The sequence below is a fragment of the Exiguobacterium sp. s166 genome, assembly GCF_018618855.1.
Classification (GTDB): domain Bacteria; phylum Bacillota; class Bacilli; order Exiguobacteriales; family Exiguobacteriaceae; genus Exiguobacterium_A.
Window position 1 is genome coordinate 57,672 of sequence record NZ_JACSMU010000002.1, and the last position, 57,179, is coordinate 114,850.

Annotated in this window: 60 protein-coding genes and 1 riboswitch; of the genes, 22 read left to right on the plus strand and 38 right to left on the minus strand. The window is 49.1% G+C overall.

Going from position 1 to position 57,179, the window contains the following annotated elements:
• The first annotated feature begins 20 nt into the window (after positions 1-20).
• From KNP93_RS04735 to KNP93_RS04745, 3 genes are all read left to right on the plus strand, one after another.
• The gene (locus KNP93_RS04735) at positions 21-248 is read left to right on the plus strand and encodes a DUF1659 domain-containing protein (RefSeq protein ID WP_114596060.1); all 228 of its coding nucleotides are present in this window, start codon (positions 21-23) and stop codon (positions 246-248) included.
• A gap of 34 nt (positions 249-282) precedes the next feature.
• The gene (locus KNP93_RS04740) at positions 283-489 is read left to right on the plus strand and encodes a DUF2922 family protein (protein ID WP_131502839.1); all 207 of its coding nucleotides are present in this window, start codon (positions 283-285) and stop codon (positions 487-489) included.
• Positions 490-586: 97 nt separating this feature from the next.
• Positions 587-1,486, plus strand: coding sequence for a hypothetical protein (locus KNP93_RS04745; RefSeq protein WP_214853611.1), 900 nt, complete (start codon positions 587-589; stop codon positions 1,484-1,486).
• 144 nt (positions 1,487-1,630) lie between these two features.
• Here the strand turns inward: KNP93_RS04745 and KNP93_RS04750 are convergent, their stop codons facing one another.
• A complete protein-coding gene (locus tag KNP93_RS04750; protein WP_131502841.1) occupies positions 1,631-2,053 on the minus strand; it encodes a hypothetical protein in 423 nt (140 codons plus the stop codon).
• 345 nt (positions 2,054-2,398) lie between these two features.
• On the opposite strand from KNP93_RS04750, the gene KNP93_RS04755 reads away from it, so the two are divergent.
• Positions 2,399-3,082, plus strand: coding sequence for a lytic transglycosylase domain-containing protein (locus tag KNP93_RS04755; protein ID WP_131502842.1), 684 nt, complete (start codon positions 2,399-2,401; stop codon positions 3,080-3,082).
• 14 nt (positions 3,083-3,096) lie between these two features.
• Complete coding sequence (locus KNP93_RS04760) at positions 3,097-3,678, plus strand: DUF1643 domain-containing protein (RefSeq protein ID WP_131502843.1); 582 nt, start codon at positions 3,097-3,099, stop codon at positions 3,676-3,678.
• Between the two features lie 205 nt (positions 3,679-3,883).
• Here KNP93_RS04760 and KNP93_RS04765 read toward each other — a convergent pair whose 3' ends face one another.
• From KNP93_RS04765 to KNP93_RS04800, 8 genes are all read right to left on the minus strand, one after another.
• Positions 3,884-6,259, minus strand: coding sequence for a glycoside hydrolase family 31 protein (locus KNP93_RS04765; RefSeq protein WP_214853623.1), 2,376 nt, complete (start codon positions 6,257-6,259; stop codon positions 3,884-3,886).
• 157 nt (positions 6,260-6,416) lie between these two features.
• Positions 6,417-7,940, minus strand: coding sequence for a cardiolipin synthase (locus KNP93_RS04770; RefSeq protein WP_214853626.1), 1,524 nt, complete (start codon positions 7,938-7,940; stop codon positions 6,417-6,419).
• 103 nt (positions 7,941-8,043) lie between these two features.
• On the minus strand, positions 8,044-9,168 hold the full coding sequence (locus KNP93_RS04775; protein WP_188004139.1) for a GTP-binding protein: 1,125 nt from the start codon (positions 9,166-9,168) through the stop codon (positions 8,044-8,046).
• A 149-nt stretch (positions 9,169-9,317) separates the two neighbouring features.
• Positions 9,318-10,187 carry an alpha/beta fold hydrolase gene (locus KNP93_RS04780; RefSeq protein WP_188004138.1) on the minus strand — a complete coding sequence of 290 codons (870 nt, stop codon included), beginning with the start codon at positions 10,185-10,187 and terminating at the stop codon, positions 9,318-9,320.
• 12 nt (positions 10,188-10,199) lie between these two features.
• Positions 10,200-10,646, minus strand: a complete 447-nt coding sequence (locus tag KNP93_RS04785) for a DinB family protein (RefSeq protein WP_214853629.1) — start codon at positions 10,644-10,646, stop codon at positions 10,200-10,202.
• Complete coding sequence (locus KNP93_RS04790; RefSeq protein ID WP_214853632.1) at positions 10,639-11,154, minus strand: GrpB family protein; 516 nt, start codon at positions 11,152-11,154, stop codon at positions 10,639-10,641. The genes KNP93_RS04785 and KNP93_RS04790 overlap by 8 nt, the downstream gene beginning before the upstream one ends.
• An 84-nt stretch (positions 11,155-11,238) precedes the next feature.
• A complete protein-coding gene (locus KNP93_RS04795; protein WP_214853635.1) occupies positions 11,239-13,956 on the minus strand; it encodes a bifunctional 2',3'-cyclic-nucleotide 2'-phosphodiesterase/3'-nucleotidase in 2,718 nt (905 codons plus the stop codon).
• A 204-nt stretch (positions 13,957-14,160) separates the two neighbouring features.
• A complete protein-coding gene (locus KNP93_RS04800) occupies positions 14,161-15,555 on the minus strand; it encodes a hypothetical protein (protein ID WP_214853638.1) in 1,395 nt (464 codons plus the stop codon).
• A gap of 162 nt (positions 15,556-15,717) precedes the next feature.
• Here KNP93_RS04800 and KNP93_RS04805 point away from each other — a divergent pair, with 162 nt between their 5' ends.
• Genes KNP93_RS04805 through KNP93_RS04815 form a run of 3 tightly spaced genes read left to right on the plus strand, consistent with a single transcriptional unit; the run spans position 15,718 to position 17,718 of the window.
• Positions 15,718-16,755: a phosphotransferase gene (locus KNP93_RS04805; protein ID WP_214853641.1), complete on the plus strand. Its 1,038-nt coding sequence runs from the start codon at positions 15,718-15,720 to the stop codon at positions 16,753-16,755.
• 14 nt (positions 16,756-16,769) lie between these two features.
• Positions 16,770-17,219, plus strand: a complete 450-nt coding sequence (locus KNP93_RS04810; protein WP_214853644.1) for a hypothetical protein — start codon at positions 16,770-16,772, stop codon at positions 17,217-17,219.
• A gap of 4 nt (positions 17,220-17,223) precedes the next feature.
• Positions 17,224-17,718: an SMI1/KNR4 family protein gene (locus KNP93_RS04815; RefSeq protein WP_214848499.1), complete on the plus strand. Its 495-nt coding sequence runs from the start codon at positions 17,224-17,226 to the stop codon at positions 17,716-17,718.
• A 162-nt stretch (positions 17,719-17,880) separates the two neighbouring features.
• Here the strand turns inward: KNP93_RS04815 and tnpB are convergent, their stop codons facing one another.
• Positions 17,881-19,053, minus strand: a complete 1,173-nt coding sequence (gene tnpB, locus KNP93_RS04820; protein ID WP_214854258.1) for an IS200/IS605 family element RNA-guided endonuclease TnpB — start codon at positions 19,051-19,053, stop codon at positions 17,881-17,883.
• A 222-nt stretch (positions 19,054-19,275) separates the two neighbouring features.
• Positions 19,276-20,034 carry an MBL fold metallo-hydrolase gene (locus KNP93_RS04825; RefSeq protein ID WP_214848496.1) on the minus strand — a complete coding sequence of 253 codons (759 nt, stop codon included), beginning with the start codon at positions 20,032-20,034 and terminating at the stop codon, positions 19,276-19,278.
• 117 nt (positions 20,035-20,151) lie between these two features.
• Here KNP93_RS04825 and KNP93_RS04830 point away from each other — a divergent pair, with 117 nt between their 5' ends.
• Positions 20,152-20,562, plus strand: coding sequence for an Lrp/AsnC family transcriptional regulator (locus tag KNP93_RS04830; protein ID WP_131502861.1), 411 nt, complete (start codon positions 20,152-20,154; stop codon positions 20,560-20,562).
• 95 nt (positions 20,563-20,657) lie between these two features.
• On the opposite strand, the gene adhE is transcribed toward KNP93_RS04830, so the two are convergent.
• Positions 20,658-23,252: a bifunctional acetaldehyde-CoA/alcohol dehydrogenase gene (adhE, locus tag KNP93_RS04835; protein ID WP_188004126.1), complete on the minus strand. Its 2,595-nt coding sequence runs from the start codon at positions 23,250-23,252 to the stop codon at positions 20,658-20,660.
• 334 nt (positions 23,253-23,586) lie between these two features.
• On the opposite strand from adhE, the gene KNP93_RS04840 reads away from it, so the two are divergent.
• The 5 genes from KNP93_RS04840 to KNP93_RS04860 all read left to right on the plus strand — a co-directional run bounded on the left by KNP93_RS04840 (position 23,587) and on the right by KNP93_RS04860 (position 28,891).
• Complete coding sequence (locus tag KNP93_RS04840; RefSeq protein WP_026828619.1) at positions 23,587-24,138, plus strand: beta-class carbonic anhydrase; 552 nt, start codon at positions 23,587-23,589, stop codon at positions 24,136-24,138.
• 151 nt (positions 24,139-24,289) lie between these two features.
• Positions 24,290-25,612, plus strand: a complete 1,323-nt coding sequence (locus tag KNP93_RS04845; RefSeq protein ID WP_214853646.1) for a Na+/H+ antiporter family protein — start codon at positions 24,290-24,292, stop codon at positions 25,610-25,612.
• Positions 25,613-25,811: 199 nt separating this feature from the next.
• A complete protein-coding gene (gene uptA / locus KNP93_RS04850) occupies positions 25,812-26,405 on the plus strand; it encodes an undecaprenyl phosphate transporter UptA (protein WP_131502864.1) in 594 nt (197 codons plus the stop codon).
• Positions 26,406-26,462: 57 nt separating this feature from the next.
• On the plus strand, positions 26,463-27,332 hold the full coding sequence (locus KNP93_RS04855) for a hypothetical protein (RefSeq protein ID WP_131502865.1): 870 nt from the start codon (positions 26,463-26,465) through the stop codon (positions 27,330-27,332).
• Positions 27,333-27,526: 194 nt separating this feature from the next.
• Complete coding sequence (locus KNP93_RS04860; protein WP_214853649.1) at positions 27,527-28,891, plus strand: amino acid permease; 1,365 nt, start codon at positions 27,527-27,529, stop codon at positions 28,889-28,891.
• 44 nt (positions 28,892-28,935) lie between these two features.
• On the opposite strand, the gene KNP93_RS15625 is transcribed toward KNP93_RS04860, so the two are convergent.
• The 4 genes from KNP93_RS15625 to KNP93_RS04875 all read right to left on the minus strand — a co-directional run bounded on the left by KNP93_RS15625 (position 28,936) and on the right by KNP93_RS04875 (position 31,565).
• On the minus strand, positions 28,936-29,076 hold the full coding sequence (locus KNP93_RS15625) for a hypothetical protein (protein WP_251138669.1): 141 nt from the start codon (positions 29,074-29,076) through the stop codon (positions 28,936-28,938).
• 48 nt (positions 29,077-29,124) lie between these two features.
• Positions 29,125-29,703 (minus strand): ABC transporter permease, encoded by a 579-nt coding sequence (locus tag KNP93_RS04865; protein WP_251138670.1) that lies wholly within the window; start codon positions 29,701-29,703, stop codon positions 29,125-29,127.
• A 1-nt stretch (position 29,704) separates the two neighbouring features.
• Positions 29,705-30,622 carry an ATP-binding cassette domain-containing protein gene (locus KNP93_RS04870; protein WP_214853651.1) on the minus strand — a complete coding sequence of 306 codons (918 nt, stop codon included), beginning with the start codon at positions 30,620-30,622 and terminating at the stop codon, positions 29,705-29,707.
• A gap of 121 nt (positions 30,623-30,743) precedes the next feature.
• Positions 30,744-31,565: a transporter substrate-binding domain-containing protein gene (locus KNP93_RS04875; protein ID WP_214853653.1), complete on the minus strand. Its 822-nt coding sequence runs from the start codon at positions 31,563-31,565 to the stop codon at positions 30,744-30,746.
• Positions 31,566-31,769: 204 nt separating this feature from the next.
• Here KNP93_RS04875 and KNP93_RS04880 point away from each other — a divergent pair, with 204 nt between their 5' ends.
• On the plus strand, positions 31,770-32,411 hold the full coding sequence (locus KNP93_RS04880) for an SDR family oxidoreductase (RefSeq protein ID WP_214853654.1): 642 nt from the start codon (positions 31,770-31,772) through the stop codon (positions 32,409-32,411).
• Positions 32,412-32,455: 44 nt separating this feature from the next.
• Here KNP93_RS04880 and KNP93_RS04885 read toward each other — a convergent pair whose 3' ends face one another.
• The 4 genes from KNP93_RS04885 to KNP93_RS04900 form a co-directional block, all read right to left on the minus strand.
• Entirely contained in the window at positions 32,456-33,484 is a 1,029-nt protein-coding gene (locus KNP93_RS04885) for a YhgE/Pip domain-containing protein (protein WP_214853656.1), read from the minus strand.
• Positions 33,485-33,558: 74 nt separating this feature from the next.
• Positions 33,559-33,981, minus strand: a complete 423-nt coding sequence (locus KNP93_RS04890; protein ID WP_012370122.1) for a MarR family winged helix-turn-helix transcriptional regulator — start codon at positions 33,979-33,981, stop codon at positions 33,559-33,561.
• A gap of 80 nt (positions 33,982-34,061) precedes the next feature.
• On the minus strand, positions 34,062-34,370 hold the full coding sequence (locus tag KNP93_RS04895) for a hypothetical protein (protein ID WP_214853658.1): 309 nt from the start codon (positions 34,368-34,370) through the stop codon (positions 34,062-34,064).
• A gap of 27 nt (positions 34,371-34,397) precedes the next feature.
• A complete protein-coding gene (locus tag KNP93_RS04900; protein WP_251138671.1) occupies positions 34,398-35,141 on the minus strand; it encodes a nuclease-related domain-containing protein in 744 nt (247 codons plus the stop codon).
• 121 nt (positions 35,142-35,262) lie between these two features.
• On the opposite strand from KNP93_RS04900, the gene KNP93_RS04905 reads away from it, so the two are divergent.
• Entirely contained in the window at positions 35,263-35,577 is a 315-nt protein-coding gene (locus tag KNP93_RS04905) for a hypothetical protein (RefSeq protein WP_214853660.1), read from the plus strand.
• A gap of 154 nt (positions 35,578-35,731) precedes the next feature.
• On the opposite strand, the gene KNP93_RS04910 is transcribed toward KNP93_RS04905, so the two are convergent.
• Together KNP93_RS04910 and KNP93_RS04915 are read right to left on the minus strand one after the other, a co-directional pair.
• Positions 35,732-36,157, minus strand: coding sequence for a hypothetical protein (locus KNP93_RS04910; RefSeq protein ID WP_131502875.1), 426 nt, complete (start codon positions 36,155-36,157; stop codon positions 35,732-35,734).
• A 214-nt stretch (positions 36,158-36,371) separates the two neighbouring features.
• A complete protein-coding gene (locus tag KNP93_RS04915) occupies positions 36,372-36,764 on the minus strand; it encodes an RrF2 family transcriptional regulator (protein ID WP_214853661.1) in 393 nt (130 codons plus the stop codon).
• A gap of 171 nt (positions 36,765-36,935) precedes the next feature.
• On the opposite strand from KNP93_RS04915, the gene KNP93_RS04920 reads away from it, so the two are divergent.
• The 6 genes from KNP93_RS04920 (at position 36,936) to KNP93_RS04945 (ending at position 42,948) form a co-directional block, all read left to right on the plus strand.
• A complete protein-coding gene (locus KNP93_RS04920) occupies positions 36,936-37,229 on the plus strand; it encodes a hypothetical protein (protein ID WP_214853663.1) in 294 nt (97 codons plus the stop codon).
• A 177-nt stretch (positions 37,230-37,406) separates the two neighbouring features.
• On the plus strand, positions 37,407-39,740 hold the full coding sequence (locus KNP93_RS04925; RefSeq protein ID WP_214853666.1) for a sensor histidine kinase: 2,334 nt from the start codon (positions 37,407-37,409) through the stop codon (positions 39,738-39,740).
• A 31-nt stretch (positions 39,741-39,771) separates the two neighbouring features.
• Positions 39,772-40,077 (plus strand): hypothetical protein, encoded by a 306-nt coding sequence (locus KNP93_RS04930; RefSeq protein ID WP_012370115.1) that lies wholly within the window; start codon positions 39,772-39,774, stop codon positions 40,075-40,077.
• Positions 40,078-40,092: 15 nt separating this feature from the next.
• Positions 40,093-40,638, plus strand: coding sequence for a cysteine hydrolase family protein (locus tag KNP93_RS04935; protein WP_214853668.1), 546 nt, complete (start codon positions 40,093-40,095; stop codon positions 40,636-40,638).
• Positions 40,639-40,779: 141 nt separating this feature from the next.
• Entirely contained in the window at positions 40,780-41,661 is an 882-nt protein-coding gene (locus tag KNP93_RS04940) for a manganese catalase (RefSeq protein ID WP_012370113.1), read from the plus strand.
• A 141-nt stretch (positions 41,662-41,802) separates the two neighbouring features.
• Positions 41,803-42,948, plus strand: a complete 1,146-nt coding sequence (locus KNP93_RS04945; protein ID WP_214853670.1) for a DUF3238 domain-containing protein — start codon at positions 41,803-41,805, stop codon at positions 42,946-42,948.
• Between the two features lie 84 nt (positions 42,949-43,032).
• Here the strand turns inward: KNP93_RS04945 and KNP93_RS04950 are convergent, their stop codons facing one another.
• The 16 genes from KNP93_RS04950 to KNP93_RS05025 all read right to left on the minus strand — a co-directional run bounded on the left by KNP93_RS04950 (position 43,033) and on the right by KNP93_RS05025 (position 56,979).
• The gene (locus tag KNP93_RS04950) at positions 43,033-43,422 is read right to left on the minus strand and encodes a thiol-disulfide oxidoreductase DCC family protein (protein ID WP_012370111.1); all 390 of its coding nucleotides are present in this window, start codon (positions 43,420-43,422) and stop codon (positions 43,033-43,035) included.
• Between the two features lie 139 nt (positions 43,423-43,561).
• Positions 43,562-43,972: a hypothetical protein gene (locus tag KNP93_RS04955; RefSeq protein WP_131502881.1), complete on the minus strand. Its 411-nt coding sequence runs from the start codon at positions 43,970-43,972 to the stop codon at positions 43,562-43,564.
• A 232-nt stretch (positions 43,973-44,204) separates the two neighbouring features.
• Positions 44,205-44,600: an RrF2 family transcriptional regulator gene (locus KNP93_RS04960; RefSeq protein WP_012370109.1), complete on the minus strand. Its 396-nt coding sequence runs from the start codon at positions 44,598-44,600 to the stop codon at positions 44,205-44,207.
• A gap of 246 nt (positions 44,601-44,846) precedes the next feature.
• Entirely contained in the window at positions 44,847-45,584 is a 738-nt protein-coding gene (locus KNP93_RS04965; RefSeq protein WP_012370108.1) for a Bax inhibitor-1/YccA family protein, read from the minus strand.
• A 58-nt stretch (positions 45,585-45,642) separates the two neighbouring features.
• On the minus strand, positions 45,643-46,434 hold the full coding sequence (locus KNP93_RS04970) for an AAC(3) family N-acetyltransferase (RefSeq protein ID WP_214853672.1): 792 nt from the start codon (positions 46,432-46,434) through the stop codon (positions 45,643-45,645).
• Between the two features lie 10 nt (positions 46,435-46,444).
• Positions 46,445-49,453 carry an SbcC/MukB-like Walker B domain-containing protein gene (locus tag KNP93_RS04975; RefSeq protein WP_214853675.1) on the minus strand — a complete coding sequence of 1,003 codons (3,009 nt, stop codon included), beginning with the start codon at positions 49,451-49,453 and terminating at the stop codon, positions 46,445-46,447.
• Complete coding sequence (locus KNP93_RS04980; protein ID WP_214853678.1) at positions 49,435-50,556, minus strand: exonuclease SbcCD subunit D; 1,122 nt, start codon at positions 50,554-50,556, stop codon at positions 49,435-49,437. The genes KNP93_RS04975 and KNP93_RS04980 overlap by 19 nt, the downstream gene beginning before the upstream one ends.
• Positions 50,557-50,702: 146 nt before the next feature.
• Positions 50,703-50,909, minus strand: a complete 207-nt coding sequence (locus KNP93_RS04985) for a helix-hairpin-helix domain-containing protein (RefSeq protein WP_131973025.1) — start codon at positions 50,907-50,909, stop codon at positions 50,703-50,705.
• Positions 50,910-50,991: 82 nt separating this feature from the next.
• Positions 50,992-51,381, minus strand: coding sequence for a hypothetical protein (locus KNP93_RS04990; protein WP_131502886.1), 390 nt, complete (start codon positions 51,379-51,381; stop codon positions 50,992-50,994).
• 108 nt (positions 51,382-51,489) lie between these two features.
• Positions 51,490-52,518, minus strand: a complete 1,029-nt coding sequence (locus KNP93_RS04995; RefSeq protein WP_214853680.1) for a ThiF family adenylyltransferase — start codon at positions 52,516-52,518, stop codon at positions 51,490-51,492.
• Positions 52,515-53,282, minus strand: a complete 768-nt coding sequence (locus KNP93_RS05000; RefSeq protein ID WP_131973028.1) for a thiazole synthase — start codon at positions 53,280-53,282, stop codon at positions 52,515-52,517. Before KNP93_RS05000 ends, KNP93_RS04995 begins: the two co-directional genes overlap by 4 nt.
• Position 53,283: 1 nt before the next feature.
• Entirely contained in the window at positions 53,284-53,487 is a 204-nt protein-coding gene (gene thiS, locus KNP93_RS05005) for a sulfur carrier protein ThiS (RefSeq protein ID WP_131973029.1), read from the minus strand.
• Positions 53,484-54,473 carry an NAD(P)/FAD-dependent oxidoreductase gene (locus KNP93_RS05010; protein ID WP_214853683.1) on the minus strand — a complete coding sequence of 330 codons (990 nt, stop codon included), beginning with the start codon at positions 54,471-54,473 and terminating at the stop codon, positions 53,484-53,486. The genes thiS and KNP93_RS05010 overlap by 4 nt, the downstream gene beginning before the upstream one ends.
• Positions 54,470-55,066 carry a thiamine phosphate synthase gene (locus KNP93_RS05015; protein ID WP_214853686.1) on the minus strand — a complete coding sequence of 199 codons (597 nt, stop codon included), beginning with the start codon at positions 55,064-55,066 and terminating at the stop codon, positions 54,470-54,472. The genes KNP93_RS05010 and KNP93_RS05015 overlap by 4 nt, the downstream gene beginning before the upstream one ends.
• Before the next feature lie 90 nt (positions 55,067-55,156).
• Positions 55,157-55,259, minus strand: a riboswitch (TPP riboswitch).
• Positions 55,260-55,318: 59 nt separating this feature from the next.
• A complete protein-coding gene (gene nagZ / locus KNP93_RS05020) occupies positions 55,319-56,557 on the minus strand; it encodes a beta-N-acetylhexosaminidase (RefSeq protein ID WP_214853688.1) in 1,239 nt (412 codons plus the stop codon).
• A complete protein-coding gene (locus KNP93_RS05025; protein ID WP_131973033.1) occupies positions 56,554-56,979 on the minus strand; it encodes an OsmC family protein in 426 nt (141 codons plus the stop codon). The genes nagZ and KNP93_RS05025 overlap by 4 nt, the downstream gene beginning before the upstream one ends.
• Positions 56,980-57,179 lie beyond the last annotated feature (200 nt).

Sequence of the window (57,179 nt, forward strand, 5' to 3'; positions counted from 1 at the left end):
GGGCGAAGGAGGTGATACACATGACACAAGCTGAGGAAATCAAAACCAGTCTAGTCGTCGTCTTCGAACGAAACGACAAGGTGACACCAAACGGGGACGCTGTTCTCGCCCGTCGCCGTTTTAACGGTCTGCGGTCGGATCTCGAACCGCAAGTCGTCGCGTCGATTGGTCAAGCCATCGGCAATATGCTTGCCGGTTCGTACACACACACGGAAATCAGCCGTGACTTCGCTTTACTTAACGCTTAATTCACTCTCACTACACTAATGAAGGAGGAATTGGATGGAACACACGATTGTTTTGACATTCGATACGTTACTTAAAAAACCGTACCGCTTACGTCTGACGGGTGCGAAACCCGACACGTCGGTCGCCGAGATCAAGGCACTCGGACAATTGATGGTCGACCACGATCCGTTTCATGACGGGCTCGTCAAGTTGAGCCAAGCCGAGCTGCAAAACAGTTCGGAATCACCTTACGTCATTTAAGCTGAAAAACTTATTCCGTCATCATCACCAATAAAGGTGATGGTGACTTTTTTTTGGTATACTAGAAACATCAAGCAACTGGAAAGGAAGTCAATTTATGGCCAAACGCCCTCTTACGCCCCGCGAATGTGAACTCGTCGTCAGCAGCCTCTACGTGATGGAGCTGATTCCATTCGAAGGAATCATGGAACGACTCGAATCCATCACATTGCGCGACATCATCGGACCGGTCGCTACCGGCGAGATGTCCCGGGATCAGGCTGCCGACGCCCTCGATCAATACATCAAAGTGCGCCGCCGCCGGTTCCGAAACGTCCCTCCGGAACATCTTTGGTCGCTCGACGACCGGATGGAGCAGGAAGCGTTACGGATGATCCGCAAACGCGCGCCGTTGACGGCCGGTGAAAAACTTCAACCGAAAGCCATCCCGTTCGAGATGGGCGACACGGTCGAAATGACCGTGACGGAAGTCCAGGAACGTAACGGAAAAGTCAACGTCATCGGCAAGGTCGGCCAAGTGACGGCGAAACTGCCCGTCGCGAACCGTCAAGCCATCAAAAGCAGCAAGACGATGTCCGCCTGGATCACCGGAATTGAAAAGAAACCGGCCTTGATTCACCTGTCGACGTCCGACTACGGAAAACACCAACCGTCCGCTGACGTAAAAGAAGCCTATGTTACGGCCATCGCTTCGCTTCGCCAGTACTTCGAGACGATGACGGTCCCGTCGACGGAAGAAGTCGATCTCGCGAAATCACTCTTCCAACGGATGATCCGCCGTGATCAGAACGACTGGTTTATGGTCTACGTCGCAATGGGTCGTCCGCAGCTCGATCACGTCCGGCGCTGGGTCAAAGTCATCCAGATGCTCGGTAAGTCGTTACGCGGTGACGAGGAAGCGACACGTTTGCTCGCCTCGCAGGAAGACCGGTTCTTCAAAGATGCCTTGCTCCGGGCATGTCGGGCGGCTGAAAAAAGCTTCTCGAACCCTATGTAAGGCATTCGACTACGGGGAAGTCTTTTCCTCGTTAGTTTTAAAATCATTTTTCAATGACGGTCCCCCCATCTGTTTCGGCGATGAAGGGGATCGTTTTGCTGTTCACAAAAAAAACCGACGGCATCTGCCGTCGGTCAAAAGGAATTATGCGATATCAACCGTTGATTCAAGTGCCCGGCAGGTCCGGCGCACGGTCGGAAGGAAATCCGTCCGTTTGGCGACCCCACCCTCAATCAAAAAGTGCTGGATGCCTTTTGTGCGTTGAATGGCCGTCAAGACGGTGACCAGTTCGATGAACCAGTTCGAAATCAGTTCCACGACCTGTTCATCAAATGCTGCTGCTCCATACACATCATACCCGTTCTCGCAGAGATGGTTCGGGAAACGCTCCTTGAACCGAAAAATCAGTGTAGCCGTCGTCGGAATGTAAAAGTGATCGAAGATGATCCGTTGTTCTTGATCTGTTTCTTTCTCCGTCAGTCCATCCATCATCAACTTCGGTTGACTCCCGATATTTAGAGTCCAACTTGTTTTCTTTCGTTCGCCAGTGGAAGTGATCGTTCGCATGGTTTCGTCCATCTCCTTTGATGTGTAAGCGTTTACCTCTTCATTTTACAAGCCCATCAACAGTTCCTGCAACCGTCAATTTCTTAAAAATGAACGATGACTTCATCTGACGTTTAGTCTAACAAATTTTCGTTGTGTTGACGATGTCAGTAATTAACATCCTCATTCCCATTTAGCTGTTTTTTAAATCCACTCTGCTCTTGTTTCATGTTAAAAATCGGACATGATCCATCGAAGGTGTGACCGCTCTCACCGTTGCCCGGGAACGGAGTTCATAAAAAAACTATTAGCGCCTTGCGAAATATGATACCATTCAGTGGAATCACAGAAAGAGGAGAGAACAATATGCGAAAAGTTTTTCGATTAAGCATCTTGTTCGTACTGATCGTCCTCATCGGTAGTAGCATCATCTACTGGCAAAACCGGGAACGCGTCCAAAATGAGCTGTATCGCACCTATTATGGACAGTACGGTGTCCCAGCCGAGAATATCGACATCTACGAACAAGCCGGTGACCGGTACGAGGTCGATTGGAAGTTGCTTGCCGCGATTCACCGCGTCGAGACCATCTTCTCGAAATCGTCCGCGATGCAGTCTTCTGTCGGCGCAATCGGCCCTTTTCAGTTCATGCCGAAAACGTGGGTCGGTTGGGGGTATGAAGGCGGAACGTCACTTGGCGACATCGAGCATGACGGAATTGATTTGACCGATCCAGAAGCCATCAAACAATATGGTGGCCTTGGCGTCGATGCAAACGGAGACGGTAAAGCCGATCCGACAGATTTGACGGACAGCGCCCACACGGCAGCAAAGTACCTCAATCAGCATGACGTCACGAAACGGTCTGACCGGGGAACGCTTGAAACTGCCCTGTTTGAATACAATCGCAGTGAACAGTATGTCATTGACGTCCTCGACCAATACGATGCCTATCAACAAAAAATCGAATTGATTGATGCGAACGATCTCGATTTCAAACAACAGACACTTGCCCAACTCCTTCGCATCAGCTTACGTTTGACCAACTAAAAGGAGGCACCACCATGACACAACCCGATCGTTCGTCATTGACGATTGAGGAATCGTCAATCCGCGTCAAGACGACGTTTGACGAAGCAAAAACAAAACGCTATCTCCGGAGTTACATCTTTGATGATGTGACGGACGGCGCGTACGTGGCCGCCCTGATTTACACACCGCGGACGACGGATGCTTTTTTATCCGGAACGACGACGCAGCGTGCGTATAATTTGATGAAGAAACACATTGAAGATCCAATCAAACAATACGATATCATCAGCCTGATGCCGGACCTGCTTGTCAGTGAAGACTTACCGTTCGCTCAAGCCAGTTTCGACGAAATCAATTACGAGTTCATCGAACAGACGTTACGCCGGGTCAAGGAAACGAATGGTGTCGTCTTGTGCGGTTGGGGTTCACCCGGCCGCCTGATGCACCATTTGCCGGCTTATGAAAAGCTGTTTGACCAGTATGCCGACATTCTGTATTGTTCCGGTATCACATCAAAAGGTGAACCGAACCATCTCCGGTTGACCGTCGACGACAGCCCGATGATCACTTATCAGGATATGAAGTTGAAGGCGAAGAAATTAAAACGTAAATGATCTTAAAGGTGTTCTTTCCGCAGGTTGCGAAAGAACACCTTTTTGGCAGACTTTTTTTGCCCGGCTCACTCGTTGTCCACTACGGCATACCATACACGTACAGACTGATTGTCTGCACAAAAAAGAAGCGACGGACGTGTCCATCGCTTCTTTTTGATGTTTGAAAATCTCAGTGGTCTTCATTCAACTCTTATTACATTCAGTCTTAGAACAACATGATTTCAAGCAGACAGTCGACCAGATCCTTCTCAAGATCCAGGGCCTGCAACTGATGCATCATATTGACCGGATCGAGTCGTTGGGACAACAAACGGTACAGGCGGTCTTTCAGATCATAACCGATCTCCGCCTGGTCGAGGAATGTATAGAGCCGCTCCATCCGGTTATCGTTCGTCGACATGTCGACCTGGAGCGACAGAACTTGTGTCTCACCGAGTTCACCAAGATCAACCGATAACGATTGTGTCTGATGGTCATAACGGCTCGGCAGCACTTCTCCGTCCCGTGAGACGTGTCCTTCGTTGACACCACGCAGAATCAGTGTCACTTCACGTTTCGCCGGCAACAGTTCCCGTTTGCCGAACGGCGTTGCGATCGTCAACGTCCGGGCCGCCCAGTCGAGTTCAAAGGCCGTCTCGACATTTTCCCCGTCGCGGTGCGCGACACCGACGTTATCATCCTCAAATAACGTGAAGCGGTTCGACGCCCCCGGGAAGACAAGCAGTTCGAGATGCTCCGGATTGTGGAGCGCGTTCGAATGTTCGAGGTGTTGACCGAGCGGAACGATGGCTCCGGCTTTCGCGAGGATGCCTTGATCCTCGAGCTTACGGAACAGACGCATCTGTTTGCCGCCCGAGTAGCGGTGACCGGTGAAGAAATCAAACCATTCCCCTTCCGGTAACCAGGCCGTTGTCGCCGCGACGTGCAGCTTCGGATTCATCGGTTCGACGATCGGCGTGACCATCAGTTCCGTCCCGAAATAGTACTGGTTCGGCACCGCGTAGGCGAGTTCTTCTTCCGGATGTTCATAATACATCGGGGAGACGAGTGGTAAACCGTCAAAGTGATTGCGGGCGTTCATCGTATAGATGTACGGCACGAGCTGATGGCGAAGTCGTAAATACTTCTTCATCACTTGTTCCGATTCGACCGAATACCGCCACGGTTCTTTCCCGTTAAAGATACTCATCGTACTGTGCAGACGCATGATCGGGCTGAATACACCATACTGTAGCCAGCGGGTCGACAGTTCATCGTCCTTTTCACCGCGCTGGTGACCGCCGATATCATGACTCCACCAGCCGTAACCGATGTTTGATGCCGTCGCCGTGAAGTACGGTTGGAACTTGAGTGATGCCCAGGAAATTAACGTATCGCCTGAGAAACCGACCGGATAGCGATGACTGCCGGGTCCGGCATAGCGTGAGAAAATCAGCGGACGATTGCCGTCACGCGCGATATCGAGCGCATGGTAATGATTGAGCATCCAAAGCGGATCGAGCCCTTTCATCTTCGAGTTCGCCCCCTGTTGCCAGTCGATCCACCAGAAGTCGACACCATCCTCTTCATGCGGATGATGGAGTTTCGTGAAGTAATGTTCAATGAAGTCGCGGTCCGAGAAGTCAAACGGAATCCGGTCTTCCGTATCCGGGTCGACACCCAACGCAACGGCCATTGCTTCATAAGACTCTTCAAAACCACGGACCCCGTCCGCCGGGTGAAGGTTGAGCGTCACCATCCGGTCGTCCGCTTTCAGCCACTGCAGGAAGCCTTTCGGATCCGGGAACAGATCACGGTTCCACGTATAGCCCGTCCAGCCGCTGCCGTATTTCTCCGGAATATCCGTCACATGCCAGTCCATGTCGATGACGCTGACTGAGAATGGAACGTCCTCCGCCTTGAAGCGGGTCATCAAATCTTTGTATTCTTTTTCGTTGTACCGCCAGTACCGGCTCCACCAGTTCCCGAGCACTTGCCGCGGCAACATCGGTGTCGGACCGGTCAGACGGTAAAAGTCTTTTAAGGCTTGTTTATAATCATGGCCATAACCAAAGTAATAGATGTCCTGCGCCCCTTCCTGACGCGGTTCGACGAAGTGGTCTTCCGTCAGGACGAATGACGCCGAGTCATCGATTGCCGCGTAGCCTTGGCGGGAGATGATTCCTTCTTCGAGCGGAATCTCACCGTCGGCATGGTCAAGCGTCCGCGCCGTCCCCTTAAGAGTCCGGAGGGGTCCGCCGAACGTGTAGCGGCTGTAATACGTACTGAAGTTTCCAAGGACGTCGATGTAGAGGGTGTTCGACGCAAAAGGTCCTTTCGTATAATGCAAATGGACGTGTTCCGTGATGATTTGCAGTTCCGTCTCGTCCTCGACAATTCGATACGAGGGGACCGGAAAATCGCGGTTCCAGACGGTTTGGGTCGGACGATCTTCAAATCGACCGTCTGCTGCGTACTCGAGTCGAATCAGACGACTGGTGAGAACGGTGAAGCGGTAAGTGTCTCCTTGAACAATCGCTTCCGGTCGTGCCAATGGTTTCATGTCTCGGGTATAGAAATGGGATTCGTCAATTGTGCGCATACGGGATCAGGACGCGAACGTCCTTGTCACTTCCTTCCAAAAATGAATGTGCAACCGATTACACTAATAGTGTATAAGAGTTGTTGTTCCCGTTTCAAGTCACAACTAATCAAAAAACGCACCAGTCCTCTGAAAATCAAGGATGGTGCGTTTGTCATCATAACAATGGCGAAATCAAACGGGAGAACGATTCAAAGATCCGGAACCGCATCGGCCGTTTGAGATAATCCGCCGAGGACAACTGAATCGAGACGTCGAAATCATCGATGAAATCGCGCTCGAGCCGGGCCGCACTCTCGGAATCATACATGAAGGCCATCAGTTCGTAGTTCAAGACGAAACTCCGGATATCCATGTTCGCCGTTCCGACGACGGCAATCTTTCCGTCGACGAGAAACAGTTTGGCATGGATGAAATGACGGTTGTACGTATAAATTTTGACTCCGTCTTTTAGCAAGGGTCCGAAATAAGACCGTGTTCCATAGTAGGACGTAAAACTGTCCCCCTTACCCGGTGTCAGAATCCGAACATCGAGTCCGGCACGGGCCGCGAGACGGAGCAGTGTCATCGTCTCGTTATCGGGAATCAAATACGGTGTTGAAATCCAAATTGACCGCTGGGCCGAGATGATGGCGGCAATCAAAGCGTTCCGGATCGCCGGATCTTTTGACGTCGGTCCACTCGTCACAATCTGGACCGCGCCGTCGGTCTCGACATCGTGTTTCGGGAAGTACTGATCGATTGCCCCTTCGCCGGCAAACGTCTCCCACGTATCACTGCCTTCTAAATGGGCGTAGAGCCAATCGTCAAGGAACGTCGCCTGCAGTTCCTTGACGGCCCGTCCTTCGAGCCGGAGGTGGGTATCGCGCCAAAAGCCGAACTTCTTACTTTTTCCGTCATACTCGTCGCCGACGTTCAGCCCCCCGGTAAAACCGATTTTTCCATCGACGACAACGATTTTCCGGTGATTGCGGAAGTTCGCCGTAAAGATGAACAACGGACTGGAAATCGGATCGTAGGCGGCAATCTTCGCCCCGGCTTCCCGGAGCGGTTTCAAAAATCCTTCGCCGAGCATGTAACTGCCAAGACCGTCAAACATGAACCGGACTTCGACTCCGTCGTTCAACCGGTCAATCAATGCTTCGCGGATCGCCTGCCCGGTCTCGTCGTTCCGGTAAATGTAATACTGGATGTGAACATGATGCTTGGCGGAGCGGATCATCCGTAGAATTTCCGGGAACGTCTCGTTGCCGTTCGTCAGGATTTGACTGGCTGTATGGACGTCGACCCCACCACCGCCAAAGTTACGGATCGTATTGGCAAGCTTCAGGTGGTTCGGCGGCAACTCACTGACCGCGAGCGACCGGACGGGACGGATTGCCTGTTTAAGCAACATCCGTTCATCGTGCGACCGCCGGTTCCGGCGACGGCGGCGCGGATTGCGCCCGAACATCATCCAGATGATGACACCGAGAATCGGTAAGAAGATCAAAACTAAAAACCAGGCAATCGTCGACTCCGCCGTCCGGTTCTCGATGAAGATAATCATGATGACGGCCAAGGGTACAACGGTCGCGGAAATCGTCAAAACATAAAACAGGTAGCCCAATTGGTATAGTCCCCAAATGATTCCGCCTGCGACTAAAAACACGAGCGCGAACTGTAAAATCCGATTGCGCACTAGACTTCCTCCTCTGTAACGTACTCTGTTCTTCTAATTCCCTTTCTTCTCTAAAAATATAGCAAAAAAAGAAACCACAGATGTGATTTCTTGAAAAGTTGACCTATTTTGAAAAATTCAGATCGTACAGCTCGCGTCCCGGAATCGGATCACTCAGGCTGGCCCAATCCGTTTCGTCCTCTTGAACAAGACAGGTGTCGAACTCTGCTTCAAGCGTTACCTGATCGAAACCAATCCCGATCAAAACGAGTTCCGTCCGGCGATCCGCGACTGACTCGAAGCGTCCGGCATATTCCATATTCGACGCATATCCCGCCTGATGGAACAGCAAGGCGATTTCCGGACGGGTCGCAAGGTAAACAAAGCCCTTCGCGCGAACGATTTCTTCCGGCCAGGCTTCAATCAACGCCATCAACCGTTCGGGATGAAACGGGACATCGCGCTTATAGACGAACGAGCTGATGCCGTATTCTTCCGTTTCCGGGACGTGTTCCTCGGCGTTCAGCTCACGGATCCAGCCGGCACTTGCTGCCGCCTGTTCGAAGTCAAACAGATCAACGTCAAGAATCTCAGCCGGATCGACTTGCCCGTGGGTCGTCTCAATCAGTTTGGCGATCGGATTGAGCGCCTTTAAGTAGCTTGTGACATCATGTTTTTCCGACTCGGTCAACCGGTCGATCTTGTTCAGCAAAATGATATCCGCGAACTCGACCTGATCGACGAGGAGATCGACGACTTCCCGGACGTCGGTCTCGTCGACCGCCTGTTGCCGCTCAATCAACGATTCACCGGATTCAAAGTCTTTCAGAAAACGATAGCCGTCGATGACCGTCACCATCGCATTGATTTTCGTCGTCTCCGTCAAATCGATCCGACTGTCTTCATCCAGGTATGTAAACGTCTGGGCGACCGGAATCGGTTCCGAAATTCCGCTCGATTCGATGACGATGCCGTCGATATCGCCTTGATCAACGAGGCGCCGGACTTCGAGTAATAAATCGTCCCGCAGCGTACAGCAGATGCAACCGTTCGATAGCGTCACGAATGATTCTTCCGTCCGTGAAAAGCCGCCTTGTTCAATCAACACGGCATCGATATTGACTTCACTCATATCGTTGACGATGATGGCCAGCTTGCGTCCTTGCCGGTTGTTCAACAGATGATTTAATACAGTTGTCTTGCCGGCACCCAGGTAGCCGGACAAGACGGTGATCGGAATCGGATTCATACACAGTCTCCTTTTTAAATCGGAATCATTACGTTTTAAATAGTAATCGTTCCGGTTTAGCCTGTCAACTGCTGTTTTACACCATTAAAAAATTCCCGCTTCCATGACAATCCTCAAGGCGTCATGGAAACGGGATCCAGGAATCAAACTTATTTAAAAAAGGCGTTGCGGATCAAGCGGACGATCGTTGTCGCAGCCTCTTCCGAAAAACCGGCAATCGTATAATGATTCGTGTCCGGAATGACGTGAAATTCCGCGTCCGGCAGACTCGCAGCAAACCGTTCATGCGCCGCATTGATTCGCTTCGTCAGTTCCGGGTTCAGCCAGTTCTCAGGCATTCCGCCGGCCCAGTCCGATGCGGATAACACGAGGACCGGCGGCGTGATATGCTCGACGACTTCCAAGACGTGCTGATTATTCGCTTCGACTGCCTGCCACTCATCGAGCGTCCCCCGCCAGTGGTTTTTCCGTGCCATATTCCGCCACATCGGAATGCGGTCGGCTTCCGGCAGACTCGTAAACATCCGCGCGCCGAGATCATCCGGAATCAGCCAGGCGAGTGGCCGGACATGACTTAAAACATACAAAAAGCGGTTCCATTCCTCCTGCGTCCGTTCGTACCAGTTCGGCAGTTCGGCATCGACTTCCGGATGCGACGGATCGAGCAGAACGATTCCGGCCGTCTCGTCCGGACGGCGGCGTCCGAGTTCAAGCGAGATGTAGGCGCCGAGTGAATGCCCGATGAAGACGAACGGTCCTTTAATCCCAAGCAACGCGAGGACCCGTTCCAGTTCGTCCGCTTGTTGCGTAAACAACCGTTTCGTTTTGCCACGGGTCGATCGACCGTAACCGAGTCGGGAATATTCAAAGACCCGTCCCTGTTTCAGAAGTTCCCCGCGGAGCCAGCCCCATTGGTAATGACTCGACATCATCCCGTGATCAAGAATGAATGTCACATTGCCCGTCCCCGTCAAGCGTGTATCAAAGCGGCCGTCTGCTGTATCGACAATCCGTTCCATTAAAATCCTCTCCTATTCAAACAAATCTAACTTGATGTCATACCCAAGCAGGTTCAAGTAATCAAATAACTGTGACCGGTGGTGGTACAAGTGAACAGCTGCTTCCAGCAGCCAACCGGTCGAATTATCGGTGACGCCCCAGTAGGTCGTCTCCGTCGAAAAACCGGCCGTAAGCCGATCTTGATAATACCGCCACGACTGCTCTAGCCGGTCGACAAGTTGCTCCGGCCGCACCGGAACGGCATAGAACTGTGCCATCTCGTCCGCCGTCGCCCCTGTTGCAATCCGCAGATCGGCTTCGAGCAACACAGCGAGATGAACCGCCACTTCATAGACGGACCGTTTGCCGGAAATCGGACGTTTGTCCCAATCCTCCGGCTGAATCAGCCGGATCAGCTCACGTGTCGTCCGGACGCCGACACCAACATGCCGGTCAAGTGCCTGTTGCCAGTCAGTCATGCGACCACCAGGCGAGTGCCCGTTGTTCCATCGCTTTAACGAAGCTGTCCTTTCCGGCAATGTAGGCACTGATGTCTTCCGGATACCAATTCGCCAGTTGCTCTTTGATTGTACTGTACGCTTCGACTTCGTGCGGATGTTCCCGCAAGTAATCCCGAAAGACGACGTGACGGGTGATTTCCGGGTTGCCGCTTGCATAAAGATGAATGTGATGCGTCCGCGCGTCTCCGCCCTTCCGGTAATAGCGGCGCCCGGGCATCCCGAACTCCCCTTTCGCTTCATAGCCGATCTGTTCCATCGCTGCGTCAAACGCTTCAATCCCGTCGATTAAATCGACGACCGGCAGAATATCGAGAATCGGTTTAGCCAACAATCCCGGAACCGATGTACTGCCGATATGATGAACCGCCAGCAGACGTTCGCCGAAAATCTTCTCCAACTGCTCTTTTGCCTCTTGAAACGCCTCCGGCCACGACGCTTGATATGGTGTGACGATGACTTGCCGCATGCTATCCGCTCCCCTCGTATATAGTATGCCAGTTTTTTCTGCAAAACTAAAACGACTCCTCAGACGAGAAGCCGTTTTCCTGCCTTATTTTTTCGTGATGAAGTAACGCGATTGATCGAGACGATCAGATGCTGTATAGATGTTCATCTTGTATGACCCTGTCGCAAGACCGGTCCGCATCTTCAGGACGTAGTTGCCGTGGTTGTCGGCAACGTCCTGCGCAATCAATTTGTAACCGCTGCTTGTTTTTTCGAACAAGCGGACGATTTGACGTTTTTCCACTTTGCCCGTCAAGGTCTTTTTACCCGCCCATTTTTTGACCGGATACGTATTTTTAATCGTAAATGACGCCTTTTTCGTAATCTTGTTTGAGATGTCCGTCGACTTGACTGTGTACGTGCCCGTCATCAGACCATTTTTGACCGGAATCTTGAAGCCGCTTGCCGTCGTTTTCGCTTTCGCGATTTTCGTCGACCCTTTATAGAGCGTGACATCGAGTCCTTCCGTTGCTTTTCCTGTCAAGACCGTCGAACCGTAGACGGCTGATTTCTTGTCGATGGCCGGCGTCGCCACGACACCTGTTCCGACCGTGACCGTCGTTTCTTTTTTCATGAAACCGAGCTCCGAGACGACCGTCAACTTGTCACGCAGTTTGACCGGACGGACGGTGACGGCATACTTGCCGGTTTCGTCGGCTGTCGTCGTGCCAAGGACTGTCGTGCCGCGTTTGACTGTAACTTTTGCTCCGGCAACCGCTGTTCCCGTGACAAGTTTTGCTCCCGGTTTCACAGCGCTGACGCTGACGTTAAAGTCTTTCATCGGGACGTCGAGTTTAAACTTCAGGAACGTACCGGTCTCACCGGCGCGTTTGACGCCCGTGTTCGTGATGCCTTCGTAACGTTTCGTGTAGTCCGCTGCGGCTTCGGCTGAATCAAAATCAACCGTGATCGGTTTGCTTGCGACGAGTGACCAGTTGTTGTCCGCTTGATAATCAACCGGTTGTTTTGCTTTGATGAAATCCGAGATGACGTTGCGTGTTTCGTAAGCCGATTTGTAGACGATTTTCTTTCCGCCGCCGAGACCAGGGAAGCTTGCGCTGCCGGCACGGTAGTTGTTCGTTGCGACGAGGAACTCCTGATCATCCGTGATTTCCTTGCCTTGGTATTTGATGTTTTGAACACGGCTTGCGTCTTCTTTGACGACCACCCCGTTGAAATCAAACTTCGCCGGTTTCGTGATGTCGATATCGTACGTCAAACCGTCCAGAATATCGAAGTTGTAGCTGCGGAACTCTTTGTTCAGCAAATCTGTCTGCGCATCCGTCACTTCGTTGAATTGACCGGCTGACATCTCGAGCCAGTTTTTGACGTCAGCTCCTGTCACTTTGACGACTTCGAGTGTGTTCGGATAAACATACAGATCGGCGACGTTTTTCAACGCGATCGGTCCTTTTTTGATCAACGTATAGTCTGACGCGTTCACTTGATTGCGACCGCCGGTTTTAAACGGTGCACCGGCAGACAGGAGCGGTAAATCTTTATATTGGGCGAGATCGGCATTTTCTTTCAGTTGTTTCTCGACGTACCATTTTTGCGCGTTCGTGACGAACTGGACGGAATCGTCATCCTGAACGAGCGCAAAGAAGCTTTGGATATCATCATTGATTGTTCCGACTTGCTGGCGGATGTAGGCAAGTGTGCCTTCGTGTGCTTTTTCAATCAATTTGACGGCACCGGCATCAGCTGCCGTGTCTTTTGTGACGTCTGCCAGTTTTGATCCGGCTGTATCGACGATCCATTTCTCGCCGTCCTGCTTCAATTGCAAATCAATCACGCCGACGTTTTTCCCTTGTGTGTTGGCCATGACAACCGGTTTGCCGTTGATGAGACCGTTTGCTGCGTCGACGTTCGGTAAGTTATTGAACGCTGATGTCTTGTCCGGGAATTTTCCGTGCTGGTGACCCGTCATCAAGACATCGATGTCCGCGATTTTTGTCAACGCGTACCCGACATTTTCATCGCCGTCTTTTTGATCCGCTGTATCACCGATTCCTGTGTGCGCAAGTGCGACGACGACATCTGCACCGGCATCTTTTAATTTCTTCGCCGTTGCTTTAGCGACCGGTACGATATCTTCCGCTGTCACTTTTCCTGTCAGGTTTCCGGCATCCCACGCCATGATTTGTGGAGTGACGACACCAAAGACACCGACTTTGACCGTTTTCATCTGACCGTTTTGGTCTTTGACTTGACGTTCGATGATTTGATAATCTTTCCCGTCCGTGTTGAATTCGGAAACGATCGGTTTTTTCGTAACGGCATCGAGCACATTCGAGTTCACGAATTTGATTTCGCCGCTTGATGCTTTCATCGCTGACTTCAGGAAGTCGAGCCCGAAGTTAAACTCGTGGTTGCCGAGTGTCACGGCGTCATAACCGATGTATTCCATCAGTTCGTACATCGGATGTTTCCCTTTGTTGCCTTTGTCGTACTGATTTTTGACGTAATCGCCAAATGGTGTCCCTTGTAACGTATCCCCATTGTCGAATACGAAGCTGTTGGCTTCGCCGACGACGTTTTGTTCCTGTTTAATGACGGTTGCCGCTTTGACAAGACCAATCGTCTCATCTTGCACATCCTTGAAGTAATCGTAGTTCATCGAGTTAGTATGTAAATCAGTAGTCTCTAAAAAACGAAGTTTGACGACGCTGTTATCGGCGGCGAGTGTCTTGATTTGAATGACGGGCGCAAGCATCGGTGCGATCAACGTGCTGGCAATAACGATTTTCGTGATTTGTTTCATCTGATTTCCCCCTAAGTATAATTGACTGCTCAACTAATTTAACACGCTTTCATTGTAGCTTATAGCTTCTTTGAATAGGTCGGACATCCGTCTTATTTAACCTGCTTAACTAATTCCAAATACTGGCTTAATAATCTTTAAATGAACTTTACATGCCAAAGAAAAAGCGCCGGTCTGCCCTTTCAGGTCGACCGGCGCCATGGACTATACAGTTGGTTTTCGTTTGATGACAAATCCGATCAATCCGGCAATCAATGCCATTCCAGCAACATAGAGCGGTGTCAGTCCGGTCGGTTGCTGTGAAAACTGCAACAGCGCTTCATTGCGCCAAGCGACCGTAAAGTCTGCCGTCGTCGCTTGAGCGACGAGGAAACTCGTGACCCCGACGAGGACAGCGAAGACAATCGGATCAAGGATGGTCTTGAAGGACCGGATACCGGCAAGCAGATACAGTAGGAACGGAATCAGAATCAAGACCCAGTACGCACTTTCCGAGTTGACCGGCTCCGGCGTGACTCCGGCCGATTCAGCATCAAGCGCTTGAATCGTCTGCCGGGCGATGCCGTAATCGATCGGTTCGAGATTCAACCGGGTATCCGACAAATCAGGTCGTTCCCCGCCGATAATCGTCAACAGTTGTTCCGTCACCCGATCGGTGTCGACTTCTTCCAGAACATCTTCAATCGATTGATTTAATTGACCGGTCGAGGTCTCACCGTTCAGCATCGTCACCGGGACATCAACATCCGCACCGAGTACATTCGCCTTATAGGTGATCTGTCCACCATGCAACAATTCATACATGCCGCCGCTGCCGGCATCAAGACTGGCGACGGTCAAAGCTGTCCGAAGGGCCGAATCCCCGTCATACTGCGTTTCATCCGTCACGACGAGATACAGCTGAAGACAGCTCGCAAACATTAAGACAAGCAAGCTTCCCCGGGCGGCTGCCGCCAACCCGGACAACCCTTGCGGATACAGGGCCAGATAACTTAATGCAATCACGATGCCGAGCGCAAGCAACCCTTGGGTCAACACACCGTCCTGGAACGATAAAAAGGGAATCGAATCACTGCGCTGAACGAGCATGAACCAGCCAATCCACGCCGTTATCAAAAAACTGACGGACCGGACTGTCCAGCCGAGCCGGTTGGCTTTGATCCGCATCATTAAAAAGAGAATAAAAACAAAAACGATACCAAATACCGACAGCAACAAGGAACCATACGTCACGTCGAACGTCAGCGGTGATAGAACCTGGTTCAAATCGATTCCGAAGATAGACAGGACATCACCGGCCGAACTGGCACCAGTTACTTGGTTGATGATTGCTTCCCGGACGGCAGCCGGCATCGTTACGTCGAGTCCACCGATAAACAGCAACATCAGTGTGACCGTCACGTCGCTGCTTCCCCAGGTAACGTCCGCGTCCTGCATTTGCTTCACGAGTGACTGATAATCACTGGAAGACTCGATTTGTCCGGTTACGACTGTCATCAGGCCATATAACACGGCAAAGAAGATGAGCCCGAACCCGATCCCGAACACGAAATCCATAATCGAGAAACGCCTGTTGCGCCGCTCTTGTCGTTGCTCCATCGTCAATCCCTCCTTTTCCTTTGTTTGATTATTCCTGTTCTATGCCGTTCAGAAACGCCAACCGCCTAATTTCAATGACTTCTAGTCGTTTCTGTACGATATACTCTAATTATAACCAAATCTGTATGGAAGAGGGATTTTGCTTTTACGAGGAGGAACGACGTGACGACAAAAGCAAATCAAATACTCTTTGAGAACATCATCAAGCAATCAAAAATTGGTCAACTGCTTACGAAACCGACAGTACTGTCCGGTGGTCTCCTGCATCAGATGAATCAAATTCAGACAACGACCGGGACATATGCGGTGAAGTTGCTGAATCCATCCATCCTTTCTCGTCCGACCGCACGACAAAACTTCATCGACTCGGAACGGATTGTCAACGCTTTAGCAGGCAAAGTCTCCGCTCTGCCTGCCTTGACGATTGATGGATCTGCCTTGCAACAAATCGGTACACACTATTACCTTGTCTTCCCGTGGGTGGACGGTTCGATCTTGCCGATTAACCAAGTCACACCGAGCCACGCTGAACTGATCGGCGAACAGTTGGCGCAGATCCACGCTGCGGACCTGTCCTCGCTGACGATTCAACAAACCCCTGCATCACCAGAGTCTCCGCTTCCATGGGACACATTCGCAGAAAAAATCCGTCAGCAAGGACTCACAGTGCTAGAACCTTACTTGTCGGATTTAAGACGAATCAAGCGTTGGGACAACGAAGCGTCTTCTGCCCTAAAACAATGGCGAGGAACATCGGTCCTCAGTCACCGCGATTTGGATGCCAAAAACGTGTTATGGAAGTGCGGTGCACCGGTTCTCATCGACTGGGAATCGGCCGGTCCGATTCATCCGATGCACGATTTTTTAGAAACAGTCCTCTATTGGTCGCTCGATGAGCAAAATCGTGTGCGACGAAATCATTTCGAGGCATTCGTCAAAGGGTATCGTTCGGCAGGCGGTCGACTTGACTACCCTCTTGAGCCCGCTCTGTCTGCTGGATATGCGAGTAAACTCGGATGGCTTGCCTATAGTCTGTCCAAAGCTCTTCACCTTGAACCCGTAACTGAAAAGGAGCAACAAGTTGCCGTTCAACAGGTGCACGAGACGTTAAAAGCACTCAAAGACTACGAAGCGCTGTGTCCGGTGATTAAAATGTGGTGGCATGACAGTCAACAGAACACGACGAGTACTTTTCAGTAAGGAACTGGATTTAAATGCCAATCGATTACACTTACCTCACGACACTGATTAAAATGAATCAATTCGGCAAGGCAAAAATCTTATTTGAGACGTATGACATCGATGAAATCAGTGATGAATTCATCGGGGACGCCTTTGATCACGAGACAGACATTTTGTATCAGTTCGTCTGTTATCTGATTGAACAAAAAGAAACAGTCAAACTGCACGAGTTAGCGTTTGGTCTATTGATCCATCCTTTTTGTCATTATGACCGCGCCTACTACCGAGCGTATGACCATGTTCAGCGAATAGTTGCCCTGACCCATCGTCAAGACGTCACTTTCCTGGAGTATTTGTTATTTTTAGCGGAAGTGCCCGATCAAGTCACACCAAAACAGGAAGCCCTCGCTGTGGCGAATGAAATCTTACGGATGGAACCAAAGAATCGAGTCGCAAAAGACTTTTTGAAGGAGATGAACTAAAGACATGTATCAGGCAGGGATGGAAACATTACTTCAATTACAGGCCCGCTTAGAAAACGGTCAGCTCGAAGTGCAAAAGGAAGAAGGATACGTCGAGGTCGAGTCGTTCACCTTCCACTCAGGCGCCAGCCCCGAAGAATTGGCTCGACTCCCAAAAGACACACCAAAAGAAATCGTACATTTTTTAAGTATTCACAATGGTGCTCGTCTTTATTTCACGCCGGACGGCGGTGGAGGTTTCGAGTTGTTTTCGATTGATGATATTTTGACGTACCTCCCGATTTGGGAATGTCCACCGGGCTTTATCCCGATTGGTGCCGGACCTGACGGCGAATGGCTCGTTTGCGAATCGATCAGTGAAGGTGGCAATCGGATCTGGACCGGTGAATTCCTGACGTACGAAGATTCTGATTTCGAACGACTCCCGTTCTCCTTCGATAAGTGGCTTGATTATCTGATTGTTTCGCAAGGGACGATGTATTGGAACTGGTTTCGTTGATACTGGTTAACGATTCAAATTTGTTTTGGTAATACGCGGTTTAAAGAGAAGGAATAGCAGGTTCCCCGCAAACTTTCGCAGCAACTGTTGAACTACCTCCACCTACGCTTTGCTTAGAGGTGGAGGATTCCTGAGTTATCCGACCTACCGGTCGAAACCTGATCAGGCTAGCCCCGTCGTCCCGACGGTTGAAGAAGCCAAGATTCGTTCAGCCTCTCGTTTAAGATTCAGTCCTGCGTTCACATCCCGGTCGTGGTGGATGCCGCAATTCGGACATGTCCATTCACGCAAGCCAAGATGCTTCACGTCTTTGTGTTGATGGCCGCAACTCGAGCACAGTTGACTGGAAGCAAAGGTCTTGCCGACTTTCACGACGGTCTTCCCGTACCATTCCGCCTTGTACTCCAGCATGCGGAAGAACGCCGACCAGCTGACGTCCGAGATGGCCTTGCTCAACTTGCGGTTCTTCTGCATGTTCTTCACCTGCAAGGTCTCGATGCCGATGACGTCGTGGTTTTTGACGATTTCGTTCGATACCTTGTGCAGGAAGTCTGTTCGCTTGTTGGCGATCTTCTCATGGATACGGGCAACCTTTCGCTTCTGCTTCTGATAGTTCCTCGCCTCGGAAAGCGTGACTTTCTTGTTCAAAGCGATGCGTTGACGGCGGGAGAGCTTGCGCTGTTCGCGCGCCAGTTTCTTCTCGAGCTTACGGAAGTAACGGTCGTTCTTATAGATCGTGCCGTCCGACAGGATGGCGAAGTTCTTGAGTCCGACGTCGACGCCGACAGATGAACCGGTCTTCGGCAGCTCGTTGATCTCCTGCTCGACGAGCAGGGAAACGAAGTGTTTTCCTGACGCGTTACCTCGGATTGTGGCGTTCAAGATACGGCCTGTGACCTGTTTCGAATGGGCGAAACGAACCCATTTCAGCTTCGGAAGTTTGAGCTTGTTGCATCCAATCGAGACTTCAGGAAGCTGGTTTTTGCCTTGGATGTTGGTCTTGTACGACTGGACGGGATGGCGCTTGGACTTGAATCGAGGGCGTTTATTCTGCTTCTTGAAGAAGCGGTCAAACGCATCAGCAAGATGTTTGACGCTGATCTGAACAGATGTACTATCGACTTCCTTCAACCAGTCGAACTCCTGCTTCAACAAAGGAATTTCTTTAGAACAAGAACCGTAGGACAGTCCTTTTCCAGTGGTCTTGTACATTTTCTCCCACTTCGCCAAGAAGTGGTTAAAAACGAAGCGCGAACACCCGATTGTCTTCGCAATCAGGATTTCCTGCTCTTTTGTGGGGTAGATTCTGAATTTGTAGGCCTTGTGCTTCAACACCATTTTTCACCTCCTTCAAGGGGAATATACCCGAAAGGCAGGCCAGCGATTCATCTCCCACTTTCACTTCGTTTAGAAGTGGGAGTATTCTCGCCTAATTTTGATAAAAATCAAGAAAAAGTTGATACTTGATAACAGCACAAATTCTTTTGTCCATAAAGACCGTTTCTCTATCTGTTTCAAAATGAGTGCCTCCAAAAATTACGGCAACTCCAGTTAAACTTAAAACACAAACCGCTCGCCATCTTCCGGCACGATGAGTTGAGAAGAAAAGTGATGTTCAACGGCAAACGTTCTTAAATTTGTCCGAGACAATGCCCAGTGATTCACAGCTTCCATATGGACGGAAAGAATCCGTGCGGTTGGTGCGGCCTCGTGGACAGCTAAGACGTCTTCCGCTCCCATCACCAGTGAGCCACCTTCCACAAACTGGTTGTCGCCTGCGTTGACGACGATGACTTCCGGTTGATGCTGCTTGATCACTTTCTCCACTTCTTCATACCAGACCGTGTCGCCAGCGATATATACGGTTTTTTCATCTTCATGTTTAAAGACGACTCCGCATACCGAACCGGCGATTTCCAAAATGGGTCCTCTGCCGTGCTCGCCTTTTGTTTGAATCAACTGAATTCCTTCAAAAACGGTATCTTCTTGTAAGACTTTGACGTTTTGGAATCCGCTGTTTCTAATTTCTTGGGCATCCTGTTCATTCTGAGTGAACAAAGGAATGTCTTTTGATAGTACTTCTTTTGCCACATCGTCCCAATGATCGAGGTGCAAATGTGTGACAATGACAGCATCTGCCTCGATAATAGAGTCGAGTGAAACCGGCAATTCGTTTAACGGATTTTTTTGATCTTGTCGTGCCGAATTTGGAAATGCCGGATATGCTCCCTTGTCTGCTAAAAACGGGTCAATCAAAAATGTTTTACCGGCATAGTCCAGTTTTAACGTTGCATTACGGATATGTTGGATGTTCATGTATACCACTCCTTTTCGTTGTTAGGAGCCTAGTATATAATTTGAACGTCATCCCGATACAGAGCTTACTGAAGGTATTTTTGCCGTTTTACTTTACTTATGAAGGGATTTGAAATCGTGTTGGATCAAACGGACTTACAAATCATCAACGAGCTGTCACAAAACAGCCGGATCACGATGAAAGAATTGGGTCAAAAAATTCACTTAAGTGGACCCGCAACATCGGCCCGGGTTTTAAAATTAGAGGATCAAGGCATCATCGAAGGGTATACGATTCTTGTTAACCCTTTAAAGATGGGCTATACGATTCATGCGATGATTAGTATCTATACGAAAGATACCCATCACCAGCCGTATCTCTCGTTTCTCAAAAAACATCCATTATATGTTCTGAATAATTATAAAATCAGCGGGGACAGTTGTTATCTATTGGAGTGTCGTTTTCCATCGAACAAGGAACTGGATTCGTTTTTAACTGAATTAAATGAGCATGTGAATTATCAGTTATCGATCGTGATTAACAAATGAGTAAACTTTACTTCACGATTATGAACACACGAAAGCCTTGCCTCCGTTAACCGGAAGCAAGGCTCTTTTGAATTGCCATGATGTTTTTCTCTCTATTAGATACCTTCGTAAGCGAGTTCCATGATTTGACGGAGTTCCGTCACGAGCGGCATTTTCGGATTCGCAGTCGTACATTGATCCTCAAACGCATCGACGGCCATCTTGTCGAGTTTCGCTTCAAAGTCGGCTTTTTTGATTCCTTGGGCTTTGAACGACATCTTGATGTTGAGGCGTTGTCCGAGTTCACTGACAGCTTGGATGAATGATTCGACACCTTGTTCTGTCGTCGCTGCCGGCAGACCGAGGTAACGGGCGATTTCCGCATACCGTTCATCTGCAATAAACGATTCGTATTTCGGGAAAGCGGCCAGTTTTGTTGGTTTTGTTGCATTGTAACGGATGACGTGCGGCATCAGGATCGCATTCGTCCGACCGTGTGGTGTGTGGAACTCCCCACCGATTTTGTGTGCGATCGAGTGGTTGATGCCGAGGAAGGCATTGGCAAACGCCATTCCGGCCATCGTGGACGCATTGTGGACTTTTTCGCGTGCTTCGGCGTCTGAACCGTTATCGTAAGCGCGTGGCAAGTACTCAAAAATCATCTTGATTGCTTTTAATGCCAATCCATCCGTGTAGTCGTTCGCAAGGACAGAGACGAAAGCTTCCGTCGCGTGGGTCAGGACATCCATCCCTGTATCGGCCGTGATAGAGGCAGGCACCGTCATGACGAACTCCGGATCAACAATGGCGACGTCTGGTGTCAACGCATAGTCAGCAATCGGATACTTAACGTTTTTCTCTTTATCGGTGATGACAGTGAACGGTGTGACTTCTGATCCCGTACCGGATGTCGTCGGAATGGCGACGAACTTCGCTTTATTACCGAGTTCCGGGAATTTATAGGCCCGTTTCCGGATATCCATGAATTTTTGACGGAGGTTCGAGAACGTTTCGTTTGGCTGCTCGTAGAACAACCACATCCCTTTCGCAGCATCCATCGCCGATCCGCCACCGAGGGCGATGATCAGGTCCGGTTTAAAGTCACGCATCGCCTGGGCACCGACTTGAACGGTCGTCACGGATGGATCCGGTTCGACCTGGTCAAAGATCCGGTAGCTGACGCCTGCAGGCAAGTTACGGATGACTTTGTCGGCATAACCGAACTCAACCATCGATTGGTCGGTGACGATCAACGCCCGTGAGACATTTTGAATCGATTTCAAGTATTGAACCGAGTTTTTCTCAAAGAAAATCTTTTCCGGTACTTTGAACCACTGCATGTTCACGCGTCGTCTCGCCACCTTTTTGACATTGAGTAGATGTTTCGCCGTTACGTTTTCTGAGACCGAGTTTTTCCCGTATGATCCGCAACCGAGTGTGAGTGACGGTGTCAATTCATTGTAGAGATCGCCGATTCCGCCGTGTGCTGACGGACTGTTGACGAGAATCCGGCAGGCTTTCATCCGGAGACCAAACGCTGTCATCAACTCATCATCTGTTGTGTGAATAACCGCCGTATGACCGAGTCCGCCGATTTCAAGCATCCGTTCCGCGACATGGAAGGCGTCATTCGTTGACGCAACGCTGTACGCACCGAGAACCGGACTTAGTTTTTCGTGTGATAACGGTTCTTCAGCCCCGACTTTTTCGAGTTCCGCGACGAGCATGACGGTGTTGCCCGGAACATCGATGCCGGCTTTTGCTGCAATCCATGTCGCAGGTTTTCCGACGATATCCGCATTGACGGCACATGTATCGGTTTTGATGACGAGTGCTTCGAGACGTTTTTTCTCATCCGGTGTACAGAAGTAACAACCGAGTGCTTCCATCTCTGCCCGGACTTCCGCATAAATTTCCTGGTCGACGATGACGGCTTGCTCGGACGCGCAAATCATTCCGTTATCAAATGTTTTGGAGAGAACCAAATCACTGACGGCGCGTTTGATTTTAGCTGATTTTTCGATGTAACACGGTACATTACCCGGCCCGACACCAAGTGCTGGTTTACCGGTTGAGTAAGCGGATTTGACCATGCCGGCTCCGCCTGTCGCGAGGACCATCGCGATGTCGGTATGGTTCATCAAAACTTTTGTTGCTTCAAGTGACGGTTGTTCGACCCACTGGATACAATCTTTCGGTGCACCCGCTTTGACGGCCGCATCGCGTAATGTTTTCGCTGCTTCGAGGGAACAGTTTTGTGCTGATGGATGGAAGGCGAACACAATCGGGTTACGCGTCTTGATCGCGATCAACGCTTTGAACATCGTCGTTGACGTCGGATTCGTCACCGGTGTGACGCCACAGACGACACCGACCGGTTCCGCGATGTACGTGATACCGTTTTGGACGTCTTCTTCTAAAATCCCGACCGTTTTTTCATTCCGGAGACTATTGTAGATGTATTCTGTTGCGAACATGTTTTTGATCATTTTATCTTCAAAGACACCGCGTCCTGTCTCTTCAACCGCGAGACGCGCCAGTTCGACGTGACGTTCAAGACCGGCGAGCGCCATGTCCCGCACGATCGTATCGATTTTCGTTTGATCAAATGTCAGTAATTCTTGAAGTGCTGTTTGACCTTTCGCGACGATTTGATTGATTGCTTGTTCGACAGGTGAGACATCTTGTTTGATTTTTTCTTTGACAGCCATGTTAGGTTTCCTCCCTATTTTGGAACGAATCTGAGTCTGCAATTCCCTATTAGATGTTAGGAATGCCAAGCTGATTTTCAATAGTTTGTGCTTTCCTTCACAAATCAATCATACCGCCTTTTGTTACATTTGTGCATGGCTATCCTGTGAACTATTTCACATGAATGATAGCGTTTTCAAAGAAACAACCTGTTCTGACGTAAGGATTTGCTTTTTTGTACCGCTCCTGTGATAACTGTCACAGCAATCGATGAATCGGCTTGTCTGACCAATCGTTCATCGTGTACGCTAGGAATAGTTCCATCATTCATTTGTCTTAAAGGAGGAAGTTTCAATGTCAGTCGTTAATCAAATGCTTGCGTTTAATCAACAGTTCGTTGAAGAAAAACAATACGAACCATTCATCTCGGATAAGTTCCCGGATAAGAAGGTTGTGATTCTGACCTGTATGGATGCACGTTTGACGGAGCTCCTTCCCCACGCACTTGGTCTGAAAAACGGTGATGCGAAAATCATCAAAAATGCCGGAGCCGTCCTGTCCCATCCATTCGGATCTGTCATGCGGTCGATTCTCGTCGCGCTCTATGCTCTTGGAGCAGAGGAAGTCATTGTCATCGGACATCATGACTGCGGCATGAGCACGATTGACCCGGCGAAGATGATCGCCGAGATGCAGGATCGTGGCATCAATGAACAGGTTCTGCACACGCTGGATGCTTCCGGCGTCGATTTGAAGCAATGGTTACGCGGCTTCACATCGGTCGAAGAAAATGTCAGCCACTCGGTCGGACTGATCAAAAACCATCCATTGTTGCCACCGGGTACGGAAGTCCACGGACTTGTCATCGATCCGGGAACAGGTAAACTCGACCAAGTCGATTGCTGAATCACGTTTTAATGAAGAAAAAAGGTATGGCCGGCCTCAATTTGACGTCGGTCATACCTTTTTTGTGTTTTTTTCTTGACAGTCAAAAGATCGGTCTGTATGATACTTTAGTATAGTACAGTGATACCAAAAGAAAGTGTGGTTTTAGTTCATGTTTAATGCAGTCATTATTGCCGTTGCTCTATTATTTCTTTTAGCCATCTTCCGGGTCCATATCGTCCTCGCGATGGTTCTCAGTGCCGTCGCCGGCGGACTGATCGGCGGTCTCGGCATCAACAAGACGATCGCGACGTTTGCTGAAGGACTTGGCGCCGGGGCCGAAATCGCCCTCAGTTATGCCTTACTCGGTGCGTTTGCTGTCTCCTTGTCGAAAACCGGACTTCCGGATGCGTTGGCACATGCTCTGATCAACCGTTCAAAAGGATCCGCTGACGCGGCGTCAGTCAAGAAGTTAAAAGGCTTTATCGTCTTTGCAATCTTGTTGCTCGCGATCAGCTCACAAAACGTCTTGCCGATTCACATCGCCTTCATCCCGATCATCATTCCACCGCTCCTCGGTCTGTTTAATGAGATGAAGATTGACCGTCGCCTGATTGCCATCGTCATGACGTTTGGTCTCGTCACACCGTACATGTTCCTGCCGGTCGGCTTCGGGGATATCTACTTGAACCAGATCCTTTTGCCGAACATTTCGAAAAACGGAATGGACACGGCTGGTGCTTCCGTCATTCAGGCAATGGCGATTCCGGCACTCGGAATGCTCGTTGGTCTGTTGATCGGTCTTTACGTTTACCGGAAACCACGGGAATACGAAATGAGGAACATCGCACCGGACGACTATGAGATTCCCGTCATCACGAAAACAAAATTGTTCCTCAGCGGACTCGTCGTCCTCGCGACACTCGCTGTCCAGCTGACGACCGAATCGATGATTTTTGCTGCGACAACAGGTCTCGTCCTGTTTCTCCTTCTTCGTCTCGTCCGCTTCAGTGAAGCAGACGATGTCATCACCCGAGGTATGCGAATGATGTCGTTCATCGGATTCGTCATGATTTCAGCGAATGGATTTTCGAACGTCCTCCGGAAAACCGGTGACATCGATCCGCTCGTTGAGAATTCAAAAGCCTTGATGGGCGATTCCCAACTCGTTGCCGCTTTCGTCATGCTATTGATCGGACTGCTCGTCACAATGGGGATCGGCTCGAGTTTCTCGACGGTTCCTGTCATCGCTGCGATTTTCGTCCCGCTTTGTGTCCAGTACGGATTCAGTCTGGAAGCGACGATTGCTATCATCGGGACGGCCGGTGCCCTTGGCGACGCCGGAAGCCCGGCATCCGATTCGACGCTCGGTCCAACAAGTGGACTGAACGCTGACGGACAGCATGATCACATGCGGGAAACCGTCATCCCGACATTCCTGCACTACAATCTGCCGCTGCTCGTTTTCGGAACGATTGCCGCGATGGTGTTATAAAAAGTATGTTTTCAGGAACCAATGCCGTAATCGGTATTGGTTCTTTTTTTGAATCATTTTGCTTCATTAAACGGGCTGTACCTTCTACTTAAAGATGCTTAGTAAATATTTGCTTCGTCAGATTAAAGATTTTTTCTTTCATTTTCCGGCTTTCTTCTCTAATATAAAGGAATGAAGTGAAGCTGAAGGAGTGTTCGATGTGTTATCTCAAGTTGTTAATAACGTTTTATTATACCTCGCTGATCTAGGGTATTTCGGTATTGCCTTAGGATTGATGATTGAGATCATTCCGAGCGAAATCGTCTTGTCTTACGGCGGATTCATGATTTCCCAAGGAACGATCGGTTGGCCGCTTGCCGTTGTTGCTGCTGTCATCGGCGGTTTGTTTTCGCAATTATTTTTATACTGGTTTGCCCGTTACGGCGGTCGACCATTAATTTTAAAATACGGAAAGTACCTGCTGATTACGGAACACCATCTCGATCTCGCAGAACGCTGGTTCCTGAAATACGGACAAGGCGTCATTTTCGGAGCCCGCTTCATTCCGGTCGTCCGTCATGCGATTTCGATTCCAGCCGGTCTTGCAAAAATGGATCAGACGAAATTCTCATTCTACACTGTCCTCGCCATCATTCCCTGGTCGATTCTTTTCCTCTACCTCGGTGAGACGCTCGGAACGAACTGGCGCTCGATTAAAGAAGTGGCCGCACCTTATACGAACGGTGTCCTGATTGCTGCTGTCGTTATGATTCTCTTATATGTCTTCCTGAAAAAGCGTCAACGTACAACCTAATTCAAGTTTTGCAGTCTGTCCCCGCGGCAGACTGTTTTTAAAAAGGAGCGACTTATCTTGGATACTTCCAACACATTAAAAATTCACCTCGACCGCGTTACGGCGTCTCAAGTTACCGGTAAACACATTGCCACGGGATTGACGATTTCAGGACAAATCATGATGATTGAAGAAATTTATGATACAAAGCGACATCGGAACGTACTGCATGTCCATCGTCTGCATGACCAATGGCGGACAACGACGATCATCGCTCAAGCCGAAACAGATTTCAGTTATGTCGACTCATTTTCTGACGGACGGATTCTCCTTGTCGCTTCACGATGCGACGATGATATCGACGGTTTGTGGCTGCCGAATGCTTTTATTTACGATTCAGCGGGACATCTCCTCGATAGTTTTTGTCTTGATGACGGGATTCAAAACGTCCATATTGATGAAAAAAACCAAATTTGGGTCAGTTACTTCGATGAGGGCGTCTTTGCCGATGCCGTGACCAATTCGGTTGGTTCTTTTGGATTAGTAGTCTTCGATGAATTTGGACAAGCCGTTTTTAAGAACAAGGATTATCCGATTGATGACTGTTATGCGCTGAACGTCTGTGCGTCGGACGATGCCTGGTTCTTTTATCATCCGGATTACCGGGTCGTCCACTTTCATCAAGGAAACAGTACAAGCTATCAAGTCCCGCGTCGGCACTTTTCAGATTTCGTCGTCCAAGGCGGGTATTTGATTTCAACGGACAATGAACATACGTATTTGCTAAAGCGGGAAGGCGATAGGTATGTCGAGATGGCACGGATTTTATTCGAGTCGGAAAAAGGCTCTCCGCTGCAAGGAACCATCAAAATGCGCCAAAACCGAATCGTCCTCTCTACGGATACCCGTCTTTATGCGGGAACGTTTACAGATTTCATTCCAAAATGACAAGTTGCCGAATCCCTTCATTTTGAAGGGGTTCGGCTTTTTTTCATTTCTTTTCATTTATATTAGGAAAAACGAAAATGTTTTCAGAAAAAGCTTTCAATTCTCTTTTTTAAGATAGTATACTCATGGTTATAGTGTTTCGGACTTGTCTGACAAGTTCAAGAGTAATCATTTTTTGGTACATGGGGGTACTTATGGAATCGAACTTAAAGCGGGAATTAACAGCACGACAAGTACAAATGATTGCCTTAGGGGGGACCATCGGCGTCGGCCTATTTCTTGGATCGTCAAGTACGATTGCCTGGACCGGTCCATCTGTCATTCTTGCCTACATGTTGGCAGGGGCCTTCATCTTTTTAATCATGCGCGCCTTAGGTGAGATGGTCTACACCCATCCACACACCGGATCGTATGCAAAGTTCGCGAATGATTACATTCATCCGGCAGCCGGCTTCATGACGGCGAGCAGCAACATTTTCAACTGGGTCATTGTCGGGATGAGTGAAGTCATTGCCGTCGGGACCTACATGCGGTTTTGGTGGCCGGATCTACCGACCTGGATTCCGGGTGTCGTCGTCATCGTCATCCTGACGCTTGCGAACCTCGCCTCGGTCAAAATGTTTGGTGAACTCGAATTTTGGTTTGCCTCCGTCAAAGTTATCACAATTATCCTGATGATCATCGCCGGTCTCGGCATCATTCTGTTTGGTTTCGGAAACGACGGGACGCCGATCGGCTTCTCAAACCTGTGGTCACACGGTGGCTTCTTCACCAACGGCGTCAGCGGCTTCTTCTTCGCCCTCTCGATTGTCTTCGCGTCTTATATCGGCGTTGAACTAATCGGTGTGACAGCCGGGGAGACGAAGGATCCGGAAACGAACATCACCCGTGCCATCAACGGCGTCATCTGGCGGATCCTGATTTTCTACGTTGGAGCAATTTTCATCATCGTCACCGTCTATCCATGGGATCAGCTGGCCGATATCGGCAGTCCGTTTGTCGCGACTTTTGCCAAAGTCGGCATCACGGCGGCGGCTGCCATCATCAACGTCGTCGTCATCACGGCCGCGATGTCCGGATGTAATTCGGGTATCTTCAGTTCCAGCCGGATGATTTATACGCTCGCCGAAAAAGGGCAGATGCCGTCGCTGTTCCTGAAGGTCAATAAAAACGGCATTCCACTCTACACGGTCCTTGCCGTGTCAGCCGGTATCTTTGTCGGAATCATCCTCGACATCGTCCTGCCATTGTTTCTCGGCAAAGACACGAATATCTTCGTCTATGTCTACAGTGCGTCAGTCTTGCCGGGAATGGTACCCTGGTTCGCCATCCTGATCAGCCACATCCAGTACCGGAAAATCGAAGCGGACCGGATCGCCGATCATCCGTTCAAGATGCCGGGCGCACCCTTCACGAACTACATTACGATTGTCATGCTGCTGATCGTTCTCGTCGGGATGTTGTTCAACGATGAGACACGTGTCTCGATTTTGATCGGAATCGTCTTCTTGATTCTATCCGGCATCTACTACGTCGTACGCACACCTAAATCTTCTTAAAAAAAACGCTGTCTCCGGCTGAAAAATCTGGAGACAGCGTTTTGTCATTTCTTCAAGGCTCCGCGCGCGTTGAGTGCGGCAAATACGACCATCGCAATACTCAAAACGGCAGCTACGATGACACCCTGCGTATAAACACTCCAATCAATCGTCTCGCGTAACAGGACGGCCCGCATCCCTTCCATGATATACGTCGTCGGATTGAGTGTCGCGGCAATTTTTAGCCACTCCGCCTAAATCAACTCTTTCGGGACGAACGTCGTCGATAAGAAAATCAACGGGAAAAACAGCAATGTCCCGGCTTGTGCCGCCTGGGCGTTCCGCGTCTTCAAGGCGACACCGACGGAATAGCCAGCGAACGCGAGACCGAAGCCGAGCGCGAGGACAATCGTCAGGAAAAAGCCGCTAATGCCCGCCGGAATCGACAGACCGAGTAAAAAGCCCATTCCGAAAATCAATAACGTCTGAACGAATAATTGCAACATCCCGGCGAGCATCGGTCCGAGAACGATTGACGTCCGTGAGACCGGCGTCAACAGCAAGCGGGCAAAATAACCGCTCTCAATATCTTTGACGAGTGCCTGCCCCGCTCCCCCGGCTCCGCCGACGGCACCGGACACGATTGAGACGGGCAGGATGAAGTTCAAGTAGTCGACGCCGCCGAACTGGGGCAGACTCGAGATGCCGGACAAACCGCTCGTATAAACAAGCAGGAAAAAGACACTGATGATTAAGTTCGGGATGAACGAAAACGGATTCCGTAAGGTCACGAGCAGACTGCGTTTCGTTAAAATCAAGGTTTCCCGCCACATATCAGCTCTCCTCCTTATAGGCCTGACCCGTTAATTGAATGAAGACATCATCGAGCGACGGCTGTTTAACGACAAGCGAACGGGCTGTCACGTGCTGTTCATCGAGATAGCGGACGACCTGCTTCAGCGTCTCTGTCCCGTTGGACGGCAAAATGATCAGACCCTTCTCGATCCGACCATCAAACGCCCGCCGGAAAGCCTCGCTCGACTGTTCCCCTTCAAGGACGACCTCGATCCGTTCTGTTCCGTTCAGCGCTTTCAGCTCTGCCGCTGTCCCCTCGGCAATCAGCTTCCCGTCATTGATGATGGCGATCCGGTCTGCCAGCTGATCGGCTTCTTCCAAGTACTGTGTCGTCAAAAAAATCGTCGTTCCGTATTCTTCATTCAGACGCCGAACTTCCGTCCAGATTTGCTGACGGCTTGCCGGATCCAGTCCGGTCGTCGGTTCATCCAAAAACAGTACGGTCGGCTGATGGACAAGTGTCAATGCGAGATCCAGCCGGCGTTTCATCCCGCCGGAATACGTGCCGGCGCGGCGTTTCCCGTCTGCCGATAATCCGACGATTTCAAGCAGTTCAACGGCCCGTTCGACGGCTTTGTCATGCGAAAACCCAAACAGTTTCCCTTGCAGCACCAGTAACTCTTCACCTGTCAAATCATTGTCGATGCCCGTTTCCTGCAGGGCGACACCGATTTGCAACCGGACGTCCTTTTGATTTCGTTGAATGTCGTACTGGTTGATCGTTGCACTGCCGGACGAGACGGCAATCAACGTCGTCAGCATTTGGACCGTCGTCGATTTACCAGCGCCATTCGGACCGAGAAAGGCAAAAATCTCTCCTTTGTCGACATGAAAGGAAATCTGATCCACGACTTTTTTTCCGTTATACTCTTTCGTCAACCGATCTACTTCAATCATGCTCATCCGTCCTTTCGCTTGGCAGACAATCGTTTAGTAACTACCTTACCTTTACCCGCTTTTTAGCTGATTGCACAAAAAGGGGCAAACCCAAAATGGATTTGCCCGTTGATTTTATCCTTTATACCGCGTCGTGTACGACCGAAGCCACACACCACTTTTCTTTTAAGGCTCGAATCCGTTCCTGTCCTTCATAGGAATTCATCCATAGATTCATGACATCTAGGACTTCTGTCTGTCGATCCTGAATGAGATAACTTTTTTCAGCCGGAATCCACTTTTCAGTGATTTTCGGAGCCACTAGCCGCGTATCCAGTGATGCATAATAAATCGCTTCAACCGTATCCGTAATCATGACATCGACCTCGCCGGTCGCGACTGCTGCCGGGATGGTCAGGTTATCGGCATACATGACGATACGGGCCTGATCAAACGTCTGCCGGACGAACTGTTCATTTGTTCCTCCCGGATTTAAGCCGATTGTCACATCAGGCTGGTTGATGGCTTCAATCGATGTTAACAGATCGAGGTCCGTCGCCCGGACAAGCGGCGTCTTTTGAAACGACAGGTAGCTTTTCGTAAAGTCGCCGACGATTTCGCGTTCGATGTTTTTCGTGACGCCACCGACGACCATATGAAATTTCCCGGCACGTAGATCACGGGTCAGTGTTCCCCATGTCGTCGGGACGAATTCGACTTCGAGTCCGGCGACTTCCGCAAACGAGCAGATGACATCAATATCGAACCCTTCATATTGGTTGGTCTGACGGTTCAGGTACGTAAACGGTTTATAATCTCCGGTCGTTCCGACGACAATCTTTTTTGTTGTGAAGACATTTTGTTTACCGACGCTGAATGAACCCGTCGCATTCTTTAATCGTGTCGCTATCATGAGACCGGAAAGCAACAGACTTCCTCCAAGTGCCAATTCTCGTTTATTCACTCTGTCCGCTTCCTCTCTCTGTCTGACGCTATGTTTTTGTATAATACTCAAAACAGTATCATATTGTTCTAACGGTTCCAACAATTTTTTGATTATTTCGTCAAAAAGCGGCGATGTTCTCTTGCCAAGCCCTCTTGATTGCAGTATACACGTACTTTCTTCCATACTGACAAAGAACGAATCAACGAATGGGAGGAATGGAAGATGAGTAACGTATTCATTATTGGAGCAAACGGAAAAGTCGGTCGTCAGGTAGCGAAACAATTAAGCGGATCGAGTCACGACGTCCGCGTCGGATTACGTTCAAAGGAACAGTATGCCGATTTTGAATCTCTCGGGGCAACACCGGTCGCTCTCGATTTAGAGCACGATGTCGCATCGATTCAAGATGCAATCCAAGGCAGTGACATCGTCATCTTTACAGCCGGATCCGGCGGTCACACCGGTGCGGACAAAACCATTTTGATTGATCTTGACGGAGCGGCAAAATCGATTGCGGCAGCAGAAGGAATTCAAGCGAGCCAATTCATCATGGTCAGCGCCTTAAATGCCGACTCGCCGGAAACGTGGTCCGACAGCATGAAACCGTATTACGTCGCGAAACATTACGCTGATCGTCTGTTGCGTGAAAGTTCACTTGCCTATACGATTCTGCGTCCGGGCGGTTTGACAGATGAGGCGGGTACAGGTGCGGTCACAGCAGATCCGACTTCAACGGACGAAACAACGATTTCCCGGGAAGACGTCGCCCGTGTCGTCGTCGCCTCGATCGGCCAACAGTCGGCGTACCACCAAACGATTCCGTTGCTAACGGGTGACACAGCGATTGCTGAATTGTTTGCTTAACTAAAAAACGAGCTGATCCGATTGGATTAGCTCGTTTTTTTGTTTCAGGAAGCCTGTTTGACCTCGACAACATGTGCCTGTTCCCGGCGAACCGCTGTCAAAATCAGTGTAACAGCAAGCGTCACGAGCATAATAACCACCAGTCGTAAGAGGTAGGTCGAGATATCACCGTCAAAATACAGCAACCGGGTCAAGCCACCGACGGCATTCGGAACCGGCAGATAATGACCAATCGTTTGGTAAAACGGGGCCAGCATCGAAGACGGAACGATATTTCCCGCCGTCATGAGTTGAAACGGAATCAAAGCAACGTTCACAAGCGGTGCAATCGGACCAAAAATCGTGAAGTTCATCTGCGTGACGCTGATACACGTTGCTGTCAGCAACAGTTGGAACGCCCATACTTTCAAGAAGGATGTCTCAATCTCGGCAAAGGCAAACGCAAGCGATACCATGACGAGCGGAACAACCAGCAGGACGATTCCGTGCAACAGTTGTTTACTCCAAAAGAGTGACCATTTTGAAAAACGTTTTTGGAGAATTTGTGTCACGAGATTAAATTGAATTCCCATCGTCATGACAGCAATATAAATCACGAAGCCCAGTAACAACGGCAACATCGACATCGAGAAATCGGACACTTCATGCTCGATGATGATGTCCGAACGAATAGCCGGCTGACCGTTTACCCCTTGCGCGATTTCAGCTGTCGCCTGTTTTAGAATACCGTTCGCGAACTCGGCATTTGCCTGGTTGACGTGAAACGTCATCTGTTTTTGACCGGTCAAATCGGCAGCAAGCACCATCTCGACGTTTCCGGCATCGAGTTGTTTCAGACCTTCCGTTTCGGACGAAACGGCTTTGACGGTAAACGGACTATCAGCTTTGAGGTTTTGATATAGTCCTTCCGTCGTCGCATCTTTGACGACAGCGACCCGTAACTGATCCAACCGGTCCGTCGCCCCGTGGTAACCGGTCATCCAAACGACAAGGAACAAGACCGGAACAATCAAGGCAAACATTAACCCGACTTTCGTTTGTGTAATCGACCATACTTCTTTAAAACTCTTCATGTAATCCGCTCTCCTTTTATATATGCATTACTTATAATAGCATGTGCAACTATCAGTTCAAAAAGAGAAACCACTTACGTCACATTTTTGTAAATGGTCTCGAGTGTCTTGATGAATTGTTTAATCTCTTTTTTCGACAGACCGGAAAATGCCTGCTGCTGGAGTTCATCGAGCGTCGGTTCGAGTAGCTGAATCGTTTGGATACCTTCTTTCGTCGTCAACAAAATGAAGGCTCTCCGGTCTCTCGGATCCGCCGAACGAATGACAAGCCCCTTCTTGACCAGCTTGTCGAGGATTTTTCCGACCGTCGTCTGATCCCGCTCAGTTGTCAAGGCGAGCTGTTTTTGCGAGATGCCTTCCTGCTTATGCAGCTCACTCAACACTGAAAATTGTTCCGGTGTCAAACCATGTTGTTCCATCCGTTTCGTGGCCGCCCGTTTAAAAGACAGATAGCTTCGTGACAATTGCATACCAAGTGACCAATCCGCTTCTTTCATGAAGACTCCCCACTTTCGGAATAATAGTTGCACTACTTATTAATCGAACTTATTTACTATATGCCGGAACCGGTGGATTGTCAAACAGATGTCTGATTTTCTCTCTTTTTATCGTTATAGACAGAATTCCGCTCTTTCAATCGGGTCATCGCAGCCATCACCTTATCAAAGTCCGACAAATCATTCGGATGATTCGGTGTCGTTAAAATATGCGCGACTCGGCGATACGTGATTTTTTCCCCGTATCCCATTAACACGTAGATCGCCCGATGAAATTTTTCATTTTCCTCCCAGTCGACATCCCCGTAGACGACCCGGTAATAGGCGCCTTCACTATGTTGCGGAGCAGGAATATCAATGTAATCAATCGGCTTTTTATGAATGGCCATGTTTCCACTTCCTTCTGATTGTTTAATTTAAGACGTAAACGATTTAACCGATTCGATATGGGCATCCTTGATTTCTTGTTCAACCTGCGATTGTTGCTTGAGTTGTTCATAGACAGCATCGACCTGCGCTGGATTCAAACGATTGACAGTCGCCAGTTTCTTGATCGTCCGCCGTAAGTCGTTCCGCTTAATGACATGGACGTGGCTCGAGTCGATCGTAATTTTTTTAAGTTCACAACGTTCACTGAAGACGATGACCGACTGGAACACTTCTTCTCCGACCGTCCCTTCTAAAAATCGTTCCATGCTCTTCAGATGTTGTTCATTTTGTTTGATCGGATTATAAAATTTTTGTTTGTAGCGGTTTTTAAACATCTGCGTCCATTGCCGGTCCGCTTCTTTTCCGAAAATCCAGCCGCTGTAATTTTTCGACTCAAGTACATAGATGCCGCTCTCATGAATGAACGTAACATCGATTTCCGTCAATCCTTTTCCCCGCGCTTTCGGGACGTATGTATTAATAACAAATTTCCCGTATCCGCCGACTTTTTCAAGTTGTCGGGTCGTTAAATATTCTCCCCAAACGCCTTTATCGCGAACAGCCTTCAGAAACCGTTCCTGTGTGACCTGCTTATATGTACTGTTTTCAAACGAACGTCTGCGGAAGTAAAATAAACTTCCGAGCGTGACGGCAAATCCGGCCAACAGAACGCTCCCCGTAAGAAGTAACGTCGGAATCAACGCCGTTAACAAATCTTCCACACTTTTCATTCCTCTCTTTTTTAAATCCTTAATTTTCCACTATTTCAGAATAAACGGTATTCTTTTCAATTTCCACTAATTGTTACATCATTTTTAGTATGATACGGTAAACAAAAGGAGGTTTCTATATATGGACTTATTTTTATCGGTTTGGTTGCCTTTGATCTTCTTGATCCTGTTTTGGCAATCCGTCTCGCAACAACTTGCAAAACAACGGGTCATGCAACAACAGCTCCTGCGCGAACTGACCCGGATTCAGGAACACCTCGGGATGACGGATGCGGCAAGCAGTCATACCGTACTCAATGAACAAATCCGCCAACTTCTAGAGGATCATCAAACAGTGGATGCCGTTAAACTTGTCCGGGAAACACTGGGTTATCCGTTACTCGAAGCGAAACAATATGTCGATGCAATCAAAGAGCATTCGTCTGATAACCGTTAAACGAACAACAGGCAAGTCCTCCGTTTTTTCGGAAGGCTTGCCTGTTTCAATGTTCACTGTACGTGGTCAAGAAAGTCTTAGGAAATTGGTGAACATCTCAGTTTCCTAATATAATTCTTATATATAAAATGGCTTCCGCCATTTTTATTCAGAGTTAGTCTGATTCAAATTTCTGAATCAATTGATCGATCTGGCGAACAAACGGCAGGATATCTTTCTCATCCGTCATAATTCGGTGTAGTACTTCTTTTCCATTAATATACAAATAAGCATGATGACGATTTGAGTTTGTTTCTTTCGTCAAACAAGCGGTTAAAAGATGATTCGAATGGTGTAGTGTATGTGCAGCTAAATGAATCAATTCCTTCGTTAACACTTCCCTTGCTTCATCCGTCGCCTCTTCCTCGAACAAACGGACAAGGGGTTCTAACAATTGAGCTTTGGTTGTAGACCGCAACTGTGCGTATCGAATCTCAATCGTTATGTTTTCAGACTGCTCTTTCTTCTCGACAAGAAATAAGGGAGGTCTGATTATGGTCTTAATAACGGATGTGAATGTGTCAATGGTGATTTCAGCCATTCTGGAAACTCCTTTCTGACAGAATTCAAGTTATGATTATTGCGGATGAGGACATCGAACGAAAGAAACCACTTTAGTTCCCTGTTTTCATCCGAAATCAAGTATACCATTTACCGGTTTTAAGATGGGATTTTGTCTCCTTTTTCAATAAAAAAACACGCTACAGAATTTTACCAATCTGCAACGTGTTTTAAACCACTTTTCTTTTACTCTTTTAATTCACCTGAATCAAATCTTGTAACGAATATGCTTTTAACGCTTCCGAAAATTGGAGAAACGCATAATCAAACGCTTCTTTCATATTTTCCAGATTTTCATCTTCATGGATTTCAGGAAAACTTTCAAGATACGAGACTTTTTCAAAAAGTTGTACGATTTCACCTAATGTAATCTCTGACGGATCTTTCGCCAGCTTAAAACCGCCATTACGTCCTTGATAGGAGGTGATGAGTCCGAATTTGCTTAGTGCATGAACAATCTTCATCAAATGATTTTTCGAGATATCGTAATAGTCGGCGACTTCTTGAATTTGAACGAGTCGAGTTGGGTGAAGAGTCGTAAACAATAGTACTCGAATCGCGTAATCCGTGGAACGAGTCATTTTCATTATTTTCACCTACTTTGCTCTCTATACCGTTTATAGTACAGAAAAAAAGATACAAGATATAGTTTTAAGCGTTTCGGAATATGTCGATTTTTTTTATGAAAGATGTTTCCCGAAAACATGTACAGGAAATATTGGATATATGCAGAACGTTTTTGGAAGGAGGTCTGGCAGATGAAATTTTTAAGCGTTTCGGAATTTTTAACATTTATTGAAAAACAATTTTCGAAAGAACGGTACCGCATTGATTCGACCTATTTGACGGCTAGTTCAGCTAAAATCTCTATTTTCCAACTGGATTTTTCAGAAGAGCGGATCATGGATATTGAATACTTATTGTTTTTGCCGACGCTCGAGAAACGGATTTTCATTCGAGGCGTCCGACATTTGTCTAATTTTCAGTTTTTCTTGAAAAGATTTGAATCGCTGGATGAATTAGTCGGACCGATCCGTCAGTTAAAAAAATAAACTCCTGTCTTTTGCGTCTTTGTTTCTGTCAGTCAAAAATTTTGACTGACGTTCAGTTAATGAATCAGGTCAAAACCTCCCTATAACATGTATAATCATAGTATGTTATTTAAACAGTGATCTTCATGCGGGACATGAATCGCATGTCTCTCCTGCTCACTGTAGAAAGAGGTTATGATGAAGTGGCTGTCTCGTAAAATCACCCGAACCTTTTCAGGTCTACTTATATTGAATTTTTTGATTTTAGTGTGCATCACGACTGGTGCATACTTTTATTCCATTCAACAACTCGAACAAAATAATGCCATGCTGTTACGCCTCACGAATCAAAAAACTGCAGCGCGTCAAATTTGGAATGACTTGCAGGAAACGAATATTGAAATTCAAGAAGCATTATTATTAAAAACCCCGGCTGTTCCAAGATTGTCCAGTGATTTAACGCGGACAAAACGTGAGCTCGAGCGTTTGGGACACGATTATCCGTCCGAAGAGACTAACTCTTATCTGCAAACATCGTCAACATTGATCGACTATTACGAAAAAATCCTGATCCCTTTGACAAAACATCCGCAATCTTCTCGCTATACGGACGATACCGCCATGCGACGGATGCTAAAGGATGCAGACCTGGACGTCCCGTTACAATCGACTTCAAGCGGAACAGAACGTGCTTCCCTGGATACGATGTATTTTTTTTCAAAAAACCGCCAGGCAGCCGATCAGTACATTTCTTCCGTTCATTCGCAGGAAAAACAAGCGCAGCAGAAGCTGGCTGATCAGATGCGGACAACGCTGTGGGGTACACTGACAGTTCTCATTGCAGTCTTTTTCCTACTGAACAGTTGGACATTCCGGTTTATGCAACGATTGACGGATGATCTCGTCCGTTTAGTCAAACAAACGAAAAATCCGTACACTTTTTCCGCTGTCCCAGTAATTAAACGACAGGATGAGATTGGTGTTCTGGGAAAGGCCATGCGTAATATGATGACGATGCTTGCTTTTCAGCAATCGGAGACTCAGGCGGTCAATCACCAATTGTCACACCGCAATCGGGAACTTTTCAATAGTCTGCAGGAAAAACAACGGACGGAAACTCAGTTACAGTTACAGACTGATTTTGCACGCCGCTTACTCGAATATAATTCGCTTTCGTGTCTGAATGGATTACTGCAAGATCTCGCCCATTCTTTCGGATTATCCGAATTAAAATTAACGATGCTTACGAGTCAGGAGGAAATCATTTACCGGTCTCCCCGTCCTGTCAGGAAAAGCCGGCATTCCATCGTCCGTATCGTTCCGTTGCTGAATTCCCGTGAACCGGAACCGTTTGCCTTGTTGACGTTTGAGGATCCAGCCGGAGATGCTTATAAGAAACTATCGGCATTGAGTGATATTCTTTCGCTCGGAATATTACGCATGGAACACATGCGGACGTTAAACGAAGACAAACAGGACGTACAACGGATTTTGGAGAGTCTGCGTGAAGCTGTCATCTACGTCAATTTCCCGGACTCCCGACTCATCCATAACGGAACACTCGTGACGATGTTTCCCGAGTTACATGATTTGCCGGATTCGTTGCATGAGTTTGAATCCATCCTGGATATTTTCCGCCGGGTATTCATCGTTGAAGAACAGCTGATCGATTATGTGACGCAATTAAAACTTCATTTGGCAAGTGGCCATGCTATGGAGGCACAAGACTTTGAAGTTAATGGAAATCGTCATATTCGACTTTATACGGAATTTCTTCCGGACAAGAAGGGCATCATTTTTGTATTAAGTGAGCGGACAGCTGAAGTGGAAGCGATTCAAAACGAACATGCCTTTATCTCGATGATTTCGCATGAGCTCCGGACACCGCTCGCTTCGATTGAAGGATTTAGCGAACTGATGATCCACCGGAGTTTATCAAACGATAAACAATTAAAATATTTAAAGACCGTCCACAGTGAAGCACAACGTTTAGGTAAACTGGTCACTGCCTTTTTAGACTATCAACGCCTGAGCCGCCAAAAGGAAGTGTATCTGTTTGAGTCCTTTGATATCTCGGCTTTGGTACAGGAAGTGGCGGACTGGATGAATATCTCGATCCCGTCCCATCAGGTCAAGTTTGATACGACGCACATGACTTGCCTGATTGAAGCTGACCGTGAAAAAATCCGGCAACTGCTAACGAATCTGCTAGGAAATGCCATCAAGTACTCACCGTCGGATCCGCAAGTCGATGTTCTGCTGGACTGCAGTGAGGAAGAAGTTGTGCTGACTATCAGCGATAACGGTCTTGGAATTCCACAAGAAGATCTGCCTCACCTGTTTGATTCGTTTTACCGTGTAGAGCGTCAAGAGCATAAGCAGATTAAAGGAACCGGACTCGGACTGCTGATCTGTAAAGAAATTGTCGAAGCCCATCAAGGCCAGATTTCTGTTTCTTCCGAATTAGGTACCGGTACCGATTTTCTGGTCCGGTTGCCCATCCGGCAACAGACGGAAATAGAACTAAAATGAGCTGATTTGAAGATAGAGGAAGTGTATACGTATGGATTACGAGTTAGATCGCATCATTGATTACCTGAATCGGAACTTTCACGACCATGTCAGTTCTTTTTCCGGAATGATTTTAAAAGAAACCTCGCCGGCCATCATATTAATTGAAGATCACGTCCGGCGGCAGCTGGGTCATGCTCTGTATCAATATCCTGAGTTCATTTCGGAAATCGAGGACACCATTTTCCGGTGCCTCATCGATATCCGAGGAAATAAGGAATCCGAGGATCCCACAGAGATATTCATTTCAAAAGCGCAGCTTTATTCCCCTTATCATTATCTCGTCACTTTTTTATAAGGAGTCGATTGGCGTATGAAAAAAACAGGAACCGCCCTATTGATCGTCGATATCATTAACAAAATGGATTTTGATGGTGCGGAAGATTTACTTGCCGAAACTCGTCCGATTTTAACTCCATTAGTCGAACTTAAACATATATGTAAATCGTATGATATTCCTGTCATTTATGTGAATGATAATTTTGGTCTGTGGCAGGAAAACGTCGATCAAATCGTTGAAGAATGTCGCGGTGGACTGGGCGATCCGTTCGTCCAAGCCCTCCATCCGCAACAGGATGATTATTTCATCATCAAACCCAAACACTCCGGTTTTTTTGGCACACAATTGGATATTTTGCTAAAACACCTCGACGTGTCACGTCTAATCATTACCGGAATCACGACCGATATGTGTATTTTGTTTACAGCAAATGACGCCTATATGCGGGAATACGAGATTTGGGTGCCACAAGACTGTACTGCCGCTGAAACAACCGAGGCAAAAAACCACGCATTGGAAATTTTGCACACCACGTTATCCATCGATTGTTCTGACAGTACGACGGTATCGTTCGATTAAAAAAGAATGGAAAGGCTTTTCTGCATTCCAAAACATTACATTTCAATGACAATCCTTCCCGATTGGTTTTTGTTTTTCCAAAACAGGTATATGTATCATGTAAAGTTTATACATGTTTTTAATCCAAGGGAGGAATCGTTCATGTTCAGACATCAAAAGGAACTACAGTTCGAGGTGAAAGTCGACCGTCCAGATCCGAAGTTGGCACGGTCTGTGCAGGAAGTATTAGGCGGACAATTTGGGGAAATGACCGTCATGATGCAGTATTTATTCCAAGGATTCAATTGCCGTGGAAATGAGAAATACAAAGATATGTTGATGGACATCGGAACGGAAGAAATCGGACATGTCGAAATGCTCTGTTCCTTGATTTCACAGTTACTTGATGGAGCCTCACCTGATGATCAGGCAGAAGCGGCCAAGGATCCGGCGATTGCGGCTATTTTAGGAGGCATGAATCCACAACACCTGCTCGTCAGCGGGCTTGGAGGGCTGCCTTCCAACTCAAACGGTGTTCCGTGGAACGGTTCTTACATCGTCGCAAGCGGCAACTTGTTAGCAGATATGCGTTCCAATCTGCATGCCGAGTCACAAGGGCGTCTTCAAGTCGCACGCCTCTATCATATGACAAACGATGAAGGAGTTAAGGCGACCCTCCGGAAAATGCTGGCACGTGATCGATATCACCAATACCAATGGCTGGCTGCAATTGAAGAATTGGAAGAAAAGAATGGAATCGTCGTACCTGCGACATTTGCTCCGGAGGATGAATTGGAGGCACAGCCCCACGCTTATGAATTTTGGGATCTCTCGGAAGGAACAGCTTCAAAAGAAGGTCGCTGGTCCCAGGGAAGTGCGCAGGATGGGACCGGAGAATTCGTTCACCTGGAAAACCCTGCACCCCAAGGCCAAATACCGGATCCCGAAATTCCGGCCCACAATCTGCATCATGATTTAAACGAGCCGCAACAAAAAAGAGGAATTACAGATACCGTAAAACACATTTTAAAGGACAAGGAATAACATACACGCAACCCATCTTAAATCCAAGTAAGCAACCATTTGCCCTCTCTTCTACCGAGAAGAGAGGGTTTCGTAACTTTTTAAGTCTTTTTCACAGATTTGTTTTAATCCCTATCACCTAATCTTTAGGAGGACGACGTTATGCAATCCGTTAAAGACATTACCGTGAAACAGCTTGGTCAAGACTTGCACCTTTCATGGCAGACAAATGACTCGGTCCAACTGACTCGCGATGGTACGACACTTGTAACCGGAGCAGTTCAACAGTATGTTGATTCGAATCTCGTCCCCCTCGCTCCCGTCCAGTATGAACTAGAGACTGGAGAAGAATTCCTGACCATTGATACAGCACTTGTTCTGGATGAAGGACAGTTGTTTTGGAATCAAAAATCCACCATCATCATTCGCTCTGACCAAGAACTCTTAATCAGATGGGGAGCAATCCCGGATGTAGAATCATACAGTGTCTTTCGAGACGGGAAGCGGCTTGGGGAGACGGCAGAACATGAATGGTATGAAGCATCACCTCAAGACGTCTCTGCCCGCTATGAAATCCGTGCCCTACGTCCAGCCTCTCAAGAAAACACGCCGCTTTCTTCTGTCATGGAAGGCGCACTTAAACTGTTGAACACGCTAAAACGCGAACCTGACCGTGAACGGGAGTTTGAATCTTTCATTTTTTATGTTCGGCTTCATCCATTTGGACGTGACATTGATTCTGTAGCTGAAGAAACTATACGGGCACGCCTGCGAATCCTGACGTTCATTGCTCCACCGATTTTAAAAAATCCGAATCTGCTGTCTCCTCATATTTACTTTGAAGGAGACGACCGTACCTATGATCCTCATGCATCGGAATACCGGACGTTAACAGAAATCGCCATGACATCTTTAACGGACAATGCTCACGTCCTCCTTGATAAAAAGGCCAATCCAACACGTTCTTTGACCTCGACTGGACGTCTCCGAAGTGAGGACGTTGCTTCGACACGAGAGGTTTATTTGGAGAATATCGCAAAAAAACAGCATTCGCTACAATTCACGGTGTATCATTCTGTCGGAAATCCGCTGGTCATTGCCCCCGACATCAACTACACAGTCCATACAGCATTTGAGCGGGAACGATGGCGTTTGAGCGGAACCCACCTTCGCTCTCCGCATCACGAGATTTACCTGCAAACGGAGTCAAATACCTTTATACCTGTTCACCAAACTCATGATTTAGGACTCAGTTTCTTGGCGGATTCTTTACCAAGTTGTCACTGGCTGTTCATGGAAGCTCGTTGAGATTCGACTCTAAAAAACCAGACGATTCCGGGAAGCTAATTCTCGAAAATCGTCTGGTTTTTTTATTGACAATCGAACCCGGCCTTACTCGTGGAACCGTGCCCGGGTTTCTTTTGAAGGCAACAGGCATTGTTGTTTCTGCCCGAACCATTTGTGACGGTGTTTTGCAATGAAATCATATGCGAGATCTCTTGCCGCACGCGGTAAAACACGGAAGATGGATGCGAGCGGCCACGCCCCATTCAAATGCTTCGTAATCTGAAGTGCTGCATCTGATTTAACGTAAGGTATTCCCTCTTCAATGACGACCACACTGTTCAGGTCGGAAGGCAAACGATGTTTTTGAATAAGTTCCTGTCCTTTGATGCCTTGAAGCGAGGCAAACTGATAGTAGCCATGATCACGCTTCAAGATGAACTGTACACTGGTATCACATAAATTACACTCTCCATCAAATAAGATGATTGGTTTCATATTCCTGTGCCCCCTCTGACAATTGGTTCGATTCCTTATTCTTCTATCCTACATCAGATGAATCGAACACACTTGCATTTTCACTTCTTATTTTTCTAAGTATTCATCCATATAACTTTTATACATGTTTTCCGCCTGTTTAATTGGATTTCATCCAGCGGGAATCCACCATGCGAAGCAAGTTCATTAAATCGCCTTCTGTCCTGATGACGGCTTGGCAAGCGACAGCTTCATTTTGAAGCAATTTTATCCGTACCGGTGTCTCGTTGATAAAACAGAGCGCAAACAGCAGTTCCGAATGTATTTTTGTATATGCCGCGACTGCCAGTAATTCTTCATTTAAACGTTCTCTTACTTCTTCACTCGTATGCATGTGCAAAAGGTGAATCGTTTCATGAAGAAGAGATGATTTAAGACAATCCGAAATATCCAAATACCGGACTTCAAGATGTATATCCTGTCCATGTCCCCATCGCGTCGTCAGAAAATACGGTGGACTGACTAATTCCTGAATAAATCGAATGATACGATCAATACTTATCTCAGACATAAAGAAACCTCTCTTCTCACTTCGATACGACAAACGCACCGAAGACCTTCATTTTTAGGACGTGGTTGACACTTAAACATGTGTAAAATAAGTATGTTTTAATCGTAGTCATTTCACATCACTTAACTTTTTTATTTTAACATAACGAGACTTTCCAAGCCGAATCGCAAGCAACGAAACACGGTTTTCCTCTCACCCGTAGGAAAAAGGAAAACCGTACTTTCCTGTTGCATCATACTTTTACTTTCGTCAAGTCTTCCAGTGTGTAGGCTTGTAAGGCGTTCGCAAACAAAAGGAATGCTTCATCAAAGGCCTGACGTGTGTTCTTAAGCGTCTCTTTTTCATTGGTTGGCAATACTTCTTTTAGATAGGAAACTTCTTCAAACAGAGCTACGACTTGCCCTAATGTAATTTCATTTGGTGCCTTGGCCAGTTTAAACCCGCCGTTGCGCCCTTGATAAGACGTGATTAAACCAAACTTGCTTAACGCATGGACAATCTTCATCAAATGATTTTTTGAGATGGCATAATGATCCGCCACTTCCTGGATTTGAACAAGCCGGTTCGGATTCAACGTCGCATACAACAGGACGCGAATCGCATAATCCGTCGAACGTGTCATTTTCATTCTTTTCACCTTCTTGAGTTCTTGCCGTTCTAAGCAGACAAATACGAGTGTGTCGATCGTAATAATTTCCGTGCAGTTGCACATATTATTTATCAAATATAGAATATTTCCTTAGATTTGACAATCCAATTAACTGCGTCATATTTTTTCTTTTCAAGGCTGTCATCATGGACAGACCTGTTTTTTAGCAATCAATCGTACCAAAAAGGACATTCCGTCTGACGGAAATGTCCTTTTAAATCGTTATTAATCCCGTGCTGCCAAACGATACAGCAGATCAAGCAACTCGATGTAGAGCCAGATGATCGTGACGATTAATCCGAAAGCGGCCACCCACTCCATCGATTTCGGCGCACGTGCCTGGACTTGTTGCGAGATAAAATCAAAATCCATCACGAGCGACAGGGAAGCGACGATCACGATGACGAACTGAATCCCGATCGCAAGCGGCGAACTGCCGGTCATGAATGGCAGATCGACACCAAACAATGCGAGCAACAAGTTGACCGCGTACAAGACGAGAATCGACAGTATCGCTGCCGTGACTGCTGAGCGGAAACGTTGTGTTACTTTAATCATGCCCGTCGAATAGACGAACCACATCGCAAACGACACGACGAATGTCGCGAGGACTGCCTTCCCAACAAGTCCCGGGTACATGCTTTCGAACATCAGTGAAATCGCACCGACGGCGACCCCTTCAACGATTGCATAAACCGGTGAGAGTACCGGTGCCGTTCGTGGTTTAAACGTGATGATCAGCGCAAGAATCAATCCGAGGACGACTCCACCGATCAAGGCCGGCACTAAAAATTGCGGATTAGCGGCTAAAAAGAACCAGGTTCCCCCCGCTGCTGCCGTGACGAGTGCAAGTAAGAGGAAAATCTTACTCATCGTCCCTGCCTTCGTCATCGGCCGTTCGCCGGCACGCGCCGTCTCGAAACCACGGCGTAAGGCTGGATTCACTTTAAAACGTGTTGCCATCTTGCGTTCACTCCTTCTGTTTTTCTATTCACTATTACGGTTGTTTCCCGGAAAAGTTTCAGCTTAACCAGCTATTTAACGCATTCAGTTGCAGCATCACGACCGGAATCGAAGCTTTGGCTGAAACAAGGTGCGACGTCGCCTGTCCGACTTTCCCTGTCGTGACGAACGGTTCGTCGAGCATCCCTTCACCGATCGGTCCAAACGGATCACTGTCGATGATGCGATGCTGATAACGAATGAAGACGTCTTTATCTCCTTGCCGCATCTTGCATCCCGATTCCTCGAGCGGCCGGTCGATTCCGTATTCGGCATAATGCCAAACAGTCGTCGAATCCCACGGCGACCCGATATGCAGAATCTGTCCGTCCGCTTCGATGAACTTCTCAAGCGGGGAGCCGGGACCGAATCCGTTATCAATCGTATGACCCGCAACGAAGGCTTCCGCCTCTTTCCCCCAGGCTGTGACCGACCACATCGGGTGGGCACTGCGTTTGACTTCCGGGAACGTCCGGAACAGTTCCGGCACCTTGCCGATACTCCGGGTTGGTGTCTTCGCCGGATCGTACGCCGGCATTTCCTGACGGATCGTTTCCCACCAGTCTTCCGGAACGGCAGGACGGCTCCAGTTTTTCGGATCCGAATTATCCGTACTCTGTGCCGCCATCATGATCAGACCGTCCGGCGTGACAACTTCCTGCAACGCTTCAATCAGCGCTTGTGCTCCACCGGGAATCCAGCCGATCTGTTTCATCGCACTGTGAACGAACACTTTCATACCGGGCGTCACACCAAGCTGTTTTAAATCGGCAATCAGTTTTGATTTCGTAACCATTTGTCTTGTTTCCATTTCGCACCCCTTACTCGACGACAAGGCGAATCGTCGATCCTGTTTTGCCTTGCGTCACTTCAATTTTGGCATCGACCCGCGATTTCAGTTCCTGCACGTGGCTGATGATTCCGACCATCCGGCCGCTCGCCTGGATGGAAAGCAGGGTCTCGATTGCCTGTTCAAGCGATTCCGGATCGAGTGTACCGAATCCTTCATCGATGAACATCGTCTCGAGTGACACACCGCCGCTTGCTTCCTGCACGACTTCCGATAAACCGAGCGCCAACGCGAGCGATGCCTTAAAGCTTTCCCCGCCGGACAACGTCTTGACGTGCCGCGTCTGTGACGTATAGGCGTCAAAGACGTTTAAGTCGAGACCATATTTCTTCAAGCCTTTGCCGGCTTCCGTCTTCCGTTCGAGCAGGAAACGTCCGGATGTCATCCCGTGCAAGTGACGGTTCGCCGCTTGCAGGATTTCATCGAAATAAGCGGTTTGGACATACGTCTCAAACGTCATCCGCTGGGCGTTTTCACCGACCCCGACCCGTGCCAGCTCACCGAGGATACCGTACCGTGCATCTTCCGCCTCGATTTGTTGCTGAAGACCCGACCAGGCATCGACCAGTTGTTTGATATGCAACCGTTCTTTTTCGATACCAATCCGGTAATCCGTCGCTGTGGCCAGTTCTATTTCCGCTTGTCTGACGAGTGGACGAAGAGCCGTCAGATCCGGACGATCCTGTTGCTGAATCAGTTGTCGGATCCGCTCAAGACCACTTTCGACATCCTGCCGTTTCCGCCGGTCCGCTTCAAGTCTCTCTGCCAACATTTCCATCACCTGGCGTGTCAGACGGGCCTGTTCGAATTGTTCGATCGTCTCGAAACGTTCTTCTTTCAGGCTCTGCTCCAAAGCCTGTTTGGCTTCCGCCTGCTTTGCCGTATGTGTTGCTAATTCTTCTTCCACATGCTCAAGACGTCCGCTTCGCACCGCGACTTCCTGATCGAGCCGTTGTTTTTGCGTCTGTCCTGCTGTCCGCGCCGTTTCAAAATCTGCCAATCGTTTTGCCAGTGTCTGCTGTTCGGTTTCCAACTCACGGCGTGACGGCGCATCTTGATGTTGATTCAGTATTCCTTCAAGCCGGGCGAGCTCCAACAACAGTTTCGACTGCTGATTTGTCTCTTCTTCGATTTGTCGGTCTGCCTGTTCCAATGCCGTCTCGCTCGTCCGGATCTGTTGCTCCAGCTGCTGCTTTCGTTCCTGTTGCTGTTGCAAGCGGCTCTCTTGATTTTTCAAGTCGTTGATTTCAGAACGAATCGCGGCAGCGTCGGTCGAAACCGGTTGTCCGTCCGCAAGTGTCGCAAGTTCTTGTTCGAGTTGCCGTTTCCGTTCCGCGACCGTCCGGTACGTCGCTTGTAACTCCTGATGCGCCGATTGTGCGGTTAAGTAGGCCTGATGCAACGCTTCCACATCGAGCGGTTCCGTTTTGACAGCAAGTTGCGGATGTGTTGCACTACCGCAGACTGGACAGGCTTCTCCGTCATGCAGATGTGCCGCAAGTTCCGCTGCCAGTTGACGGCGTTCATTCTGCCGGCCAGCCGTATATATTTTTTCTGCCTGTTCTTTCTCCGTTTTCACGCGTGTCCCGAGCTCGATCAGCCGCAATCGTTCCGCTTCATTCCGTTGCCATTCTAAGTGTTTCTGTTCGATGGATTGCAGGACGAAGCGGCGTTCCTGCAAGGACAGACGGGTGCTCGAATCGTCGGCCATCGTCGCGATTTCTGCCTGCAACCGGGTCCGTTCACTGCGCTGCCGGGTCCGCTGATCGCGTAACGCCTCCGGATTCAGCTTAGCAACAGTATGCCGTAACTCGTCTTGTTGACGCATTAACTGTTCTTGATCCTGCAGACGTTTCAATTCTTCCCCGATTTGCTCCAGGCGCCGTGACGCCTCGCGTATTTCCGGTTCCTGCATCGTCAATTGCTCAACGGTCCGGTTGACCTGGTCGAGTTGCTGTTGCAAGTGTTCCAGCTCGGATAGAACCGTTTGTTTCGTCCCTGCCAATTGCCGGACTGATTGTTCCTCCGACTGAAACGTTTCGTATACCCCTTGGATGGCTGCTGCCCGGGACGCGGCAGCATACTCTTCTTGCTGACGTGTCGTTTCCGGCAACGTCAAGGCAAGCTGTTGCTCAAGTTGCAGTAATTGATCGTACTCGATGAATGTCTGCTCGAGTTGTTCCGCCTGACGCAACCGTTCCGTCAATTGTTCGAGCGTTTGACGGCCCGTCTGTTCCGCCACTTTTGCCTGCCCGATTTTTTCATCGAGAGTCGCAAGTAATGTATCAGTCTCGTGACGGATCGTTGTTTCCGTCGCTTCCGACCAGTTGAGGTCAAGCGGTAATTCTTCGAGTTTCGCAAGCTGCTTCGTTTTCGTTTCTTTGATCGCCGCCGCGAGATCCAGTGCTTTCCGGTGCAGCCGTTGTTGAAATTCCCCGTAATGCTCCGTCTTAAATAACTGTTTGAGGATTTGTAACTTGTCTTTTGATTCCGCCATCAGCAGTTCGCGGAACTTGTTTTGCGGGAGTAGCAGGATTTGCGAAAACTGTTTGTGGTCGAGTTGCAACAGTTCCTGTACCTGTTGACGGATTTCCGGAATCTTCAATGCAAGCGGCTTCCAAGCCGTCCCGTCATGCCGGGCCAGTTCCGCCTCATGTCCGTAATCCGTTTTATTAACCGGATGCGGCTGACTCGGTTGCCGGATAATCCGGTAACGCTCGCCTTTTAACAGAAATTCGAGTTCAACTTCCGTCTTGTCTTCCGGTTTCGCAAAATGACTGCGCAAATCGCTCATTTCCCGTTCTCCGCCTGACGTCTCGCCGTATAAAGCAAACGTCAACGCATCAAAAATCGTCGTTTTTCCGGCACCGGTATTCCCCGAGATGACGAACATCGTCCGTCCGCCGAGTTCCCGGAAATCAATCGTCTGTTCGTCGGCAAACGGTCCGAACGCACGTAAGGTCAATCGTTCTGGACGCATGAAGCTTCCTCCTCTAAGACGGTCTGCATCGCATCCGTCGGTTGTTTTTCCCGGACCGCTTCATAAAATTCACGGAACAGATCGGTTATCGTCGCCGCCTGGACCTGATCGCGTGACGCCTGGACCGCGCGTGTACTTTCCCGGGTGAAGCCGGTCCGCTCAAGGTGGAGAATGTTCGGATAGAGTTTTTTCAGTTTCCCCATCGGATCGATCAACGCCTCGGCATCCGTCAGGTTGATTTTAATATAGTCATCCGTCGCTTGTGTCGCGACAAATGCCGGAGCCGTCAGTTCAGCGAGACTGCCGGTCAGTTCGCGTAAATCACGTTTGGCCGGCAACGGTTCAAACCGCCGGTCGAATGTCCCGCTGTCATTCAACGTCAAGATATCGACCCCTTTGATGTGACTGGCTTCCGAAAACGAATACTTCAACAGTGAACCGCTGTAGCGGATCGTCTCCGACTTGATCGCAAGCGGATTATGCAGATGACCGAGTGCCGTATACGTAAACGGAGCAAACGCACTGGCGCTGACCTGTCCCGCGGTCCCGACCGACAATTGGCGTTCGGAATCGGTCTCCAGCCCGCCGATGACAAAGGCATGCCCAACGAGGACACTTGGTCCATCGATGTCCAGCGTTCCGATGATTTTTCGCATCGCGTCATCATGCGTCCGGATTGTTTCATCCTGATAGACATAGCGGACGGTCGCCGGATCTGCGAACGGCACCGGATAAAAACGGACGCCGTTGATCTGAACCGGTTCGATCGCCTCCGTCAATTTACCTGCCAGGTGAAGACCCGCCCGTTGTAATAACGGTGTACCGAAACTCAGCCGTTCCGCTGAATCATGGTTGCCGCTGATCGCGACGACCGGAATCTTCCGTTCCAGAACAATGTCGGCTAACACCGTATCAAGCAGTTCGACCGCTTCCGTCGGCGGGACGGCACGGTCATACAGATCACCGGCAATGATGACCGCGTCCGGCTGTTCCCGGTCAAGCAATTGTAGAAATTCCTGGAGAACAGCCCGCTGATTGTCGAGCATCGATTCGCCATGAACGATTTTTCCTAAATGCCAATCGGCAGTATGAATCCATTTCATCTCTCATCACGCTCACTTTTCCTCTATAATATCCTTATTTTAGCATGACTTGAATGGTTCTGACGATGATCTGACCGATTCCAAACCAAGTAAAACCCATTGCTTGACCGATAGTCTCCCGGTCAAGCAATGGGTTTTATGATGCATCATGTTTTAAAGGTCAGTCCACGTTCACCAAGCAACTGTTTTAACTTCGGTATCGAAGAAGGTCCGATTCCGTGCCACTGCAGAATATCATGTTCATGATACATCGCTAACAATTCCAATGATGTCACGCCGTGTTCACTCAGGGCCCGTTGTGCCGGCTTTGCGAGAAGCTCAAAAGGATTCGCCTCAGGTTTGTCTGAATTCATTATAGCTTCCTCCTGACAATAGACAAAAACCGCCTTCCTGTTTAGCTGGAAGGCGGTTTTTCGGACGGCTTATTTGTCATCTTCAGTGGGTGTGGCGCTTTTGACGAAATCGTTTGACCGACGTGAAGATAGACACGGACCCTCCGATGATTGCCCCGACGACAATCCCGGTCGTAAATTTTCCTCCGGGATTTTTCGCAGAACCTGGTTCAATTGCTGTTATATGTTCTTCCTGCTTCTGCTCGAATAACTGTTGGAGAGGGGAGGATGTAGGCTCGACTTCGACAATCCGGTCAACTTCCTGTTGACGGTCTTCCCGGCGTTCGACGCTGCAAGGTGACAGATAGAACGGATTCAGGTTCGTCCGATACCGGTCTGGATTCCAATTCGCTTGCTGAACGGCTTCAGCTGCATGGTCTGTCCGCTTCGTCTGATCCAATGACTGGATCGATTGATCGAATTCTTGTTTCATCGTAATCACTCCTCTTCACATTCAATTTCACCAAAAATCTCCGACTTACGTCTGAAGTCTTATTTACCTCTTTTTTAAACATCTAAAACATGTATTCAAAAAAATGTTTTATTTTTTTGTGAACGTCCCTTCGAAATAGGTCTCGTAAATCCGTTTCGCTTGCGCAAGATCCGCTTCGCCGTGAAGCAGGATTCGCCCATCGGCAAAGGCGGTAATCCGATGTTGTTCCGTCTCGAACATCAACAGATACGGATTGCGTAGACAGCTAATCCCACGGCCACTCATCTCCTGTTCAAGCCGGATTAAATCACGGGTCCCTTCCCCGCGGATTTGAACGGTATCCCGGCCGCATAATGTAACGAAGTGAAGTGGCTGAGCATTGAGGTACGGATAGACGGGGTCATCGCCGCAGGACGGACAAGAAGATTGTTTTAAGGACACAACATTGATTTGGCTCTGTTGATTGTTCCAGACATCAAATGATAGCACCGTCTGCCGTAATGCAGCTTCCGCTCCGGTCAAGTATTTTAATGCTTCCGTCACTTGATGCGCCGCAACCAGCTGGACGACCGGACTGATGACGCCTGACGTATCACATGTCTCCTGCTGTTTCGGCAAATGATTGAGCAAACAATGCAGACAAGGGGTCTGTCCCGGACGGATCGTATAGGTCATGCCGTAACTGCCGACACATGCACCGTAAATCCAAGGAATCCGAAATTTTGCCGCAACATCATTGATCAGCATCCGGACAACGAAGTTATCGGTCCCATCCACAAGCAAATCTGCTTGTCCGACAAGCCGTGTAATATTCATTGCCGTCACATCTTCGACAATCGCCTCGATCGTCACCGTCGAATTGACGGCACCGAGCCGGCGTTTCGCCGCAACCGCCTTTGGCAAATGGTTCCTGACATCCTGTTCCGTATAGAGTTGTTGCCGTTGTAAATTGCTCCACTCGACGTAATCCCGGTCGATCAGAGTCACTCGTCCGATTCCTGACCGGACAAGCTGTTCCGCACTCGCTGTCCCGAGTGCACCGAGACCGACGATGACGACGTGCCGCTGTCCCAGTTGATCCTGCCCCTCCTGTCCGATTGGACGAAAGCGGATTTGTCGGCTATACCGGTCCATCATGGGCGACTGATCCCGGTCGTCGGACTGCTCGCCGTCGCATACCGTTTTTTCTCAATCCGTCCTGCTTCAAAGCCGAGTCGTCCCGCTTCAACCGCAAGCTTCATTGCACGTGCCATCTTGACCGGGTCTTTCGCATGCGCGACGGCTGAATTCAATAGGACACCATCAGCTCCGAGCTCCATCGCGTACGCCGCGTCAGCCGGTGAACCGATGCCGGCGTCGACGATGACCGGTACTGACATTTGTTCGATGATGAAGCTGAGCGCGAGCGGATTTAAGATGCCCTGTCCGGAACCGATTGGTGATGCTGCCGGCATAATCGCATGACAGCCGAGTTCTTCGAGCCGACGTGCAAGCAACAAATCGTCTGATGTATACGGCAAGACGATGAAGCCATCCTTGATTAATTCCTCTGCTGCTCGTAATGTTTCAATCGGATCCGGCAACAACGTCTTGTCACAACCGATTACCTCGACCTTGACCATATCGCACATCCCTGAGGCCCGGGCAAGGCGGGCAAGGCGGACCGCTTCCTCCGCCGTCTTCGCACCCGCAGTGTTCGGCAAGAGATCATAGCAGCTTAAGTCAAGCGCTGCGAGCGGATCGTTCTGTTCCTTTGCAAAGACGTCGAGACGTCGGACGGAAAACGTTAAAATGTTTGTTTCCGATGCTTCGACCGCTTGCTGTTGCTTCTCATTATCCGAATATTTTCCTGTCCCCAGTAACAATCGTGATGCAAATGTTTTTCCGCCAATTTCTAACATGTTATCCGCCTCCTACAAAATGAACGATTTCAATGACATCTCCGGACGTAACGTCCGTATCCGGATAGCTCGACCGGTCGATGATTTGATGATTTTGTTCGATGATGACGACCTGTCCCTGAATCTCCAGTTTTTCTAACAAGTCGTGTAACGTCTTGATTTCCTCTGTCAAAGCATAGTTTTTTCCATTCAATCGGATAGTCATCTGCTTTCCTCCTGTCGTCGGCTGTTAAAACCATCCAGTGCCACTCTTGGCGTTTGCCCCATGAGACAATCGGCCAAGACGTTGGCCGTCGCAGGGGCCAGTAAGATGCCATGCCGGTGATGGCCTGACGCGACGAACAACCCATCGATTCCGTCCACTGCTCCGAGATACGGCAGACCGTCCCCGGTTTGCGGTCGAACACCGGACCAAGCTTCCACGAACACGGCCTCTGTAAGCGGCGGATAGAGCTTTACTGCTGCATTCAATAACAAACGAATACTGTTCAGACTGACGGTCGTTGATTCATCACCAACCCGTTCCGTCGCCCCGATGATGATCCGTCCGTCTGCTTTCGGGACTAAATAGACCGCATCACCAAACAGCGTCCGATTGAGTTGTCCGGTCGTCAGCCGGACAGACAGACACTCGCCCTTGACCGGAAGTGTGTTAATCGTCACTCCGACCGTCTGTAACAATTCTTCCGATCCGCGACCACCGGCGACAATAATTTGTCTGCCCGCCCGTAGCCCCCGGTTCGTCTCGGCGCCGGTCACCGTTTGTCCGTCCCGTACGAGACGTGCTACGACCGTTGCCTCTTCGATTACCCCGCCCCGTCGTTCGATGGCACTGCGTAATGCTTGTGCAAGCAACCGCGGATCAACCTGTCCGACCGAATCAAACGTCCGCCAGTGATGCGCCTGTTGCATACGAAACGGTTGTTCCAGATACCCGCTTCCGAGACCGGTCTCGTCAAACAATTGTTGCACGAATTCCGGATACAGCGTCCGGCTCAGCCGGGCCAGTTCATGTAACGGTGCCAGCAATTCTTCATCTGTCGCGAGCATTCCCGCTGCTGCTTGCGTCGCTCCCTGACCGACAGTTGACTGTTCAAGCAAATGAACGGTTTTCCCGCGCTGCAGGAGCTCATAGCCGAGCGTCAAACCAATGATGCCGGCTCCGATGATTAAAACATCCGGGCGTGTCATCGTTGCATCACCGCCCGGAATCGGTTGGCTGCTTCGACCGGAGACGCCTGACCGAGAATGCCCGACAAGACGGCCCCGCCTGCGCAGCCGGTCGCCAGGATATCCGGCAGATTGTCCGGTGTAATGCCACCAATTGCAATGACAGGAATCGATGTCCAGTCGACAACTTGTTTCAAGGCGTCGAGTCCCCGGGGCGGTACACCCGGTTTTGATCCCGTCTCAAAAATATGGCCGTACAGGACGTAATCAGCACCGGCTTGTTCCGCCGCTATCGCTTCCGTTAACGAGTGAACCGATTGACCGATCACCAGTTCCGGAAAACGGTGACGGACGAGGTCGACCGGAATGCTGCGTGTTGTCAGCTGAACTCCGGTGCCGGTGACGACTGCCACGTCCAGCCGGTCATGGACAATTAATTGCTCTGTCTTTACGCCTCGTCGCACGAGTGTTTCGATGCACACGACCAGTTCCTTCGCTGACCATAACGGCTCCCGCAGATGAATCCGGTCGACGGATAGTGCGAGTTTCGGCAACAGATGTTCGAGTATGTCCGGATGCCGCTTGCCGGTTGTCATCAGATGTAACTGGCTCATCATTTCCCCCTTTCCACACGAAAAAGGACCACCCCATGAACTGATGGAGTGGTCCTACAAAAAAGGGCGACAGTCGTCGCATCCTCTATGAATGATCGGAATCCACTTCCCTCCGCTAGTACGAACTAGATCAGGTTCAAAGGGTCCGGATACTTCCGTCTCAGTCTGCTGCGAGACTCCCCTAGTGTAGATATTGATTTGTGTGGTACGCCTGTAGTTTACCACGGGTAGTCCGATTTGTTCTACCCTTGATTAGTGTCGCATGTCCGATTCGACCGCTTTGACCTGCTCAATCAAGCGTTGGTATTCGTCGACACGTTTCGTTTGCGACAAGTCATACGTTTGTTTTAAGTGTAAGACCCGCATGACCTTCTGATCCAGATCTGCTCTCGACAATTTACCTTGTTTAATCCGTGCCATGATTTCCTTATGAACGGACGCGTACGCACCGGGTGAGGAAAACATCGCCATGTCGGCACCGCTCTCAAGCGCAAGACTTGCGGCCTGGGCCAGCCCGTATCGTTCCGTAATCGCGCCCATCACCAGATCATCCGTGATGATGACCCCGTCAAACTTCAGTTCATCCCGTAAGATACCGGACATGACCGGTTTTGACAACGAAGACGGACGGGATTTGTCGAGGGACGGGAACAGAATATGCGCGACCATCACCATTTCGGCCCCTTCTTTAATCGCCCGTTTGAACGGGACGAGTTCCATCTGTTCGAGTTCCGCTTTCGTCGCATCGACCCGCGGCAGACCGACATGGGAATCGACGGTCGTATCGCCGTGTCCCGGAAAATGTTTGACGACCGGAACGACGTCTTCTTCTTTCACCCCCTGCATCAACGGGACACCAAGCCTTGCGACCTGTTGCGGATCCGCACTGAGCGATCGGTCACCAATGATCGGATTCGCCGGATTGCTGTTGACGTCAAGGACGGGAGCGAAGTCCATATTAAAGCCGTAAAAACGGGAAATCAAACCGAGCGTCCGTCCGACTTCCTTCATCAAAGCAGGATCATTTTTCTGACCGAACGACAGGCTCGGTGATAATTTCAGTTGCGCATCCGGGACCCGGCTGACGCGTCCACCTTCTTCATCAAAACCGAGGAACGCTTTTTCGTCCGTCGTTTGCGCTTTAGTAATTGCTGTCGTAAAGGTTTTCAATTGATCGGTCGAGGTGATATTGCCGCCAAGCAGCAAGACACCACCGAGTGCATGATTCTGCAGTAATTGACGGTCCGCTTGCGTCAGAGCTGTTCCCGTCACGCCGATGTACAGCAACTGATCAACTTTTTCCGCTGTCGACATCTTCGAAATGGTCTCTTTCAGTTGTTTTTCCGCCCGTTCAGCGGCAGAAGGCCGGTCCGGTTGCGGCGGCTTCGTTTTCTTCGCCGGCTTCGGTTGCGGTTCGACCGGTTGTGCCGGCTCGTCAGAACAACCGGCGAGGAGGATACTTGCCAACAGAACAGTAACAATCCGCTTCAAATCGGTTCCTCGTTCCGGACGCCGTTGATCGAGTAATAAACTTCAATCTCCGCGTTCAGCGATTGCGAGACCGAGCAGTATTTGTCTTTTGATAAGGCAATCGCCCGGCGGACTTTATCGTCCGGTAAATCACCTTCGAGCCGGTAATGAATCGAGATCGTCGTGAAACGCCGGGGATGATCATCCGCCCGTTCGCCTTCGATATCCATTTCAAATGACGTCAGCGTCAAGCGCATCTTTTCTAAAATCGAGACGATATCGATGCCGGTACAGCCGGCAACGGCATGAAGCAAGAGCTCCGTCGGCCGGGGTGCTTGATTGTCCCCGCCGTTTTCCGGTGCCGCATCCATCGCTAAGTGATGTCCGGATTCGGTTTCCCCGCTGAAGCCCATCTTTTGATTCCAAGTGACTGTTGCTTGCATCAAGATCACGTCCTTTTCTGATTTAGGTGATGTTTCCTACTCTGTTAGTATACCCGAATCAATGACAAGTGAAATTGACTGTCTATTCACAATAATGCTTCTTTTTCCGGGTCAGGTAAATCCGGTTTCCGCCCTTCTTAAATCATGCTATTCTGATAAACGATAGTTTTTTTGCGCACAGGCGCCAGAAGTGGGGAATT

Bases quoted from the DNA above. Each gene is read 5' to 3' on its own strand.
- KNP93_RS04735 (WP_114596060.1), top strand. From the start codon at position 21: ATGACACAAGCTGAGGAAATCAAAACCAGTCTAGTCGTCGTCTTCGAA.
- KNP93_RS04740 (WP_131502839.1), top strand. From the start codon at position 283: ATGGAACACACGATTGTTTTGACATTCGATACGTTACTTAAAAAACCG.
- KNP93_RS04745 (WP_214853611.1), top strand. From the start codon at position 587: ATGGCCAAACGCCCTCTTACGCCCCGCGAATGTGAACTCGTCGTCAGC.
- KNP93_RS04750 (WP_131502841.1), bottom strand. From the start codon at position 2,053: ATGCGAACGATCACTTCCACTGGCGAACGAAAGAAAACAAGTTGGACT.
- KNP93_RS04755 (WP_131502842.1), top strand. From the start codon at position 2,399: ATGCGAAAAGTTTTTCGATTAAGCATCTTGTTCGTACTGATCGTCCTC.
- KNP93_RS04760 (WP_131502843.1), top strand. From the start codon at position 3,097: ATGACACAACCCGATCGTTCGTCATTGACGATTGAGGAATCGTCAATC.
- KNP93_RS04765 (WP_214853623.1), bottom strand. From the start codon at position 6,259: ATGCGCACAATTGACGAATCCCATTTCTATACCCGAGACATGAAACCA.
- KNP93_RS04775 (WP_188004139.1), bottom strand. From the start codon at position 9,168: ATGAATCCGATTCCGATCACCGTCTTGTCCGGCTACCTGGGTGCCGGC.
- KNP93_RS04780 (WP_188004138.1), bottom strand. From the start codon at position 10,187: ATGGAACGGATTGTCGATACAGCAGACGGCCGCTTTGATACACGCTTG.
- KNP93_RS04785 (WP_214853629.1), bottom strand. From the start codon at position 10,646: ATGACTGACTGGCAACAGGCACTTGACCGGCATGTTGGTGTCGGCGTC.
- KNP93_RS04790 (WP_214853632.1), bottom strand. From the start codon at position 11,154: ATGCGGCAAGTCATCGTCACACCATATCAAGCGTCGTGGCCGGAGGCG.
- KNP93_RS04795 (WP_214853635.1), bottom strand. From the start codon at position 13,956: ATGAAACAAATCACGAAAATCGTTATTGCCAGCACGTTGATCGCACCG.
- KNP93_RS04800 (WP_214853638.1), bottom strand. From the start codon at position 15,555: ATGGAGCAACGACAAGAGCGGCGCAACAGGCGTTTCTCGATTATGGAT.
- KNP93_RS04810 (WP_214853644.1), top strand. From the start codon at position 16,770: ATGCCAATCGATTACACTTACCTCACGACACTGATTAAAATGAATCAA.
- KNP93_RS04815 (WP_214848499.1), top strand. From the start codon at position 17,224: ATGTATCAGGCAGGGATGGAAACATTACTTCAATTACAGGCCCGCTTA.
- KNP93_RS04825 (WP_214848496.1), bottom strand. From the start codon at position 20,034: ATGAACATCCAACATATCCGTAATGCAACGTTAAAACTGGACTATGCC.
- adhE (WP_188004126.1), bottom strand. From the start codon at position 23,252: ATGGCTGTCAAAGAAAAAATCAAACAAGATGTCTCACCTGTCGAACAA.
- KNP93_RS04840 (WP_026828619.1), top strand. From the start codon at position 23,587: ATGTCAGTCGTTAATCAAATGCTTGCGTTTAATCAACAGTTCGTTGAA.
- KNP93_RS04845 (WP_214853646.1), top strand. From the start codon at position 24,290: ATGTTTAATGCAGTCATTATTGCCGTTGCTCTATTATTTCTTTTAGCC.
- KNP93_RS04860 (WP_214853649.1), top strand. From the start codon at position 27,527: ATGGAATCGAACTTAAAGCGGGAATTAACAGCACGACAAGTACAAATG.
- KNP93_RS15625 (WP_251138669.1), bottom strand. From the start codon at position 29,076: ATGGAAGGGATGCGGGCCGTCCTGTTACGCGAGACGATTGATTGGAGT.
- KNP93_RS04865 (WP_251138670.1), bottom strand. From the start codon at position 29,703: ATGTGGCGGGAAACCTTGATTTTAACGAAACGCAGTCTGCTCGTGACC.
- KNP93_RS04870 (WP_214853651.1), bottom strand. From the start codon at position 30,622: ATGATTGAAGTAGATCGGTTGACGAAAGAGTATAACGGAAAAAAAGTC.
- KNP93_RS04880 (WP_214853654.1), top strand. From the start codon at position 31,770: ATGAGTAACGTATTCATTATTGGAGCAAACGGAAAAGTCGGTCGTCAG.
- KNP93_RS04885 (WP_214853656.1), bottom strand. From the start codon at position 33,484: ATGAAGAGTTTTAAAGAAGTATGGTCGATTACACAAACGAAAGTCGGG.
- KNP93_RS04890 (WP_012370122.1), bottom strand. From the start codon at position 33,981: ATGAAAGAAGCGGATTGGTCACTTGGTATGCAATTGTCACGAAGCTAT.
- KNP93_RS04895 (WP_214853658.1), bottom strand. From the start codon at position 34,370: ATGGCCATTCATAAAAAGCCGATTGATTACATTGATATTCCTGCTCCG.
- KNP93_RS04900 (WP_251138671.1), bottom strand. From the start codon at position 35,141: ATGAAAAGTGTGGAAGATTTGTTAACGGCGTTGATTCCGACGTTACTT.
- KNP93_RS04905 (WP_214853660.1), top strand. From the start codon at position 35,263: ATGGACTTATTTTTATCGGTTTGGTTGCCTTTGATCTTCTTGATCCTG.
- KNP93_RS04910 (WP_131502875.1), bottom strand. From the start codon at position 36,157: ATGGCTGAAATCACCATTGACACATTCACATCCGTTATTAAGACCATA.
- KNP93_RS04915 (WP_214853661.1), bottom strand. From the start codon at position 36,764: ATGAAAATGACTCGTTCCACGGATTACGCGATTCGAGTACTATTGTTT.
- KNP93_RS04920 (WP_214853663.1), top strand. From the start codon at position 36,936: ATGAAATTTTTAAGCGTTTCGGAATTTTTAACATTTATTGAAAAACAA.
- KNP93_RS04925 (WP_214853666.1), top strand. From the start codon at position 37,407: ATGAAGTGGCTGTCTCGTAAAATCACCCGAACCTTTTCAGGTCTACTT.
- KNP93_RS04930 (WP_012370115.1), top strand. From the start codon at position 39,772: ATGGATTACGAGTTAGATCGCATCATTGATTACCTGAATCGGAACTTT.
- KNP93_RS04935 (WP_214853668.1), top strand. From the start codon at position 40,093: ATGAAAAAAACAGGAACCGCCCTATTGATCGTCGATATCATTAACAAA.
- KNP93_RS04940 (WP_012370113.1), top strand. From the start codon at position 40,780: ATGTTCAGACATCAAAAGGAACTACAGTTCGAGGTGAAAGTCGACCGT.
- KNP93_RS04945 (WP_214853670.1), top strand. From the start codon at position 41,803: ATGCAATCCGTTAAAGACATTACCGTGAAACAGCTTGGTCAAGACTTG.
- KNP93_RS04950 (WP_012370111.1), bottom strand. From the start codon at position 43,422: ATGAAACCAATCATCTTATTTGATGGAGAGTGTAATTTATGTGATACC.
- KNP93_RS04955 (WP_131502881.1), bottom strand. From the start codon at position 43,972: ATGTCTGAGATAAGTATTGATCGTATCATTCGATTTATTCAGGAATTA.
- KNP93_RS04960 (WP_012370109.1), bottom strand. From the start codon at position 44,600: ATGAAAATGACACGTTCGACGGATTATGCGATTCGCGTCCTGTTGTAT.
- KNP93_RS04965 (WP_012370108.1), bottom strand. From the start codon at position 45,584: ATGGCAACACGTTTTAAAGTGAATCCAGCCTTACGCCGTGGTTTCGAG.
- KNP93_RS04970 (WP_214853672.1), bottom strand. From the start codon at position 46,434: ATGGAAACAAGACAAATGGTTACGAAATCAAAACTGATTGCCGATTTA.
- KNP93_RS04975 (WP_214853675.1), bottom strand. From the start codon at position 49,453: ATGCGTCCAGAACGATTGACCTTACGTGCGTTCGGACCGTTTGCCGAC.
- KNP93_RS04980 (WP_214853678.1), bottom strand. From the start codon at position 50,556: ATGAAATGGATTCATACTGCCGATTGGCATTTAGGAAAAATCGTTCAT.
- KNP93_RS04985 (WP_131973025.1), bottom strand. From the start codon at position 50,909: ATGAATTCAGACAAACCTGAGGCGAATCCTTTTGAGCTTCTCGCAAAG.
- KNP93_RS04990 (WP_131502886.1), bottom strand. From the start codon at position 51,381: ATGAAACAAGAATTCGATCAATCGATCCAGTCATTGGATCAGACGAAG.
- KNP93_RS04995 (WP_214853680.1), bottom strand. From the start codon at position 52,518: ATGATGGACCGGTATAGCCGACAAATCCGCTTTCGTCCAATCGGACAG.
- KNP93_RS05000 (WP_131973028.1), bottom strand. From the start codon at position 53,282: ATGTTAGAAATTGGCGGAAAAACATTTGCATCACGATTGTTACTGGGG.
- thiS (WP_131973029.1), bottom strand. From the start codon at position 53,487: ATGACTATCCGATTGAATGGAAAAAACTATGCTTTGACAGAGGAAATC.
- KNP93_RS05010 (WP_214853683.1), bottom strand. From the start codon at position 54,473: ATGACACGCCCGGATGTTTTAATCATCGGAGCCGGCATCATTGGTTTG.
- KNP93_RS05015 (WP_214853686.1), bottom strand. From the start codon at position 55,066: ATGAGCCAGTTACATCTGATGACAACCGGCAAGCGGCATCCGGACATA.
- KNP93_RS05025 (WP_131973033.1), bottom strand. From the start codon at position 56,979: ATGCAAGCAACAGTCACTTGGAATCAAAAGATGGGCTTCAGCGGGGAA.